The following is a 57,671-nucleotide window of genomic DNA, read 5'->3' as shown; positions in this document are numbered from 1 at the left end:
GATCGTCGGCGACCATGCCGAACTGCAGCTGGACAACGGCGCGGCGAAGATCGACAACGCCGAGTACGTCATGCACCAGGCGCAGATCCGCGGCAGCGCGCTATACGCCAAGCGCCAGGAAGACGCGATCATCCAGCTCAAGGACGGTACCTACACCCGCTGCGAACCGGGCAGCAACGCCTGGGTCGTCAAGGGCAACAACATCAAGCTGAACCCGGCCACCGGTTTCGGCACTGCGACCAACGCGACCCTGCGGGTGAAGGACATTCCGGTCTTCTACACCCCGTACATCTATTTCCCCATCGACAACCGTCGTCAGTCCGGCTTCCTGGCGCCTTCCTTCGCCAGCTCGACCGACACCGGTTTCACCCTGACCACGCCGTACTACTTCAACCTGGCGCCCAACTACGACGCCACTTTGTACCCGCACTACATGGTCAAGCGCGGCCTGCTGATGGAAGGCGAGTTCCGCTACCTGACCCACAGCAGCGAAGGCCAGGTCAACGCCGCTTACCTGAACGATAAGAACGACGACCGCAAGGACTTCCCGCAGTATACCGACACCCGTTGGCTGTACGGCTGGAAGAACGTCAGCGGCCTGGATTCGCGCCTGATGGCGCAGGTCGACTACACCCGCATCAGCGACCCCTACTACTTCCAGGATCTGGATACCTCGCTGGGTATCGGTTCGCCGACCTACGTCAACCAGCAGGGCATCCTGACCTACCGCGGCGACAGCTACACCGCCAAACTGAACGCGCAGTCCTACCAGTTGGCGACCGTGACCGACGTCACCCCGTACGATCGCCTGCCGCAGCTCACCCTGGACGGCCGACTGCCGTTCAACCCGGGTGGCCTGAACTTCACCTACAGCACCGAGGCCGTACGCTTCGATCGTGACCTGGATGAAGGCTATTACCGGATTGATGTCGACAACCCGACGCTATACCCGCGACCGGACACCAACATCCTGGGCCTGGCACGGGCTACCGGCGATCGTTTCCACGCTGAACCGGGCGTCAGCCTGCCGATGAACCGCAGCTGGGGCTTCATGACCCCGACGGTCAAGGCGCTGTACACCAAGTACGACCTGGACCTGGACGGGAAAGGCAAAGCCACGCTGCCGTCGTACATCGATTACGACAGCAGTCCGGACCGTTCCCTGGGCCTGGCCAAGCTGGACAGCGGCCTGTACTTCGACCGCGACACGACCTTCGCCGGCACCAAGTTCCGCCAGACCCTGGAACCGCGGGCGATGTACCTGTACGTCCCGTACAAGAACCAGGACAACCTGCCGACCTTCGATACCGGCGAGTTCACCTTCAGCTACGACTCGCTGTGGCGTGAGAACCGCTTCACCGGCCGCGACCGCATCGGCGACGCCAACCAGCTGTCCCTCGGCCTGGGTTCGCGCTTCATCGAAGACAACGGCTTCGAGCGCGCCTACATCGCCGCCGGCCAGATCTACTACTTCAGCGACCGCCGCGTACAGCTGCCAGGCCTGACCGAAGACGACCTGGCCGCCAGCGGTGCGAAGAACCCGGACGCCGATACCTGGCGCTCGCCCTACGCGCTCACCGGCATCTATCGCTTCAACCATGACTGGTTCGCCAGCTCGGACTTCAACTGGAACCCGAACACGCACCACACCGACAACGGCAACCTGATGTTCCACTATCAGCCCGAAGCCGATCCTCGCAAGGTGCTGAACGCCGGCTACCGCTACCGTGCGGACAGCAAGCGCTTCAACCCGAACACCGGTCAGTTCGAGTACGGCAGCGACGAGTACAAGATCGAACAGCATGATCTCTCGTTCATCTGGCCGGTCCTGCCGCAGTGGGCCGCCATCGGCCGCTGGCAGTTCGACTACAACCAGAGCCGCACACTGGAAGCCTTCGGCGGCTTCGAGTACGACAGCTGCTGCTGGAAGCTGCGCCTGATCAATCGCTACTGGGTCGACTATGACGACGAGGAATTCGTGACCTCCACGTCCAAGGCCGACCGCGGTGTATTCCTTCAAATCATCTTGAAAGGCCTTGGCGGCGTGGTTGGCAACCAGGTGGAAGGCTTCCTCGACCAAGGTATCCAGGGTTATCGTCAACGTGAAGACAATGCTATGTAAGGCCCTGCGCCCGCTGATGCTGGGCGCGCTGTTGGCAAGTTCCGTCGTGCACGCCGAAGTAGTCCCGCTGGACCGTGTGGTCGCCATCGTCGACAACGACGTGGTGATGCAGAGCCAGCTGGACCAGCGCCTGCGCGAAGTCCGTGCAACCATCCAGAAACGCGGCGCGCCGCTGCCGCCCGAGCACGTGCTGACCCAGCAGGTGCTCGAGCGTCTGATCATCGAAAACATCCAGCTGCAGATCGGTGACCGCTCCGGTGTGCGCATTACCGATGAAGAACTGAACCAGGCGATGGGCACCATTGCCCAGCGCAACAACATGAGCCTGGACCAGTTCCGTGCCGCCCTCGCCCACGACGGCCTGTCCTACGACGAGGCCCGCGAGCAGGTGCGTCGCGAGATGATCATCAGCCGTGTGCGCCAGCGCCGTGTGGCCGAGCGCATCCAGGTCAGCGAGCAGGAAGTACAGAACTTCCTGGCCTCCGACCTGGGCAAGATCCAGCTCTCGGAAGAATACCGCCTGGCCAATATCCTGATCCCGGTACCCGACAGCGCTTCGCCGGAAACCGTGCAGGCTGCAGCTCGCCAGGCCCAGGAGATGTACCAGCAGCTCAAGCAGGGCGCGGACTTCGGCCAACTGGCGGTCTCCCGCTCGGCCGGCGACAACGCCCTGGAAGGCGGCGAGATCGGTTGGCGCAAGGCCGCCCAGCTGCCCTCGCCGTTCGACAGCATGGTTGGCACCTTGGCCGTGGGCGACGTGACCGAGCCGGTCCGCACCCCGGGCGGTTTCATCATCATCAAGCTGGAAGAGAAGCGCGGTGGCAGCAAGATGCTGCGTGACGAAGTCCACGTCCGCCATATCCTGCTCAAGCCCAGCGAGATTCGCAGCGAAGAAGAAACCCAGCGTCTGGCCGAGAAGCTCTACGAGCGCATCCAGGCCGGCGAGAGCTTCAGCGACCTGGCGAAGAAATTCTCCGAAGACCCGGGCTCCAAGCTCAACGGCGGCGACCTCAACTGGGTCGACCCGGAATCCCTGGTACCGGAATTCCGCGACGTGATGAACAATGCGCCGCAAGGCCAGGTCACCAAGCCGTTCCGCTCGCCGTTCGGCTGGCACGTGCTGGAAGTCCTCGGCCGCCGCGCTACCGACAGCAGCGACAAGTTCCGCGAGCAACAAGCCGCCCAGACCCTGCGCGCACGCAAGTACGACGAGGAACTGCAGGCCTGGCTGCGCCAGATCCGCGACGAAGCCTACGTCGAGATCAAGCAGTAAGCAGCGCGTCGCTACGAAGAAACCCGGCCATGGCCGGGTTTCTTTTTGCCTGCAGGAAGCTTCGTCGTAGAGTAGGAACATCCGCGGTAAATCCTGATTCGAGAGTCATCCATGAGCACTTCCCACCTTTTCGCCCTCACTCCCGGCGAGCCCGCCGGCATCGGTCCCGACCTCTGCCTGCTGCTGGCCCGCGAAACTCAACCGCATCCGCTGGTTGCCGTCGCCAGTCGTGAACTGCTGGCAGAGCGTGCCGCGCTGCTGGGACTGAACATCGACCTGCAGGAAGTCGGCCCCGGCAACTGGCCCGATGTCGCTGCTCCGGCCGGCAGCCTTTATGTCTGGGACACCCCGCTGGCAGCGCCGGTCGAACCGGGCATGCTGAACCAGGCCAACGCCGCCTATGTGCTGGAAACCCTCACCCGCGCCGGCCAGGGCTGCCTGGACGGGCATTTCGCCGGGATGATCACCGCCCCCGTGCACAAGGGCGTCATCAACGAAGCCGGCATCGCCTTCTCCGGCCATACCGAGTTCCTCGCCGATCTCACCCACACCGCCCAGGTAGTGATGATGCTCGCCACCCGCGGCCTGCGCGTTGCCCTGGTGACCACCCACCTGCCGCTGCGGCAGATCGCCGATGCCATCACCCCGGATCGCCTGGAGCGCGTCACCCGCATCCTGTACGCCGACCTGCGCGACAAGTTCGGCCTGGCCAACCCGCGCATCCTGGTCTGCGGCCTGAACCCCCACGCAGGCGAAGGCGGCCACCTCGGCTGCGAAGAGATCGACGTAATCGAGCCAACGCTGGAGCGCCTGCGCACCGAGGGCATGCAGCTGATCGGCCCGCTGCCGGCCGACACCCTGTTCACCCCCAAGCACCTCGAGCACTGCGACGCCGTGCTGGCGATGTACCACGACCAGGGCCTGCCGGTGCTCAAGTACAAGGGGTTCGGCGCGGCAGTGAACGTCACGCTGGGCCTGCCCATCATCCGCACCTCAGTGGACCACGGCACCGCGCTGGACCTTGCCGGCACCGGTCGGATCGACAGCGGCAGCCTGCAGGTTGCCCTGGAAACCGCCTACCAGATGGCCGAAGCCGGCGCCGCGAAAGGCTGATCACCAGCATTCCGTTCGGCCAGCGTTTCGTGCTGGCCGTCGCGGACTGGTAAACTGATGGTTTTTCCGCCTCCAGCTGGCCGCCTCAGGCGTCCGGCTGCTCTCCGGAGCCTTCGATGTCCGAACTCTTCCAGCACCGCGCCCGTAAACGCTTTGGGCAGAACTTCCTGCACGACGCCGGGGTGATCCACAAGATCCTCCGCGCCATCGCCGCCAAGGAAGGCCAGCACCTGCTGGAAATCGGCCCAGGCCAGGGCGCCCTGACCGAAGGCCTGGTGGACAGCGGCGCGAAGCTCGATGTGATCGAGCTGGACCTGGACCTGATCCCGCACCTGAAATGGCGCTTCGGTCTGAAGCCCAACTTCAGCCTGCACCAGGGCGATGCGATGAAGTTCGACTTCTCCAGCCTGATCGCCTCCCCCGAGGACAAGTTGCGCGTGGTCGGCAACCTGCCCTACAACATCTCCACCCCATTGATCTTCCATCTCCTGGACCATGCCTCGCTGATCCAGGACATGCACTTCATGCTGCAGAAGGAAGTGGTGGAGCGCCTGGCCGCCGAGCCGGGCAACGGCGACTGGGGCCGCCTGTCGATCATGGTGCAGTACTTCTGCCGGGTGGATTACCTGTTCACCGTCGGCCCCGGCGCGTTCAACCCGCCGCCCAAGGTCGAGTCGGCCATCGTCCGGCTGGTGCCCTACGCTGAACCGCCCCATCCGGCCAAGGATCACCGCGTGCTGGAACGCATCGTCCGCGAAGCCTTCAACCAGCGCCGCAAGACCCTGCGCAACACCCTGCGTACGCTCATGAGCGTCGAGGACATCGAAGCCGCCGGCGTCGACCCGACCCTGCGTCCGGAGCAACTGAGCGTCGCCGACTTCGTCAGCCTGGCTAACCGTTACAGCGAAACCAACCCGGAAGCCGAGCAAGGACCGAGCGCATGAGCGATCCCCGCTACCAGGTCAGCGTCAGCGTCACCACCCGCCACCTGCCCGAGCAATCGCAGCCGGAGCAGCAGCGCTACGTGTTCGCCTATACCGTGACCATCCACAACCACGGCGAGTTGGCCGCCAAGCTGCTGACCCGCCACTGGATCATCACCGACGGCGATGGCCACGTGCAGGAAGTCCGCGGCGCCGGCGTCGTTGGCGAAAAGCCGCTGATCGACCCGGGGGCCAGCCACACCTACACCAGCGGCACCGTGATGGCGACCAAGGTCGGCAGCATGCACGGCAGCTACCAGATGGTCGCCACCGACGGCCACCACTTCGATGCCGAGATCCCGGCGTTCCGCCTCGCCGTCCCCGGGGCGCTGCACTGATGGCCACCTACGCCGTAGGCGACCTGCAAGGCTGCCTGGAGCCGCTCAAGTGCCTGCTGGAGCAGGTGAGGTTCGACCCGGCCCAGGACAAGCTCTGGCTGGTGGGCGACCTGGTCAACCGCGGTCCGGCGTCGCTGGAAACCCTGCGCTTCCTCCATGGCATGCGCGAATCGCTGGTCTGCGTGCTGGGCAACCATGACCTGCACCTGATCGCCGTGGCCTACAACGCCGAGCGCCTGAAGAAGAACGACACCCTGCGCGAGATCGTCGAGGCGCCGGATTGCGCACAACTGATCGAATGGCTGCGGCAGATGCCGTTGGTCCATCACGACGCCGTTCGCGACATCACCCTCGTACACGCCGGCATCCCGCCGCAGTGGGACATCGACAAGGCCCTGCAGCGCGCCGCCGAAGTCGAAGCCGCTCTGCGCGACGACACTCAGTTGCCGATGTTCCTCGATGGCATGTACGGCAACGAGCCGGCCAAGTGGGACAAGAAGCTCAACGGCATAGCGCGACTGCGGGTGATCACCAACTATTTCACGCGCATGCGCTTCTGCACCCCGGACGGCAAGCTCGACCTGAAGTCCAAGGAAGGCCTGGACACCGCGCCGCCCGGCTACGCGCCCTGGTTCAGCTATGCCGAGCGCAAGGCCGCCGGGCGCAAGATCATCTTCGGCCACTGGGCCGCGCTGGAAGGCCAGTGCGACGTCCCCGGCCTGTTTGCCCTGGACACCGGCTGTGTGTGGGGCGGCAGCATGACGCTGATGAACGTCGATACCTTCGAGCGCATCCAGTGCAGCTGCGCCGATAAACCAGAATGATTGCAGCGGGGCCACAGGCCCCGCGCCTTGCGAGGTACTACCCATGAGCGACTTCAAGCGCATCGCCCCCGACCTGGCCCAGCAGCTGCGCGAAAACGGCGCCCAGGTCGTCGACATTCGCGACCCGCAGAGCTATGCGATGGGCCATATCAGCGGTTCGCGGCACATCGACAACTACTCGGTAGCCGACTTCATCCGCGAGGCCGACATGGACGCACCGCTGGTCGTGGTCTGCTATCACGGCAATTCCAGCCAGAGCGCGGCGGCCTATTTCGTCCAGCAGGGCTTCTCCGAGGTCTACAGCCTCGACGGTGGCTTCGAGCTGTGGCGCAGCGTCTATCCCGCGGATACCAGCGCAGGCGGCTCCGACTGAAAGCCCCTACGAAAGAGGCGGATTAGCCCCTTCAAAAAATCTGTAACTTCTCGCGCTTTCGTCCTTTACACATCTAAGAACGAACTATCCTTTCCCTCAGGCCATCCAAAAAAGGGAGAGCCGGCACACCGGCTTCCGGTTAATCGGCAGTGACCATTGGGGCGGATCAGGGCAGTCGCCAGGTTCCGTTGGAGTTCTGGGGGATTCTCGCCGGTACCACTGGCAGCCCGACCGCACCCGCACAGACCGATCCGGCGCCGGCTCCATGCATCGAGCGAGGAGACGTCATGAGCATTTTCAGTCACTTCCAGGAACGCTTCGAAGCGACCCGTCAAGAGGAGTACTCCCTCCAGGAGTACCTGGACATCTGCAAGCAGGACAAGATCGCCTATGCCACCGCCGCCGAGCGGATGCTGATGGCCATCGGCGAGCCTGAACTACTCGACACATCCGTCGATTCCCGCCTGTCGCGAATCTTCTCCAACAAGGTGATCCGCCGTTATCCGGCCTTTGCCGACTTCCATGGCATGGAAGAGTGCATCGACCAGATCGTCTCCTTCTTCCGCCACGCCGCCCAAGGCCTGGAAGAGAAGAAACAGATCCTCTATCTCCTGGGCCCGGTCGGCGGCGGCAAATCCTCCCTCGCCGAAAAGCTCAAGCAACTGATGGAGCACGTGCCCTTCTATGCGATCAAGGGCTCGCCGGTGTTCGAGTCGCCCCTGGGGCTGTTCAATCCCGACGAAGATGGCGCCATCCTCGAGGAAGACTACGGCATCCCGCGTCGCTACCTGCGCTCGGTGATGTCGCCGTGGGCGACCAAGCGCCTCAACGAATTCGGCGGCGACATCAGCCAGTTCCGCGTGGTCAAGCTGCACCCTTCGATCCTCAACCAGATCGCCATCGCCAAGACCGAACCTGGGGATGAGAACAACCAGGACATCTCCGCGCTGGTCGGCAAGGTGGATATCCGCAAGCTGGAAGAATTCCCGCAGAACGACGCCGACGCCTACAGCTACTCGGGCGCGCTGTGCCGGGCCAACCAGGGCCTGATGGAATTCGTCGAGATGTTCAAGGCGCCGATCAAGGTCCTGCACCCCTTGCTCACTGCGACCCAGGAAGGCAACTACAACAGCACCGAAGGCCTCGGTTCCCTGCCCTACAGCGGCATCATCCTCGCCCACTCCAACGAATCGGAGTGGCACAGCTTCCGCAACAACAAGAACAACGAAGCCTTCATCGACCGCATCTACATCGTCAAGGTGCCGTACTGCCTGCGCGTCTCCGACGAGATCAAGATCTACGACAAGCTGCTGATCAACAGCTCCCTGGCGCACGCCCACTGCGCGCCGGACACCCTGAAGATGCTTTCGCAGTTCTCCGTGCTGTCGCGCCTGAAGGAGCCGGAAAACTCCAACATCTACTCGAAGATGCGCGTCTACGACGGCGAGAACCTCAAGGACACCGACCCCAAGGCCAAGTCCATCCAGGAATACCGCGACACGGCGGGCGTCGACGAAGGCATGGCCGGGCTTTCGACCCGTTTCGCCTTCAAGATCCTGTCCAAGGTGTTCAACTTCGACCCGCATGAAGTGGCCGCCAACCCGGTGCACCTGCTCTACGTGCTGGAACAGCAGATCGAGCAGGAGCAGTTCCCGCCGGAAACCCGCGAACGCTACCTGCGCTTCCTCAAGGAATACCTGGCGCCGCGCTACGTCGAGTTCATCGGCAAGGAAATCCAGACCGCGTACCTGGAATCCTACAGCGAGTATGGTCAGAACATCTTCGACCGCTACGTGCTGTACGCCGACTTCTGGATCCAGGACCAGGAATACCGCGACCCGGAAACCGGCGAGATCCTCAACCGCGCCGCCCTCAACGAGGAACTGGAGAAGATCGAGAAGCCGGCCGGCATCAGCAATCCGAAGGACTTCCGCAACGAGATCGTCAACTTCGTCCTGCGCGCCCGCGCCGGCAACAACGGCAAGAACCCCAGCTGGCTGTCGTACGAGAAGCTGCGCGTGGTGATCGAGAAGAAAATGTTCTCCAACACCGAGGACCTGCTGCCGGTCATCAGCTTCAACGCCAAGGCGAGCAAGGAGGATCAGCAGAAGCACAACGACTTCGTCAAACGCATGGTCGAGCGCGGCTACACCGAGAAGCAGGTGCGCCTGCTGTCGGAATGGTATCTGCGGGTTCGCAAGTCGCAGTAGTCTGCCATCGGCGCGGCGGTTTCCGCCGCGCCGGTCGCCGTCGCATTCGGACCTGTCCGGAGCGGCTCTACGCCGCCTCGCAGCAGGCCCTGAGGAGCATTCATGAGCTACGTCATCGACCGGCGTCTGAACGGCAAGAACAAGAGCACGGTGAACCGCCAGCGCTTTTTGCGGCGTTACCGTGAGCACATCAAGAAGGCGGTAGAAGAAGCCGTCAGCCGCCGCTCCATCACCGATATGGAACATGGCGAGCAGATCAGTATTCCCGGCCGCGATATCGACGAACCTGTCCTGCACCACGGGCGCGGCGGCAAGCAGACCGTCGTCCATCCCGGCAACAAGGAATTCACCACCGGTGAGCACATCCCGCGTCCCCAGGGGGGCGGCGGTGGCCGTGGTGCCGGCAAGGCAAGCAACCAGGGCGATGGGATGGACGACTTCGTCTTCCAGATCACCCAGGAGGAATTTCTCGACTTCATGTTCGAGGACCTGGAGCTGCCCAACCTGGTCAAGCGCCACCTCACTGGCAGCGACACCTTCAAGACCGTGCGCGCCGGCATCAGCAACGAGGGCAATCCCTCGCGGATCAACATCGTGCGTACCCTGCGCTCGGCGCACGCCCGGCGTATCGCCCTCTCCGGCTCCACCCGCGGCAAGCTCCGCGCGGCGCTGGCCGAACTGGACCGGCTCAAGCGCGAGGAACCGGACAACCTCGGCGACATCCAGGAACTGGAGCAGAAGATCGCCGGCATGCGCGCACGCATCGACAAGGTGCCGTTCCTGGATACCTTCGACCTCAAGTACAACCTGCTGGTGAAGCAGCCCAACCCGACCTCCAAGGCCGTGATGTTCTGTCTGATGGACGTCTCGGGCTCCATGACCCAGGCCACCAAGGACATTGCCAAGCGTTTCTTTATCCTTCTCTACCTGTTCCTCAAGCGGAACTACGAGAAGATCGAAGTGGTGTTCATCCGCCACCACACCAGCGCCCGCGAAGTAGACGAGGAAGAGTTCTTCTATTCCCGCGAGACTGGCGGCACCATCGTTTCCAGCGCGCTCAGGCTGATGCAGGAAGTGATGGCTGAGCGCTATCCCACCAACGAATGGAACATCTACGCCGCCCAGGCCTCGGACGGCGATAACTGGAACGACGACTCGCCGGTCTGCCGCGACATTCTGATGAAGCAGATCATGCCGTTCGTCCAGTACTACACCTACGTCGAGATCACCCCGCGCGAGCACCAGGCGCTGTGGTTCGAGTACGAGAAGATCCGCGACACCTTCGAAGACAGCTTCGCCCAGCAGCAGATCGTCTCCGCCTCGGACATCTACCCGGTGTTCCGCGAGTTGTTCCAGAGGAGGCTCGTCGCATGAGCAAGCGCCAGCCGATCGCCACCGGCTCGGAGTGGACCTTCGAGCTGATCCAGCAGTACGACCGCGAGATCAGTCGTCTCGCCGAGCGTTATGCGCTGGACACCTACCCCAACCAGATCGAGGTCATCACCGCCGAGCAGATGATGGATGCCTACGCCTCCGTCGGCATGCCCATCGGTTACAACCATTGGTCCTACGGCAAGCACTTCCTCAGCACGGAAAAGAACTACAAGCGCGGTCAGATGGGCCTGGCCTACGAGATCGTGATCAACTCCGACCCGTGCATCGCCTACCTGATGGAGGAAAATACCCAGTGCATGCAGGCGCTGGTGATCGCCCACGCCTGCTACGGGCACAACAGCTTCTTCAAGGGCAACTACCTGTTCCGCACCTGGACCGACGCCACTTCGATCATCGACTACCTGGTGTTCGCCAAGTCCTACATCAACAAGTGCGAGGAGCGTTACGGCATCGACGCCGTGGAAGACCTGCTGGACTCCTGCCACGCCCTGATGAACTACGGCGTAGACCGCTACAAGCGACCCTACCCGATCTCCGCCGAGGAAGAGAAGCAGCGCCAGAAGGAGCGCGAGGAGCAGATCCAGCGCCAGGTCAACGACCTCTGGCGGACCATCCCCAAGGCCACCGGCAAGGACAAGGAACAGGGGCTGGCCCGCTACCCCAGCGAGCCGCAGGAAAACATCCTCTACTTCATCGAGAAGAACGCCCCGCTGCTGGAGCCCTGGCAGCGCGAAATCGTGCGCATCGTGCGCAAGGTGGCGCAGTACTTCTACCCGCAGCGCCAGACCCAGGTGATGAACGAAGGCTGGGCGACCTTCTGGCACTACACCCTGATCAACGACCTCTACGACGAAGGGCTGGTCAGCGACGGCTTCATGATGGAGTTCCTCCAGTACCACACCAGCGTGGTCTACCAGCCGGGCTTCGACAGCCCCTACTACAGCGGCATCAACCCCTACGCGCTGGGCTTCGCCATGTACCGCGACATCCGTCGCATCTGCGAACACCCCACCGAGGAAGACAAGCGCTGGTTCCCGGACATCGCCGGCAGCGACTGGCTGGCCACCATCAAGTTCGCCATGAAGAGCTTCAAGGACGAGAGCTTCGTCCTGCAGTTCCTCTCACCCAAGGTCATCCGCGAGTTCAAGCTGTTCAGCATCCTCGACGACGACCAGAAGGACGACATGCTGGTCGACGCCATCCACGACGACGACGGCTATCGCAAGATCCGCGAAACCCTGGCTGCGCAGTACAACCTCGGCAATCGTGAACCGAACATCCAGATCTGGGATGTCGACCGCCGCGGTGACCGCTCGCTGACCCTGCGCCACCAGCAGCACGACCGCAAACCGCTGGGCGAATCCACCGACGACGTGCTCAAGCACCTGCACCGCCTTTGGGGCTTCGATATCCATCTGGAAACCCTGCAGGGCGAGAACATCGTCAACACCTTCCACATGCCCCCAAAGGGTGAACGCGACAGCGAGGAGGGTTACCCCCGGCTCGACCTGATCATCCCACCCATTTGATCGGTTGACCGGAGCAGCAGGCGTGACAAGCATGGCGGCAACCCCGCTGGAGACCGCCATGCGCCTGTTCGCCATTCTCCTGCTCTGCCTCGCTGTCGCGACCTGCAGCAACCCCGCCCCCCACGCCCAGGTCGCGCATCCCGCCGATGCGCGCCTGGCCGGGCTGCGCGACTTCCAGCTGATGCCACCGGAAAACGCCGTCGACGCCCTGCCCTACCGCAGTCGCTACCCCCTGATCAATGCGCAAGTGCGCCAGGGCCTGATCGAGCGCGGCTACCGCGAGAGCGCGGGCCCGCAGATCCGCGTCTACTACTGGCTGGCGCTGCAGGATGCGCCGCTGGAATTCAAGGTCGATACCCCGCCGCCCAATCCGTTGGGCCCCTATCTCGCCATCCATCGCCTGCGCGACGAGACCGGTACCCTGCGCCTGCGTCTGACCGATGCGCAGGAGCAGACCCTGTGGGAAGGCACCGTCAGAACCGGCCTCAGTCCCGCCCACGCCAGCGCAACACTCCTGCAGGACGCCATCGGCGCCCTCGTTCAACAGATTCCCGCCGCCACGCCCTAGGTGCGCGTCGCCCCCTTTCGCGAGCAAGCTCGCTCCTACAAGAGCCGGGGCGTGCGCAACCTGTCGGAGCGAGCTTGCTGGCGAACCGCCTCAATCCCCAGAAGCCACCGAGCTTGCCCCACCCGCCGCAAACCCCGAAGCTATCCCCCAGAACAGGAGACAGCTTCATGCAGATCTACAAGGTGGGCGGCGCCGTGCGCGATCGCCTGCTCGGCATCCCCTTCAGCGACACCGACTGGGTAGTGGTCGGCGCCAGCGCCGACGAGATGCTCGCCCAGGGCTATCGGCCGGTGGGCGCCGACTTCCCGGTGTTCCTCCACCCGAAAACCGGCGAGGAATATGCCCTCGCCCGCACCGAACGCAAAAGCGGGCGCGGCTACGGTGGCTTCACCTTCTACGCCAGCCCCGACGTCACCCTCGAAGACGACCTGATCCGCCGCGACCTGACCATCAACGCTATGGCCGAGGACAATGACGGCAAGGTCATCGACCCGTACCACGGCCAGGAGGACCTCGAAGCCCGCCTGCTTCGCCACGTTTCCCCGGCCTTCGCCGAAGACCCGCTGCGCGTGCTGCGCGTCGCCCGCTTTGCCGCGCGCTACGCCCCCCTGGGTTTCAGCGTGGCGCCGGAAACCCTGGCACTGATGCGTGAACTGTCGGAATCCGGCGAACTGGAAGCACTGACTGCAGAACGCAGCTGGAAGGAAATCTCCCGTGCCCTGATGGAATCGCGCCCGGACGTGTTCATCCAGGTCCTGCGCGACTGCGGCGCCCTCGCCGTGCTGATGCCGGAAGTGGACGCCCTGTTCGGCGTGCCGCAACCGCCGCAGCACCACCCGGAAGTGGATACCGGCGAACACGTGCTGGCCGTATTGCGCGAGTGCGCCCAATACGACCAGCCGCTGAGTGTGCGCTGGGCCTGCCTGGTCCACGACGTCGGCAAGGGCGAAACCCGCAAGGAAGACTGGCCCAAACACCACGCCCACGAACACCTGGGCCTGCCGTTGATCGACGCGCTCAATGCGCGCTTCAAGGTGCCCCGGGATTGTCAGGAGCTGGCGCGACTGGTCGGCGAGTACCACACCCACTGCCACCGTGCGCTGGAGCTGCGGCCGACCACCGTTCTGGAATTGCTGCAGTCCTTCGATGTGTATCGCCGCCCGCAACGCTTCGAGGAGTTTCTCGCCGCCAGCGAGATGGACGCCCGCGGTCGCCATGGGCTGGAAGATCGCGACTACCCGCAGGCGGAATACTTGCGCGGCGCAGCGCAAGCCGCACGCGCGGTCGCTGTGCAGCCGCTGCTGGAGAAGGGATACAAGGGGGCGGAGCTGGGCGAAGCGCTCAAGCGTGAGCGTCTGAATGCCCTGAAGGCCTACAAGGAAAGTTACACCGCGTGATACCAGGGGGGTGCCTTGTAGGAACGAGTGGGACGGCTAGTTCTTGCTCGCGCCCCCCAGCGCTGGTGCCGCCGGATACATCGCTCGCGAGCAAACGCGTTCCTACAGAAAAGCCATCAGGGCGCCGAGTGCGCCCCGATCAGCGCCGCCGGCGTCAGCTCAGCGCCCCGCCACTGGAAGGGCACCGGCCAGAGCTTTTGGGCGATCTGCGCGTCCGACCAGAGCTCGGCGAACGAACGTTGAGCCCCCGGATGCTTCACCTCGGGAGCCAGCAACGCCAGCGGCCAGAGCACGAAGGCGTTCTTCAGCACTTCTGCGCGCGGCAGCGTCAGGCCATCGAACTCGCCATGCAGGTCGCCGTACAGCAACACGTCGATATCCAGCGGCAGGCCCTTGCGCTCCGGCGCATAGCGGCCGTTGTCCGCCTCGATGTGCTTGAGCCGCAGGCTCAACTCCGCCAGCGGCAGGTCGGTGCGCGCCACGATCACGAAGTTGTAGAAGGGGCCGCTGCGAATACCCACCGGCTCGCTCTCGAACACCGGCGAACAGCGGATATCCTCGAGGAACTCGTCCAACGCCTCCAGCCCCGCGAGCAGGTGTTGCTCCCGGTCGAAGTTGCTGCCCAGCCCGAGGTACACCGTCGTCAGCGGCATCCGCGTTCGATCTCCACACCTACGCCGATGGCGGCCGCAACGGCACCGGGCTTGGTGACCTTCAGGCGCAGCCACTGGATACCGAACTCGGCCATCAGCAACTCGGCGAGGCGTTCGGCGAAGGTCTCCACCAGTTGAAAATGCGCGTCACGGGCGAAGGCCATGACCCGCTCGGAGAGCACGGCGTAGTCCAGGGCCTTGGCGATATCGTCGTCGGCCGCCGCCGGGCGGTTGTCCCAGCCCAGCGTCAGGTCCAGGCGCAGGCACTGCCGGATACCCCGTTCCCAGTCGTAGACGCCGATCACGGTGTCCACTTCCAGCCCCTCGATGAAAACTCTGTCCACTGACTGCATGCTCCAAGGCGACACGACAAGCGGCCGACGCCCCGTTAGAATCGGAAACGACCTCGTCTCCGGTGGAAACCATGTTCTGGTTCTTGGCGATCCTCGCCTACCTGCTCGGATCACTGTCCTTCGCGGTACTCCTCAGTCGCCTGTTCGGCACTGCCGACCCGCGCGCCAGCGGCTCGGGCAATCCCGGCGCCACCAACATGCTGCGCCTGGCCGGCAAGAAGATCGCCATCCTCACCCTGCTCGGCGATCTCGCCAAGGGGCTGCTGCCCGTACTCATCGCCCGCCTGCTCGGCCTGTCCGACATGCAGCAGGCCTGGGTCGGGCTGGCAGCGGTAATCGGCCACCTCTACCCGCTGTACTTCAACTTCCGTGGCGGCAAGGGCGTTGCCACCGCCGCCGGCATGCTGCTGGCGCTTTACCCTCCAGCCGCGCTGCTCGCGGCAGTCGCCTGGCTGGTGACTTTCAAACTGTCGCGCACCAGCTCGCTCGCATCCCTGGTCGCCACGCCGCTGACCCTGCCGCTGCTGGCCTGGCAGGAGCCGTCGGCGCTGCTGCCGATGACCGTGCTCACCGGTCTGATCGTCTGGCGTCACCGCAGCAATCTGCGCGATCTCATCGCCGGACGCGAGCGTCACTTCTAGAGCCGCGAGCTTCCCGACCCGCGTACCACGCTGCAAGCGAAAAAACGGCCCATGCCGCTCAGAGCATGCGCCGCGTCGTTTGCAGCTTCATTATTCAGATCGCTGGCAGCGACTCCATTGGCCAACGCGCATGGACGCCGATCGACGGGCCGTCCTGCTGCCCCGCCACCAAACGCTGGCAGCCAGCATAGGCGATCATCGCGCCGTTATCGGTGCAGAAGCGCGGGCGGGCGTAGAACACCTGGCCCTTCATTTCGCCGAGCATCTTTTCCAGATGCTGACGCAAGGCCTGGTTGGCACTGACGCCACCGGCGATCACCAGGCTCTTGAGGTGAGTCTGCTTGAGCGCGCGCTTGCACTTGATGGTCAGGGTCTCGACCACGGCAGTCTGGAACGCCAGGGCGATATCGCTGCGGGTCTGCTCGCTGTCGTCACCCTCGGCCACGCAGCGCTGCCAGGTGTTCAGCGCGAAAGTCTTGAGGCCGCTGAAGCTGAAATCCAGCCCCGGACGATCGGTCATCGGCCGCGGAAAGACGAAGCGACCCGCGGTGCCGCGCTCAGCCAGGCGAGCGATCTCCGGGCCACCGGGATAGGCCAGACCGAGCAGCTTGGCGGTCTTATCGAAAGCCTCGCCGGCAGCGTCGTCCACCGACTCGCCCAGTACCTGGTAACGACCAATGCCATCCACTCGAACCAGTTGCGTATGGCCGCCGGACACCAGCAAGGCGACGAACGGAAACTTCGGCGGCTGCTCTTCCAGCATGGGAGCCAGCAGATGGCCCTCCATATGGTGCACGCCGACGGCCGGTATGCCCCAGGCGAACGCCATGGCCTGGGCGCAGGATGCGCCGACCAGCAGCGCGCCCACCAGGCCGGGGCCGGCGGTGTAGGCGATGGCGTCGATGTCTTCGGCGGTGCGGCCGGACTCGTCCAGCACCTGGCGAATCAGCGGCAGCATGCGCTTGACGTGATCACGGGAGGCCAGCTCGGGAACCACGCCGCCGTATACGCGGTGCAGATCGATCTGGCTGAACAGCGCGTCGGCCAGCAGGCCTTTTTCACTGTCGTACAGGGCGACGCCGGTCTCGTCGCAGGAGGTTTCCAACCCCAGCACTAGCATGGGCTTGAGCCTTTACTCTGGGCAAAATTGAAGCCGCGCATCATAATCGCCGGCTGGGCTTCGGACCAGTGCTTTTCGATCGGAGGCTTTGCATTCCTCCTTCCGAACGTTTAATATCCGCAACCCTTGAAAACCGCCGACTCCGAACAACCGTCAGGAGCGCGATAAATCCTCCGGTAATCATTGAAGGTACGACCTGGATGCCCGCCGTCAAAGTTAAAGAGAACGAACCCTTCGACGTAGCTCTGCGTCGTTTCAAGCGCTCCTGCGAAAAAGCAGGCGTACTGGCTGAAGTCCGTAGCCGCGAGTTCTACGAAAAGCCGACCGCCGAGCGTAAGCGCAAGGCCGCTGCCGCTGTTAAGCGTCACGCCAAGAAAGTGCAGCGCGAACAGCGCCGCCGCGAGCGCCTGTACTGAGTTACAGCGCTTCGTCGCACGCTTTCCGCATCGCCCGGCCCACTCGCCGGGCGAGTGCCTGAAACAAGGCACCCGACTCCGATTCGCATTCGCGGACTTCGGAGTTTTTGCTTTTCAAGCCCCATGCTTAGTCTCAAGCCCCGCTCGCGGCGTCATCGCCCCGCGCTATGCTTGGGTCCACCCTGCGTCCCGATGAGTCTATGGCCGGCCTGATTCCACAATCCTTCATCGATGACCTGCTCAACCGCACCGATATTCTCGATGTGGTGAGTTCGCGCATCCAGCTGAAGAAGACCGGCAAGAACTACAGCGCCTGCTGCCCGTTCCACAAGGAGAAGACACCCTCCTTCACCGTCAGCCCGGACAAGCAGTTCTACTACTGCTTCGGCTGCGGCGCCGGCGGCAACGCGCTCGGCTTCATCATGGACCACGACCAGCTGGACTTCGTCCAGGCGGTCGAGGACCTGGCCAAGCGCGCCGGGATGGACATCCCCCGCGAGGAAGGTCGGCGCGGCAACAAGCCCCGCCAACCGGTCGACTCGCCGCTGTACCCGCTGCTGGCCGGCGCCGCCGAGTTCTACCGCCAGGCACTCAAGAGCCACCCGGCCCGCAAGGCCGCCGTGGAATACCTCAAGGGCCGCGGCCTGACCGGCGAAATCGCCCGCGACTTCGGCCTGGGCTTCGCCCCGCCGGGCTGGGACAACCTGCTGAAGAACCTGGGCGGCGACAACCTGCAGCTCAAGGCCATGCTCGACGCCGGCCTGCTGGTGGAAAACCCCGACAGCGGCAAGCGCTACGACCGCTTCCGCGACCGGGTGATCTTCCCCATCCGCGACAGCCGCGGCCGGGTGATCGCCTTCGGCGGCCGCGTATTGGGCGACGACAAGCCGAAATACCTGAACTCGCCGGAAACCCCGGTCTTCCATAAAGGACAGGAGCTCTACGGCCTGTTCGAGGCGCGGAAGAACAACCGGGATCTCGACGAGATCATGGTGGTCGAAGGCTACATGGACGTCATCGCACTGGCGCAGCAGGGCATCCGCAACGCGGTCGCCACCCTGGGCACGGCCACCAGCGAAGAACACATCAAGCGGCTGTTCCGCATCGTGCCGAACATCCTCTTCTGCTTCGACGGCGACCAGGCCGGCCGTAATGCCGCCTGGCGCGCACTGGAGTCGGCGCTGAGCAACCTGCAGGATGGGCGCAAGGTGCGCTTTCTGTTCCTGCCCGAAGGTGAAGACCCGGACAGCCTGGTGCGCGCCGAAGGCCCGGATGCCTTCCGCGCCCGCCTCGCCCACCAGGCCCAGCCGCTGGCGGACTACTTCTTCCAGCAACTGACCGAGGAAGCCGACCCCAGCACGCTGGAAGGCAAGGCGCACCTGGCGACCCTGGCCGGACCGCTGTTGGAGAAGATCCCCGGCAACACGCTGCGCTTGCTGATGCGCCAGCGCCTGGGCGAGATCACCGGCCTGTCCGCCGAAGCGCTCAGCCAGATCAGCGCGCCGCGCCCGGGCCTCACCGGCCAGGCAAAACCGAATCCCCCCCCTGCAACAGCGCAGGCACCTGGCTCGGAGCAACACGCCCACGAGTACGCCGACTACGACATGGGCCAGTTCGCCGGCCACGGCGACGGTCATTACCAGGACGCTTCGAGTTACTTCGAAGCGCCGATGGAATTTTCCCCCGGCAACGGCGGAGCCAAGGCCAAGAAGCCCTGGAAGGGCGATCGCAAATGGGATGGCAAAGGCCGGAAAGGCGACTTCACGCCACGCCAGCCGCGCACCGAGATCAGCGTCGAATCGCCGACCCTGACCGCGCTGCGCACCCTGCTGCACCATCCCCAACTGGCGCAGAGCGTCGAGGATGCGAGCCACTTCTCCAACGAGGGACAGACCTATTCGCAACTGCTCGCCGCACTGGTCGAAGCGTTGCAGAAGAATCCGAAACAGAGCTCGATGCACCTCATCGCGCGCTGGCACGGAACGCCCCAAGGGCGCCTGCTACAGGTGCTGGCGGGGAAAGAATGGCTGATCGACGACGGCAATCTTGAAAAGCAGTTCGTCGACACCATTACTACACTTGCACACAACCAGCTGCTCAGCAGCCGTGAAGCCCGCTTGCACAGCGTGCTGCGAAAGAACCCCAGTGAACTGACCGACGAAGAGAAAGCGTTACTGCGGGAGCACTACAGCACCCCCTCTTCAACAGGCAGCCAGAGCTGAACTGGCGCCTGAAGCCTCGAATCTGGTATAATCCTCGGCTTATTTCAGCCCGCCAAGACCTTCAGTGGATAGGGTGTTATGTCCGGAAAAGCGCAACAGCAATCTCGTCTCAAAGAGTTGATCACCCGTGGTCGTGAGCAGGGTTACCTGACTTACGCGGAGGTCAACGACCACCTGCCGGAGGATATCTCTGATCCGGAACAGGTAGAAGACATCATCCGCATGATCAACGACATGGGGATCAACGTATTCGAGACAGCCCCGGATGCGGATGCCCTGTTGCTGGCGGAAACCGATACCGATGAAGCTGCCGCCGAAGAAGCTGCTGCCGCCCTTGCCGCGGTAGAGAGCGACGTTGGCCGCACGACCGACCCGGTGCGCATGTACATGCGTGAAATGGGTACCGTGGAACTGCTGACCCGCGAAGGCGAGATCGAAATCGCCAAACGCATCGAGGAAGGCATCCGCGAGGTCATGAGCGCCATCGCCCAGTTCCCGGGCGCGGTGGACGGCATTCTCGAAGAGTACAACCGCATCGTTGCCGAAGGCGGCCGCCTGTCGGACGTTCTCAGCGGCTACATCGACCCGGATGACGGCACCCTGCCGGCCGAGGAAGTCGAGCCGGTCGGCCTGAAGGACGACGCCGAAGCCAAGGATAAGGACAAGGACGAAGAGGACGAAGAGTCCGACGGCGACAGCGAGGAAGAAGAAGGCGATGGCGGTCCGGATCCGGAAGAAGCCGCTCGTCGTTTCGGCGCCGTTTCCGAGCAACTGGAAAAGGCCAAGAAGGCCCTGAAGAAGCACGGTCGTGGCAGCAAGCAGGCCACCGAAGAACTGGTCGCCCTGGCCGAGCTGTTCATGCCGATCAAGCTGGTGCCCAAGCAGTTCGACGTGCTGGTCGCCAAGGTCCGCGATGCGCTGGACAGCGTGCGCCGCCAGGAACGCGCCATCATGCAGCTGTGCGTGCGTGATGCCCGTATGCCGCGTGCCGACTTCCTGCGCCAGTTCCCCGGCCACGAAACCGACACCGCCTGGGTCGACTCCATACTCAAGGGCAAGCCCAAGTACGCCGAGGCCATCGAGCGTCTGCGTGACGACATCCTGCGCAACCAGCAGAAGCTGGTCGACCTGGAAACCAGCTCGCAGCTGACCGTTGCCGAGATCAAGGACGTCAACCGCTCCATGTCCATCGGCGAGGCGAAAGCCCGTCGTGCGAAGAAGGAGATGGTCGAGGCGAACCTGCGTCTGGTGATCTCCATCGCCAAGAAGTACACCAACCGCGGCCTGCAGTTCCTCGACCTGATCCAGGAAGGCAACATCGGCCTGATGAAGGCGGTGGACAAGTTCGAATACCGTCGCGGCTACAAGTTCTCGACCTATGCCACCTGGTGGATCCGCCAGGCGATCACCCGCTCGATCGCCGACCAGGCCCGCACCATCCGTATTCCGGTGCACATGATCGAGACGATCAACAAGCTCAACCGTATTTCCCGCCAGATGCTGCAGGAGATGGGTCGCGAACCGACCCCGGAAGAGCTGGGCGAACGCATGGACATGCCGGAAGACAAGATCCGCAAGGTCCTGAAGATCGCCAAGGAACCGATCTCCATGGAAACGCCGATCGGTGACGACGAAGATTCGCACCTGGGCGACTTCATCGAGGACTCCACCATGCAGTCGCCGATCGAAGTGGCGACCAGCGAGAGCCTCAAGGAAGCCACCCGCGAAGTCCTCGCCGGCCTCACCGCTCGCGAAGCCAAGGTCCTGCGCATGCGCTTCGGCATCGACATGAATACCGACCACACCCTCGAGGAAGTCGGCAAGCAGTTCGATGTGACCCGTGAGCGTATCCGCCAGATCGAAGCCAAGGCGTTGCGCAAGCTGCGCCACCCGTCGCGAAGCGAGCATCTGCGCTCCTTCCTCGACGAGTGATGAACAAACCCCCGGCCGAAAACCGGGGGTTTTTCTTTGGGTCTTCCACTGGGCAAAGTGCCACGTCTACACTTCGGCGTAGTCCCCCCTGGAATGAGGCCCTTCATGCCGCGTCTGCAGGCAGTTCTACTGTGGTGCCTCGCATTCTGGGCGGGACAGGCATTCGCCCTGAGCCTCACGCCCGACGAACAGCAATGGCTGCAGGCACACCCCACCCTACGCCTGGGTGTGGACGCCTCCTGGCCCCCCTTCGAGTTCCGTGACAGCGACGGCGTCTACCAGGGCCTGGCTGCCAGCTACGTCAAAGTCATCAGCGACAAGCTCAAGGTCGAGCTACAACCGGTCGAACCGGCAAGCTGGAGCGAAGTCCTGCAACAGGCGCGGGACAGCCATCTCGACCTGCTCCCCGGCATCATGGCCACGCCGGAACGCCTCGAGTACCTGACCTTCACCCGCCCCTACCTCGACTTCCCGATCATCATCCTGGCCCGCAAGAACGGCCCCGCGCCAGCCAGCGTGAAGGAGCTCTACGGCCTCAAGGTCGGCGTGGTCGCCCACTACGCTCCGCATGAACTGCTGGTCGCCAGGCACCCCGACCTCAACCTGCAACCGCTGCCCAGTGTCGCCGCTGGACTGCAGGCGCTGGCGGTCGGCCAGGTGGACGCGTTCGTCGGCGACCTCGCCTCCAGTGTCTGGAACCTTCGCCAGCTCAAGCTCGAGGGCCTGCAGATCAGCGGCGAGACCCCCTACCGTTACCAACTGGCCATGGGCGTGCCGAAGGACCAGGCGATTTTCGCCGGCATTCTCGACAAGGTGCTGGCGGACCTGACCGTGGAGCAGATCGACGCACTGCAGGCCCCCTGGGTCGGCGGCCTGGTGGACCACCGCAGCGTGTGGCCCGATGTATTCCGCGTGGTCGTGCCCATCGCGTTCCTGACCACCCTCACCCTGCTGGTCCTGTTCACCATGAACCGGCGCCTGCGCGGCGAGATGCAGCGCCGGGAGAAACTCGAGCAGGCCCTGCGCGACAGCGAACAGCACTACCGCGGCCTGGTGGAAAGCCTCACCGCCATCGCCTGGGAAATGCGCCTGGCGGAGAACCGCTTCACCTACGTCTCGCCCCACGCCCAGCGGCTGCTCGGTTACCCGCTGACCGACTGGCTGGAACCCGGCTTCTGGCAGCGCACCCTGCATCCGGAAGACGCCGAGCACGCGATCCACTTCTGCATGAGCGAGAGCCATGCCGGGCGCAATCACAGCTTCGATTACCGCATGCTCGCCGCCGATGGGCGAATCGTCTGGATCCGCGACATCGTCACGCTGATCCAGCATGGCGACGACCTGATCCTGCGCGGGCTGATGATCGACATCACCGAAGCCAAGCACACCGAACAGGCCCTGCGTCTGTCCGAGCAGAAGTTCGCCTCGGTCTTCCATCACTGCCCCGACATCATCGTCCTCGCCCGCCGAATAGACGGCGTATTGCTGGCGGTGAACAGCACCTTCGAACAACAGATCGGCATCCCCGCCAGCGAAGCCCTGGGCAAGACCTCGACCGACCTGGGAATCTGGGGCGCGCCCGGCATGGGCCCGGCCATGCTGCAGCGCCTGCAGGGCGAACCGCTGAACAACGTCGAGATCCCGCTCAATCGCCGCGACGGCAGCCACTTCACCGCCCTGCTGTCAGCGCAGCACATCATCCTCGACGACACGCCGGCGCTGGTCGTCGTGGTGCGCAACATCTCCCAGGTCAAGGAAACCCAGGAACAACTGCGCGTCTCCGAGGAGAAATTCGCCAAAGCCTTCCACGCCTCGCCCGACGGCATGCTCATCTCGCGTATCAGCGACGGCCGGCTGGTGGAAGTGAACCAGGGCTTTACCCGCATCACCGGCTACAGCCGCGAGGAAGCCGCCGAGCGCTCCACCCTCGATCTGCGCCTGTGGGCCAACCCGGCCGACCGCAGCAAACTGCTGGGCATCCTCGACAGCGCCGCCAGCGCCCCGGACTTCACCGCGCAAATTCGCACTCGCGACGGCAGCCTGCGCCTGTGCGAACTGTCCGCCCACCGCATCACCATCGGCAGCGACGACTGCATGCTGACCATCGCGCGCGACATTACCGAGCGCCAGCAGATGCAGGAAAAGCTGCAGCTGGCCGCCACGGTGTTCGAAAGCACCGCCGAAGGCGTGATGATCACCGACGCGCGCCAGCAGATAGTCGCCGTCAACCGCGCCTTCACCGAGATCACCGGCTACAGCGAACAGGAAGCCCTCGGCAACTCACCGCGCCTGCTCGCTTCCGGCCAGCACGACAGCAGCTTCTACGTCGCCCTCTGGCACCAGCTCAACGCCGAGGGCCACTGGCAGGGCGAAATCTGGAACCGCCGGAAGAACCAGGAGCTCTACCCGGAGTGGCTTACGGTCAGCGCCGTGCGCAATGCCGACGGCGAGTTGTCGCACTATGTCGGCGTGTTCGCCGACATCTCCACCCTCAAGTACGCCCAGGCACGGCTGGACTACCAGGCCCACCACGATCCACTCACCGGCCTGCCCAACCGCCTGCTGTTCGAAAGCCGCCTGAACGCCTCTCTCAAGGAGGCCCAGGAAGACGATCATCAGGGCGCCGTGCTGTTTCTCGACCTCGACCGTTTCAAGCACATCAACGACAGCCTCGGCCACCCGGTCGGCGACCTGCTGCTCAAGTCCATTGCCACCCGCCTGCGCGAGCAGCTGCGCGACGTCGACACGGTAGCGCGCCAGGGCGGCGATGAATTCATCATCCTGCTGCCCGGCCTGCACCACGCACTGGACGCCGAACACGTCGCCAACAAGCTGCTGCTCTGCTTCGAAATGCCGTTCATCGCCGGCGAACAGGAGTTCTTCGTCAGCGCCAGCATCGGCATCTGCCTCTACCCCAGCGATGGCTCGGATGTCGCCACCCTGGTGAAGAATGCCGACGCCGCCATGTACCGGGCCAAGGCCCAGGGCCGCAACCGCGTAGAGTTCTACACCCGCGAACTGACCTTCCAGGCCACCGAGCGCATGGCCTTGGAACATGAATTGCGCCGCGCGCTGGAAAGCGACCAGCTGCAGCTTTACTACCAGCCCAAGCTTTCCCTCAGCACCGGCCAGTTGGTCGGTGCCGAAGCCCTGATCCGCTGGAAGCATCCTCAATTCGGCACCATTTCGCCCGATCGCTTCATCCCCCTGGCTGAGGAAAATGGCCTGATCCTGCCATTGGGTGACTGGGTCCTGCGCCAAGCCTGTCGGCAGATGAGCCGCTGGCAGGACAGCCATGCCGCGTTCGGCCCGCTCTCGGTCAACCTCGCTGGCGCCCAACTGCGCCAGACCAACCTGGTCGAACGCATCCGTGAACTACTGGCGCACTACAACCTGCAGCCCTCGCGCCTGCAGTTGGAGATCACCGAAAGCTTCCTCATGCACCAGACCGAGGAAGCCCTGTCGATCCTGCACAGCCTCAAGCACCTGGGCGTACAACTGGCCATCGACGACTTCGGCACCGGCTACTCCTCCCTCAGCTACCTGAAGCAACTGCCGCTGGATACGCTGAAGATCGACCAGTCCTTCGTCCACGGCCTGCCGGACGACCCCCACGACGCGGCTATCGCCCGGGCCATCATCGCCCTGGGCCGCAGCATGAACCTCACCGTGATCGCCGAAGGCGTGGAGCACGAAGCCCAGGAACGCTTCCTCGAAGCCGAAGGTTGCGACCAGATCCAGGGCTACGCCCTGAGCGCCCCGTTGCCGGCCGACGCCTTTGCCAACCGCTTCCTGGTTCCGCTGCATCCGATTGGCGCGACGCATAACACGCCGGTATAATCCGCCCGCCTTCTGGGGGCCTATAGCTCAGTTGGTTAGAGCAGAGGACTCATAATCCTTTGGTCCACGGTTCAAGTCCGTGTGGGCCCACCACCCTTTCAGCAAAAGCCGCGCAGATGCGCGGCTTTTTCATTTCTCCGGCGGATAGCGCAGCGTCTCGAAAAAGCTTTCGGCGTTCTGCTCGTAATATCGCGCGATCGAATTGATTACCCCGAGGGAAGCTTCTTCGTTGTATTCGGCAGACCGCCCTGAGGGGATCCAATGCCCCTCACCGCCAATGAATGAGGAAAGCAAGCCTATACGCTGATCAGGACAATTTCCGCGCAGGCGCCCTACACAACGCTCGATGAGATCTGATGGAAGCATATCGACATAGACCTCACGAAACTCATCGACAAGCCCTGTCTCCGCATCCAGCAAAGTGGTCATTGCCATTTTTCTCCATGCAGACTCAGGACTTCTATCGGACACAATCAGGTGAGCTACACCAACCAGCGGGAACCCCAAAGCCAGCAGGGCCGACGCCTGCGAGAAACCGAAGGAGTTCGGCGAGCGATGCTGGCGTGCATATGATGCCCTGACTGCCTTCGACTCGATGGCCAAAGCTCTGGATGCAACAAGTTCATCCTTCTCGAACGGAATGACCAACAAATCGATATCGCCGGGAAAAGTCTGACCTGGGCAAATAGCGTCGATCGGGACAAGTCCTCTGATCATCACTCCGCTATCTCTTGGCATGCTATTGAAGTAACGAGAGTCCAGTTGCTGGTAACCCATGCCGAAGAGCCGCCGCTCCAGGACCAACCGAATCCCCAGATAACGCTCATCTGCTTTTCTGATCATCCATTCGGGCAACAGCACCCGCTCTCCTTCCAGCACTCTGCGCGGGCGCCTTTCTATTGGAAATCGACAATCAATCGACACTGTTCTTCTCCCAGGCACGAGCCACCATTCAGCCACCAACGTCTGACAACCCTCTCCACTCCAAGCTGTTAGCATAGGTCCGACCTTTGATCGCGCTGCCCGCGCGGCTCAACTGCAAGGAAGGAACCATGGCTGAAAGCTGCAACTTCGCTTTCCTCAAGGAACACGACCCGGTTTTCCTGCAACTCGCGACGACTGCCGAACAGGTCTTCGCCAGCGATCCGAATACGACGCTGATCAAGCTGCGCCAGCTGGGCGAGGCGCTGGCGCAGGACCTGGCCGGGCGCGCCGGCATCGAGTTTGACGAGAGAACGAACCAGGCCGATCTGCTCTTCAAGCTGAGTCGCGAGATCCAGCTTGATCGCAGCATCGTCAGTCTGTTCCATACCCTGCGCATCGAAGGCAACAAGGCGACTCACCAATTCCGCACCCAGCACCGTGAAGCGCTGGACGGCCTGAAAGTCGCACGCGGACTGTGCGTCTGGTATCACCAGGCGTTCGGCAAGAACGGCAGTGCCTTCACGCCCGGCGCCTTCACCAAGCCAAGCGACCCAAGCGAGCCGTTACGCGAGTTGCAGCAGGAGATCGATCAGCTCAGGAGCCAGTTGCACGCCTCCAGCGAGAAGCTGGAAAGCAACCAGCAACTGACCGAACTGCTCCAGCGCGAATCCACGGAGTACGCGGTACTCGCCGAGCAGATGGACGCCGAGTCACGCCTCTATCAGAAACAGGCCGCCGCACACGAGACGGCGCTGGAACAACTGCGCGCCGAGCATGAGCGCAGCATCAAGGCACTGCAGCAGGAGCTTGCCGCCAAGCCGCAATCCAGCCAGCAGGTGCAGCTCAAGACCCAGCAGGCCGCAAGCCCCTTCGACCTGGATGAAGACCTCACCCGGATCATCATCGACCAGCAATTGATCGACGCCGGATGGGAAGCGGATTCCCTGGACCTCACCTACGCCAAGGGCATCCGCCCGGAGAAGGGCCGCAACCTGGCAATTGCCGAATGGCCTACCAGCAGCACGCTGGCCCGAGCGGACTACGTACTGTTCGCGGGTCTGGTGCCCATCGCCATCGTCGAAGCCAAACGCAAGCGCATCAATGTCGCCGACCGGGTCACCCAGGCAGAACGTTACGCCGAGGCCTTCCCGCTGCAGTCCGAGCACCAACCCGCCTGGCTGCTGGCGGGAAGCAGCCAGCCCTGGGGCAATGGCAAGGGCGGCCTTTATCGCATTCCATTCGCTTTTTCCTGCAATGGTCGTCCCTACATCAAGCAATTGGCCGAGCAATCGGGCACCTGGTTCCGCGATCTGCGCAGCCCCGCCAACCTGCGCCGCCCGCTTCAGGACTTCTATACCCCGGATGGCCTGCTGAACCTGCTCAAGCTCAGCCGCGAAGAAGCGGAGGCCAAACTGAAGCAGGAGGGTTTTGCCTACCTGAAGCTGCGTGATTATCAGGAAAAGGCCATCCGCGCGGTCGAACTGGCCATCGCCAACAACCAGCGCGAATGCCTGCTCGCCATGGCGACCGGTACCGGCAAGACGCGCACCATCATCGGCCTGCTCTACCGCTTCCTGAAGGCCGAGCGCTTCAAGCGCATCCTCTTCCTGGTCGACCGCAGCGCCCTCGGGGACCAGGCAGTGGAAGCCTTCCACGACATGCCGCTGGAACAGAACCAGACGCTGGCGCAGATCTACGACATCAAGGAACTCGGCGATATGGCCGCCGAAGCCGCTAACCTCAAGCAGGTGTCGCCGGGCCGCTTCGAGGTGATCGTGCTGGATGTGCTGCACCGCCTCGGTTACGGCGCCAGCCGCACTGATCTGCAGCGGGTTGGCGGTTCCGGCGATGGCGGCATCGACGGGGTGATCTCGCTGGACAAGCTGGGGCTGGAGAAGGTCTACGTGCAGGCCAAGCGCTGGCAAGGCACGGTGGGACGGCCCGAGTTGCAGGCCTTCTACGGTGCGCTGGCCGGGCAGAAAGCCAAGCGCGGCGTGTTCATCACCACCTCCAGCTACACCCAGCAGGCCATCGATTTCGCCCGCTCGGTGGAGGGCATCGTGCTGGTGGATGGCCTGCGCCTGGTGCACCTGATGATGGACCACGAAGTCGGCGTGTCGTCCCAGACCGTGCGTATCCCCAAGTTGGACACGGACTACTTCGACGAAGAGGCCAGCTAAGCCGAGCTATCGCATTTCGGGAGTCGACATTCGCCGCAACGGCGAAGGGAGCAGGTGAAAGGCCACCTGAGGAGCCTGATGGACTGGCAGGCAAGCTCTCGGTGCGCAGGAGCGATGCGCGCGGATTAGGGAAGATCAGGTACGGCCGTTACGTTGACTTCCTCGAATGCCCTCTTCCTAACCCTCTCCCTGAAGGGAGAGGGAACTGTCTCGATGGGGCTGAAAGCTTTGCGCAATCCTGTTCGTACAGCGGAAAACCATCGCGGACGGCATCAGTTCCTACGCTCCATGGCAAAAAAACGACGGTTTCCTGGCCCCGCAATGCGAGCCACTTCACACCTGCCGTCGACCATCTGACGCAGGCGCTGCGCCAACATGACAGGCGTCAATATCAGATAGCCATTAGCCATTAAATTGGCATCTCCCTGATATGAGCGAATCCGTCATGACTCTCCACCGGTATCCGGTCCAGTTGCTGGTCACTTCCCAGGATCCGGCGTTGGCGCGCCAGGTTCGTGCGCTGCTGGCGGCCTACGAGCTGCCCTGCGCGGTGATGGAAGGACCACGCAATTGCGAGCAGGCGCCGCTGTGCCGATGGTTCAAGGACGCGCCCTTGAGCGATTCGGCGCGGATGCTCGCGCTGCTGGCCGACGCCATCGGTGTGTTGGAGCGAACCCGCCATGCCTTCCGCTCCCGCGAACTGGGCGAGTTGCGCCAGCGCCTGAGTGGCGCACTGCAGGAGTTGTCGGGGCCGCGCCCGCTGGTGTAAAAGACTTCCACCCCGCGTTCCGCGTTGCGGAAGCTGGCTTTGCCGGGCAGGACTTGTGGGCCTGCAAGACAAAGCGCCGAGTTGGTCGCCGTCGATTTCGACGTGGCGACGAGCCGGCGCTTTTTTCATGCCCGACAAAAACAGCAGACCCGCAAGGAGCCAAACATGGGCCTGGGACCGAAGCTCGATAGCGTGCTCGAGCGCATCGGCCTGTCGACGATGGAAGTCGATCAGCGCCTGAGTTACCTGGAGTGGCGCGAGGAGGATGGCCGCCATCTGCATGGCCGCGCCGCCGAACTGGAGGGCTGCCACCAGCGCTTCATCGAACAACTCTACGATCACCTGCGCCATTATCCGCCCCTGGGCGCGATTCTCTCCGAGCCGGCAACGCTGGCTCGCCTGAAATGCAGCCAGTTCGAATACTACCGCCAGTTGTGGGACGCCCCGCAGGACGCCGACTACGTGCGCGACCGCCTGCGTATCGGGCTCGTGCACCAGCAGGTCGGCGTCGAGCTGAAGTGGTACCTGGGCGCCTATCGCCTGTACCTGGACCAGATGCTCGCCGACCTGATGGGCGACGCCCCGGAAGCCCAGACCTACGCCAGCCTGCTCAAGCGGGTGTTCTTCGACATGTCGCTGGCCATCGATACCTACGGCGCCGCCCAGCGCCAGGCGCTGGAGGACAGCGAGGCGCGCTTCGCCCGCGCCCTGCGCGGCGCCAACGACGGCATCTGGGACTGGGACCTGGGCAACGACCGCCTCTACGTCTCCGAGCGCTGGGCGCGCATGCTCGGCCTGACCCGCGACAACCTCGGCGAAGGCAGCACCAGCTGGTTCGCCCGCGTGCATCCGGACGACCTGCCCGGCCTGCGCAAGGCCATCGATGCGCACCTGCGCGGCAGCAGCGCGCTGCTCAGCCACGAGTACCGCATCCGCCAGCGCGACGGCAACTACCTCTGGGTGCTGGCGCGCGGCGTGGTCACCGATGGGCGCATGGCCGGCTCGCAAACCGACATCAGCCAACACAAGGCCAGCGAACACCAGCTCAGCCACGCGGCGCGGCACGACCCGCTCACCGGCCTGGGCAACCGCCTGCGCCTGGACGAGCTGCTGCAGCAGGCCCTGATGCGCCAGCGCCGCCCCGGCGCGCGCGAGTCCGGCCTGCTGTTCATCGACCTGGACCGCTTCAAGCTGATCAACGACAGCCTCGGCCACGCAGTGGGCGACCGCGTGCTGGTGGAAGTCTCCCAGCGCTTGCTGCGCTGCCTGCGGCCGGGCGATCACCTGGCGCGCTTCGGCGGCGACGAGTTCGTCGTGCTGCTGGACGACCTCGCCAGCCTGGTGGACGCCGAACAGGTCGCACAACGCATGCTCGACTGCCTGCGCCAGCCGCTGCATGTGGACGGCCGCACGCTGGTGGTCAGCGCCAGCATCGGCATCACCGGGCTGATGACCGACGGCCAGGCCATCGACACGCTGCAGGCCGCCGACCTCGCGCTGTACCGCGCCAAGGAAGCCGGCAAGGCGCAGTACGCGCGCTTCAGCCTCGAGCTACAGGCCGAGGCGCAGCGCCGCCTGGACCTGGAAAGCGCGCTGGCGCAGGCGCTGCGGCGCGAGGAGTTCAGCCTGCACTACCAGCCCATCGTCCGCCTGGACAGCGATTCGCCGCACTGGGAGGCGGTGGAGGTGCTGCTGCGCTGGAAGCACGACGGCCAATCCGTCTCGCCGCTGGACTTCATCCCGGCGCTGGAGGAATCCGGCGAGATCGTCCCGGTCGGCGACTGGGTACTGCGTCAGGCCTGCCGGCAGACGGCGCTCTGGCAGAGCCAGGGGTACCGCGACCTCTACTGTTCGGTCAACCTGTCGAGCCGGCAGCTGCAGCAACCGGGCTTCGCCGCGCGGGTACAGCAGATTCTGGCGGAGAGCGGCCTGTCGCCGCGCAGCCTGGTACTGGAGATCACTGAAAGCCTGCTGATGCAGGACGGCGCGGAAACCCTCGCCTGCCTCCGCGAACTGGCCGCCGAGGGTGTGCGCCTGGCGCTGGACGACTTCGGCACCGGCTACTCCTCGCTGGGGTATCTCAAGCGCTACCCGCTGCACATCCTCAAGGTCGACCGCAGCTTCATCACCCGCGTGCCGGACGACCCGGAACTCAGTGCCATCTGCCGCGCCATCATCGGCCTGGGCCACAGCCTGGGCCTGGAAGTGGTGGCCGAGGGCGTCGAACGCCAGGAACACCTCGACTTCCTGCGCGCCGAAGGCTGTCGCCACGCCCAGGGCTTCCTGTTCAGCAAGCCGCTGGCGCCGGAACAACTCTTCCAGACCCGCGTGGAGCACCAGCGATGAAGCAGAACCTGCCGATCACCGGGCGCCAGGTGGATGTGCCGGTCAACGCCAACATTCTCTCCACCACCGACCTCAAGGGCGCGGTCACCCATGTGAACCCGGACTTCATCCAGGTCAGCGGCTTCCAGGCCGAGGAGCTGGTGGGTTTCAACCACAACCGCGTGCGTCACCCGGACATGCCGCCCGCCGCCTTCGCCCACCTCTGGCAGACGCTGCAGGCCGGGCGCAGCTGGATGGGCCTGGTGAAGAATCGCTGCAAGAACGGCGACCACTACTGGGTCAGCGCCTTCGTCACACCGATTCGCCATGGCGGAAAAGTCGTGGAGTACCAGTCGGTGCGCACCCGTCCCGGCGCCGAGCAGGTCGATGCGGCGGAGCGCCTTTACGCGGGGATGCGGGGGGGAGCGAAGCTGGCCCGCCCACGCCTGCCACTGCCGTTGCAACTGCTGATCGGACTGGTGCTGGCGCAGGCCGGCGGTGCCCTGCTGGCGCTGCTGCTGCCCAAGCTGACGGTGCTGGCATTCCTGCTGGCGCTGGGCGCCTCGGGCGCCTGGCTGGTGCTACGCCTGCAACCGCTGGGCGCGCTGCTCGGGCGAGCGCGGAAGATCGCCGACAACCCGCTCAGCCAACAGCTGTATACGGGCCGGAGCGACGAATTCGGCGAGCTGGAGTTCGCCTTCCACATGCTGGAGGCGGAAACCGCCGCGGTGGTCGGGCGCATGGCGGACGCCTCGCATCAGTTGGCCGAGCATTCCGCGGCACTGGCCGACGCCATGGCCGGCGGCAGCGCCGCTTCGCAGCTGCAGCAGCGCGAGACCGAACAGGTGGCCAGCGCCATGCAGCAGCTCGCGCAGAGCGTCCAGGAAGTCGCCCGCCACGCGCAGCACAGCGCGGTGGCGGCGCAGTGCAGCGAGCGCATCACCCAGTCCGGGCATCAGGATGTGCACGCCACGCGCGGGCAACTCGCCGCGCTGGAAGCTGGCGTGCGCGCCGCGAGCGTCGCGGTCGAACAGCAGAAGGAGCACAGCGAGGCTATCTCGCGGATGCTCGAAGTAATCCGCGATGTCGCCGGGCAGACCAACCTGCTGGCGTTGAACGCCGCCATCGAAGCGGCACGCGCCGGGGAAAGCGGGCGTGGTTTCGCGGTGGTCGCCGATGAGGTGCGGGCGCTGGCTTCGCGCACGGAGAATTCCGCGCGCGACATCCAGTCGTTGGTCGGTAATCTCCAGCAGGGCGCCGAGGATTCGGTGCGCGCGCTATGGCATTGCTGCGAGCGGGCGGTCGCCAGCCTGGAGCAGGCCGGGCATGCGGCGGGCACGCTGGAACAGATCAGCGAGCAGGTCTCGGCGATCCAGCGCATGAGCCTGGAAATCGCCGAGGCCATCGAGGAACAGGGCGTCGCCAGCGAAGACGTGCAGCGCAGCCTGCACGCCATTCGCAGCTCAGCCGACAGCAATGCGCAAAAGGTCGGCACCTGCCAGCGCAGCGCCGCGCGCATGGCGGAACTGTCGGCGGAGTTGCGGATGCTGGCGGAGCATTTCTGGGAGGGCAGCCGGGCGGGTTAGCGCTTGGCGATGATGTACACGGCGTGGACGATACCGGGGATGTAGCCGAGCAGCGTCAGCAGGATATTGAGCCAGAACGCACCGCCGAAACCGACCTGGAGGAACACGCCCAGCGGCGGCAGAAGGATGGCGATCAGAATGCGGATGAGGTCCATGCGGTGGCTCCTTGTGAGATTGCCTTGTGCATGGAATTGACCGCAGGAAAGCGAAGCGGGTTCAGAGAATCTTGCTGGCTATGATGCTGACCTGTAGGAGCAACTGTCTTCATCGGTCACTCTGTGCCACGGAATTCCCCTCACCCCTGCCCTCTCCCAGAGGGAGAGGGAGCAGATTGTGCCGGCTGACACCATGGCTTCATCCTGCACCGAACTGTCCCCTCTCCCCCTGGGAGAGGGTTAGGGTGAGGGCCGACCCGAGCGCAGAACTTTCGCGTAGGAGCGGGCCATGCCCGCGATCGCGTCCATGGGGCGCTCCTACAGGGTTCATCCGGGGTTACAGGAACCAGCGGTACTCCCGCGCGCTGACTTCGTTCATGAAGTCCAGGTGGTCGTGGCGCTTGTTCTCGCAGTAGACGAAGACGAACTCGCTGCCCAGGCCATCCTTCACCACCGGATGGTCTTCCATCTCGGCGACGGCGCCGAGCATGTCGCGGGGGAAGTCGATGCCGCTGGAGCGGTCTTCGTTGAGCGGCGGGATGGGTTCCTGGCGGGTTTCCAGGCCGTGCTCCATGCCGGTGAGGATCGCCGCGAGCACCAGGTAAGGGTTGGCGTCGGCGCCGGCCAGACGGTGTTCGATGCGCAGGTTCCTGCCATCGGATTCGGGGATACGGATGCACGCATCGCGGTCCTCGAAGCCCCAACTGGCCTTGCTCGCGGCGTTCACGCGGGAGCCGTAGCGGCGGTAGGCGTTGTGGTTGGCGGCGAAGATCGGCATGCAGTGCGGCAGCAACTCCAGGCAGCCGGCCACGGCGTGGCGCAGGGCCTGCTGGTTGTCGCGGTCGAGCAGGTTGTTGCCGTCGCGGTCGTAGAGACTGACGTGCACATGCATGCCACTGCCCGGCGCATGCAGGTAGGGCTTGCTCATGAAGCTGGCGCGGTGCCCATGCTTGAGCGCCACGCCTCGGGTGGCGCGGGTGAACAGCGCGGCCTGGTCGGCGGCGTGCAGGCCGTCGTCGCAGTGGGCGAAGTTGATCTCGAACTGGCCGGGGCCGATCTCGGCGGTGATCACGTTGGCGTCCACGCCCTGCTCGCGGGAGGCTTCGACGATCTCGTGGAGCACACCGGAGAAGCGCGACAGGCGTTCGATGTGCATGTTCGGCTGGTCGTCCTCGTCGTCGCACAGCGGGTCGCGCGGGTATTGCGGCAGGCCGTTGTCGAGCTTCTTGTCGAACAGGTAGAACTCCAGCTCGAAGGCCACCACCGGGCGGATGCCCTTGGACTCCAGGCGCTGCATGACGCGGGCGAGCACTTCGCGCGGTTCGAATTCGATGGGCGCCTCGGTGCCGTCGGAACTGATCAGCATCTGCCCCAGCGGCTGGTTCTCCCAGCGCACCGGCTTGAGCGAACCGGGGATCAGGCGGCGCGGCGCGTCCGGGTCGCCGTCGTTGAAGCAGTAGTCGCCGATGGGGTGCAGGCCGCCCTGTACGCCGAGCAGCACGCAGTTCTGCGGCAGTTTCAGCGGGCTGCCGGCGGCGACTTTCTCGAGCATGTCCACAGGGTAGCGCTTGCCGTAGAAGTGGCCGGGAATGTCCAGGCAGATCAGGTCGACGTAGCGGATGTCCGGGTATTGCTGGCGGAAGGCGCGGACTTCGCTGAGCAGGTCGGGATGCATCGGGCGGTTCATGATGTTCTCTGGGGCCTTTGTGCGGGGGCGGCCGGATCGTTTTCCCAAGCCAACCCTCGCGGGCTGGCTTGGGAAATCAGGTGAAGATCCACAGCACCCTTGTTGGTTTATCGGTGAGGTTGCCGTAGCGGAACTGGCTGTGCGGCGGCAGCTGGAAACTGTCGTTGGGATAGAGGGTGACGGTGTCGTCCTCGTACCAGATGGTCAGCTCGCCTTCGAGGACGAAGCCGCCCTGCTCCGAGCTGTCGTCCAGGTGGCCTTCGCCGCTGGTGGCGCCGGGGGCGAGGATGCTGTCGAGCATGGAGAAGCCGCCGGACATGTTCGGCGAGGCGAGGATGTCGGTGACGCCGCCGGCGTAGTACAGGGTGCGGCGATCGTTCGGCCGGGTGACCCAGTCGCGCTCGCGGCGGGTGTCGCCGGCGTAGAAGTAGGTAGTCGGCACGCCCAGGGCTTCGCTGATGGCGGTGAGGTCGGCCACGGTGGGTTGCGACAGGCCGCGCTCGACCTGGGACAGGAAACCCACCGAGCGGCCGATCTGTTCGGCCAGCTCACCCAGGGTGAGGTTCTTGTGCTTGCGCAGGTCGCGGATCAGCGTGGCAAGGTGTTCGTTGGTGGCCGTCTGGGTCATGGCAGGTTCCGAATTAGACAAAGTCCCGCAATCGATACCAGGCCTTGCCGACGGCTTCCAGTGGCGCGGCGAAGCGCTGGCCGCCGGGGAACCCGGGATTGCGGATGCGTTGATAGAGGTCAAGCTCGTCACTGCGCCCCTGCATCGCCTCGCTCACCGCATGGGCAGCGGCCAGGCTGGGCAGTACGCCGTGGCCGGAATAGCCCTGCAGCCAGTAGAGATCGCCGCGCCGGCCGATGTCCGGGGTGCGCCGCATGCTGCAGTCGATGTGCCCGCCCCAGGCGTACTCCAGTTCCACGCCCTTGAGCTGCGGGAATACCCGCTCGACATAGGGGCGCGTAGCGGCGCGGATGTCCGAAGGCATGCCGCCCAGGTAGGTGCAGCCGCCGCCGAACAGCAGGCGATGATCGGGGGTCAGGCGGAAGTAGTCGAGGACGAACTGGTTGTCGGTGACGCAGCAGTTCCTCGGCAGCAGTGAACGAGCCAGCTCCTCGCCCAGCGGCGCGGTGGCGACCTGGTAGGTGCCCACCGGCAGGATGCGCTCGGAGACGTCGCGGTCCAGCCCGTCGATATAGGCGTTGCAGGCCAGCACCAGGGAGGCGCAGCGCACGCTGCCATGCTCGGTTGTCACCTCGTAGCCGTTGCCGCTCTCGCGGAAGCTCAGCGCGCGGGTCTGCTCGAAGATGCGGCCGCCAGCGCGCTCGATGGCCCCGGCAAGGCCGTAGGCCAGCTTGAGCGGATTCAGGTGCGCAGAGTTGGGATCGTACAGGCCGGCCTGGTAGCGGTCGCTGGCGATCCACTGCGGCAGGTCTTCACGGGGGATGAATTGCAGGCCTTCGTAGCCCCAGCGACGATTGGCTTCGGCCTGCCAGTCGTAGAGCGAGCCAACGCGGCGTTGCAGCACGGCGGTCCACAGGTGGCCGATGCGGTAATCGCAGTCGAAGCCGTGGCGTTGCGGCAGGTCGCGCAGTTCGTGGGCGGCCCACAACATGCCCTGCCACAGGCGCAGCGCGCCTTCATGGCCGAGGTCGTCCTCGATGGGACCGAGGTCGCTGGACCAGCCCGGCAATGCTTGCCCGCCGTTGCGTCCGGAGGCAGCCCAGGCAATGCGGCTGGCTTCGATCATGCAGACCTGACGGCCGCCTTCCACCAGTTGCAGCGCCGTGTGCAGGCCACTGAACCCGGCACCGATCACCAGGACTTCGCATTCCAGCGGCTCGCGCAGCACATCGCGCGGCTGGATCAGCTCGGGGTTGGTACCGGCGTAGTAGGTGCCGACCGGCTCGGCGGAGCGCAGGAACATCGCGACCTCGTGAAATTGTTCTGTTTATTTTTCATGAAAAATAACAGAACAAATTTCACAAGGCTAGTCCGCCGGTCTTTTCGTCCGGCGGACTCCGCTTCAACTCGTCAGGAAGACAGCACTGCTGCGCTGTCCTGCCCTTCGCGCTTCTGCCGCATGCTGACCATGACCACCAGCGCCACCAGGATACCGGCGAGGATGGCCGAGGAGCCGATGGTGCCGAAGTCCAGCCCACCCTTCTCGTGGGACTTGGTCAGCACGTCGCCCAGGGTCGCGCCGAACGGCCGGGTCAGCACGAAGGCCACCCAGAACAGCAGCACCGAGGAAAGCTTGGTGAAGTAATGCAGCAGCACGACCACGGCGATCAGGCTGCCGATCAGCAGCGCGCCGCCGGCGAAGCCCAGGCCGGAGTCGTCGGCGAGGAAGTCGCCCAGTGCGGTGCCCAGGGTGTTGGAGAAGAGGATGGCGACCCAGTAGAACATCTCGCCCTTGAAGCTGCGGATGTTGTCCACCGACAGCGAGGTACCGCTGAAGCGCCAGGCCGCGAAGATCGCCACCAGGATGCTGACCAGGATCGCCGAGCCGCTGGCGTAGCCCAGGCCCAGGGTGCGGTCCATGAAATCGGACATGGTGGTGCCGGCGGTGCTGGTGGAGAGGATCACCAGCCAGTACAGCCAGGGCACGTAGCGCTTGCTGGCGAGCTGGCCGACCAGGGTGACGAGGAAGACGCTGATGAGGATCAGCGAGCTGATCGCATAGCCGACGTTCAGGGTCATCGACAACAGGTCGCCGGCGGTTTCCCCCAGGGTGGTGGCGCAGATTTTCATCACCCAGAAGGCCAGGGTGATCTGTGGCAGTTTATTCACGACATATCTCCGGAAAATGAGCGGGATCGACGCGCGGGTCGCGTCACGGCACCCCGGAGTTCCTGTGGTCTCCCCCAATGACCCCGGTGCATGGGCGTGGAGACTGAAGTCGGCGCAGTGAAGAAAGGGTCAAGCGGGTATGAAAAATCCATTGGCCTGCTTCCCGACCAGTGATCCGACGGATGACAGATGGCTGTCAGTTGCTATGGTTCCATGAGGGGGCGATACGCCCGAGGAACGCTGAATTGCGCGCGATTGGCCGGCGCATGGGGATATGGATGAATCAGATGATCAAACCGCAACCGTACTGCAAGAACTGCCGGCTGGCGCCGCCCACTCTTAGCGACGAGAAGGTCGAGGAGCTGGAGGCGATCATCAAGCCGGGGCACCTGCTGCATAAGGGCGACTTCGTGTTCCGCCAGGGCGATCCCTTCCACAGCGTGTTCCTGGTGCGTTCCGGTTCGATCAAGACCTTCACCACCAACGAGCAGGGGCTGGAGAAGATCACCGGGTTCTATTTCGCCACCGAGATCTTCGGTTTCTCCGGCATGGGCGAAGGCAGCTATCCGGTGTCGGCGCAGGCACTGGAAAGCACGCTGTGCAGCGAGATTCCGTTCAGCCAGCTGGAGGAGCTGTCGCTGCAGATTCCCGGCCTGTCGCACCAGATCATGCTGATGATGAGCCGCAAGATCCGTGAGGATCAGCAGATGAAGCTGCTGCTCTCGCGGCTGAACTCGGACTCGCGCATCGCTGCTTTCCTGCTGAACATCTCCGCGCATTTCCGCGAGCGTGGTTTCTCTGCCACGCGCTTCCGCCTGAGCATGTCGCGCAACGAGATCGGTGACTACCTGGGGCTGGCGGTGGAAACGGTGTCGCGCAGCTTTACCCGCCTGCAGAAGCACGGGCTGGTACGGGTGGACGGGCGGGAGACGGAGATCGTCGATTTCACCGAGTTGTGCGCGTTGGCCGGGGGGGAGGTCGAGCTTTAAGGTTCCAGCGGACCGCCCGAGCGGCGAGTTTCCCTAAAGCCCCTCCCCCTCGCCTCTCTGCCCATCAAGTCCCGATCACACCCCCATCGTCCTTGGTGATCACCATCGTCGTGGAACGCGGAATGCTCTGGCCGTCGCTGGCCGGGAAGCTGAGGGACGGGTGCTGAATGTTCACCCACATCGTCCTGCCATCAGGGCTCTGGGTAATCCCCGTCAGCTCGCAGCCACGCGGGCCGACCAGGAAGCGGCGCACCTCGCGGCTGTGCGGGTCGGCGCAGAGCAGCTGGTTGCAACCCATGACCTGCATCGGCGCCTCGGCATCGTCGTAGTCGGTCTCGATCCACAGGCGGCCGGTGGTGTCGAAATACAGTCCATCCGGCGAGGAAAAGATATCGCCGTTGATGGTGCCGATCAGGTTCTTCGGCGCAGTGGAGCCCTTGTGCTCGCCAGCGAGCAGGAAGATTTCCCACTCGAAGGTGGTGGCGGTTGGGTCACCGCCGGCTTCGTTCCAGCGCAGGATCTGCCCGTGCAGGTTGTCCTTGCGCGGGTTGGCGGCGTCCACCGCCTGCTTCTTGCCGCGCGCATCGTTGTTGGTGAGGCTGACGTAGACCTCACGGGTGGTCTGCTGCACCGCGACCCACTCGGGACGATCCATCGGCGTGGCGCCCAGCAGGTCGGCGGCGGCACGGGCGTTGACCAGTACCTCGGCCTGGCTGGCGAAACCGTTCTCGGCGGTGAGGCCATTCTGCCCATGCACCAGCGGCAGCCACTGGCCGCTGCCATCGGCGTTGAAGCGCGCGACGTAGAGGGTGCCTTCGTCCAGCAGGTTGACGTTTGCCGCACGGTTGTTCGGCTCATACTGGCCCGCCGGGACGAACTTGTAGATGTACTCGCCCTTGGTGTCGTCGCCGTAGTAGAAGGCCATGCGGTTGTCGGCGCCCAGCGAAAGGGTCGAGCACTCGCGGCAGAAGCGGCCCACGGCGGTGCGCTTCTTCGGCGTCGAGGTCGGGTCGAACGGATCGATCTCCACTACCCAGCCGAAGCGGTTCGGTTCGTTGACATGGCCGCCGTGGGGCTGGTCGGCTTTGGGCGTGGCGTCGAAGCGCTGATCAACCGCCTCCCAGGCGTAGTAGTTGCTGAACTGGCCGTTGGACAGCCCATAGCGCTTGTGCGAGACGCGCTTGGCATAGTCGGCCTTGTCGCGGTTGACGAAGTACTGGTGCCAGTTTTCCTCGCACGCCAGGTAGGTGCCCCACGGCGTGACGCCCATGGAGCAGTTGTTCAGGGTGCCGAGCACCTGTTTCGCCTCCGGATCGCTGGCGGTGCGCAGCAGGTCGTGGCCGGCCAGCGGGCCGGACAGGTCCAGCGGCGAGCTGCCAGTGATGCGGCGGTTGTAGCTGGAGCCTTCGACGCGCTGCCACTGGCCGCTGGCGTCCTTCTTCACCTCGATCACGCTCAGGCCGTGGGCGGCGATTTCCTTGCGCACCTCGCCTTCCGGACGGCCACGGGTGCCATCGGGGCGGTCCTCGAAAGTCTGGCCCTTGGGGTGCAGCGTCGGGTTGATGTACTCGTGGTTGACCACCAGCAGGCCGTGGCTGTCCGGCGCATCGGGGAAGGGGAAGTAGTGCATGCCGTCATGGTTGTCGCCGGCCTGCAGTTCCTGGGCCTTCCAATCCTCGCTGGCGTCGCCTTTCCAGACCGGCGAGCCGCTCACCACGGCGTCGCCCCAGGAGAAGAACGGTCGCGCGCTGTAGCCCTCGGCGACTATCACGCGATCGAACTTCGGGTCCTGCTGCACCGCCACGCCCCTGAAGCCCAGCAGCGTGGTCGGTACCGGCGCATCGGCGGCGAATAGTGAACGGCCGGGGAACAGGCCGCCGCCGAGGAAACCGACGGCGCCCAGCACCAGGCTGTTCTTCAGCAGGCGGCGGCGCGAGGCGTCGATGAGCTCGCTCATCGGCACGTTGCCGGAAGGGTTGATCGCCTGGTCGTCGAAGGCGGCCAGCCGGTCGTGGAAATCCTGGAAATGCTCGCTCATCAGAGGTTCCTTCCGCGCGGCCGTCTTTCTGACGGCTCGGGTTGTCAGTAGAAGCTGTCGGCGGAAGGTTAGGAATGCGGTGTTACGACGACATGACAACGCCGCCGAGCCCTGTGACAGGCTCGGCGGCGGGAATAAAAGCCGCCCCGCAGGACCAAGACGACGTCCGGGGGCGGGCGCGAGGGCATTTGCGAAACAGCGCGGCTCAGGCTTGCAGGCCGCCCTGCTCCGAACATTCGGGGCCCGCCAGGCGGGCCGTCCAGTCTTCCAGCACGCCACTGGTGAGGCGTTGCGCGGCGGTCTTGCGCCAGCGCAGGGATAAAGCATCGCAGGCCATCATCAGGCGCAGGCCGGTACGGTCCAGCGGGTGGCCGAAGTACCAATCCAGCAGGCTCGCTACGCTGAGCTGCGGGTAGTGCCGCTGCACCAGTTCCAGCGGTGCGTCGGGTGCGACCATGCCGGAACGGCGCACCCGGTAGAACCAGCCGCAACGCCCCTGCTCCTGCACTTCCAGCGGCAGACCAGGGAGATTCCAACGCCGCGCAAGGCGGTAGCTGGGCGAGCGCGGCTGGCTCACTTCGATCAGCGCCTCGCCCCAGCGAAACAGGTCGCCAATGCAGACCTCCTGTTCATTGAGCCCGAAGGTCGACAGGTTCTCGCCGAAAGCCGGCTGTCGCCAGCGCGTCTGCGGGTGCTGCTTGCGCCAGTGGCGGTAGTGCTCGGCCGGGTAGTGGTGCAGGGCGCGGTCCAGGCCACCGTCGCGGCGCAGGTCGGCCCGTGCGTCGCCCGGCAGCCCTTCGGCGCCGAGCCAGACTTCCTGATGCGTTTCCAGCTTGTCGATATCGCTGAGTAGACCTCCCCAGCTTTCTTCGACTTTTCCTATGAAAACGCCCTGGATGACGATGCTTTCCACCTTTGTCTACCCATCTGAGACAGCGGACAAGCGCTAGAGTAGTGGCCTGGATGGGTGACACTCCATTTCGATTTTCCAGTTTCGTTGATAAGAAGACCTTATGGATTTCCGCCAGCTCCGCTATTTCGTCGCGCTTTACGAGGAAGGCCATGTCGGGCGCGCCGCCGAACGCCTGGCGATTTCCCAGCCGGCGCTGTCGCAACAGATTCGCCAGCTGGAGCAGAACCTCGACGTGGCGCTGTTCCAGCGCAGCGGCAAGCGCCTGCTGCCGACCGCCGCCGCGCACACGCTGTACAACCACGCTGTGCCGCTGCTCGAAGGCCTGGAGCGGGCCCGCGAGGCTCTGCGCGGCTTCCGCGGGCAGAGCGCACGCAGTTTGGCCATTGGTGTGCTGCAGACGGTCAACGCGAGCCTGGTTCCGCATCTGGTGGAACGCCTGCATGCGGCGCAGCCTCACGTGCAGGTGCGTATCTACGAGCTCTCCGGCGTGGAGATCGAGCGCCGACTGTTGATCGGTCAGCTGGATATCGGCATCGGCTTCCTGCCGCCGCGCCAGCCGGCGCTGCACGGCGTGGAACTGTACCCGGACGAATTGCAGCTGGTAATTCCGGCGGACCACCCGCTGAAGGACTTCAAGAAGGTGTCGCTGGCTCAGGCCGCTGAATTGCCGATGCTGCTGCTCGGCGAAGAATTCCGCGCCCGGCAGATCTGGCAGGAGCAACTGGCGGCCATTGGCCGGCGGCCGCGGGTGCAGGCGGAGCTCAATCATATGGGCGGCATCCTCGACAGCCTGCCGCAGAGCCGCTTCGCCACTGTGCTGCCGGGCCGCGCGCGGCAGATGCATGCGCACAAGGACTTGCTCTGGAAACCCCTGAGCGAACCGCGCATTCCGCTGAGCGTGGGGCTGGTCTATCGCGATGCCCAGCGGCAGCAGCCAACGGTGGAGCTGTTGCGCTCGTTGCTCGACGGCGCGGTCTGATGACAACCGCTTTTCGCAGGATCGAGGGGACACCTGGTTCTTGCTGGCGAACCCGGCCCCGCTAGGGGATTTGTTCGCGGGCAAGCTCGCTCCTACAAGTAACCCCATCGCGGAGCGACGCACTCGCGAAATCGCGAGCAAGAAAAAACCCCGCCTCTTTCGAGGCGGGGTTTTGCAGACCGATATCCTGACGTCCGTGCTAGCCACCGTCCTTGGTGGATTCCCTTGTTTCCGTATTGTCGTTGGCGCTTCCTGCGCAATGTCCTGACTGAGAGAAAGGTTACCGCTGTAGGCCGTTGCCAGAAAGACGCCGATCACCACCGCTGTTTGTAAGCCATGGCTTACAAAGATTCGAAATACCCTTCTTCTCAAAAGAAATATCACAATGAAAAAGCCCCGCCGAGGCGGGGCTTTTTCACACGTGATCGCTTAGAACTGCGCGGCGTCCAGCAGGTACAGCGACTCGCTGCCAGCCTTCACCGAGGCGCTCAGGGAGTGGATGCGCGGCAGCAGGCGGGCGAAGTAGAAGCGCGCTGTGCCGAGCTTGCTGGCATAGAACTCGTCCTGGCCTTCCTTGCCCAGCGCAGCGCGCGCCATCAGCGCCCACATATAGGCGTAGGCGGTGTAGCCGAAGGCGTGCAGGTACTCGACCGAGGCGGCGCCGATCTCGTTCGGATTGCCCTTGGCACGGTCCAGGACCCAGGCGGTCAGCTCGTCGAGGTTCTGCACGGCAGCGTTCAGCGGACCGGTGAACTCAGCCAGCTCAGCGGAAGCCGAGGCTGTGAAGGCACGAATCTCGTCGGTGAACAGCTTGGCGTAGGCGCCGCCGCTGCCGACGATCTTGCGGCCCATCAGGTCCAGCGCCTGGATGCCGTTGGTGCCTTCGTAGATCTGGGTGATGCGGCAATCGCGCACCAACTGTTCCTGGCCCCACTCACGGATGAAGCCGTGGCCGCCGAAGATCTGCTGGCCATGGATGGTGGTTTCCAGACCCATGTCGGTGAGGAAGGCCTTGGCCACCGGAGTCAGCAGTGCGACCAGTTCCTCGGCGCGCTTGCGGGTGGTCGGCTCTTCGCTGTACTTGGCGGTATCCAGCTGCATGGCAACGTAGCTGGAGAAGGCACGGCCGCCCTCGTTCAGCGCTTTCATGGTCAGCAGCATGCGACGCACGTCCGGGTGGACGATGATCGGGTCGGCGGCCTTGTCCTTGGCCACGGGGCCGGTCGGCGCGCGGCTCTGGATACGCTCGCGAGCGTATTCCACGGCGCTCTGGTAGGAGCGCTCGCCAGTGGCCAGGCCCTGGATGCCAACGCCCAGGCGCTCGTAGTTCATCATGGTGAACATGGCGGCCAGGCCCTTGTTCGGGGCATCGACGATCCAGCCGGTGGCGCCGTCGAAGTTCATCACGCAGGTGGCGGAACCCTTGATGCCCATCTTGTGCTCGATGGAGCCACAGGACACGGCGTTGCGCTCGGCCAGGGAGCCGTCGGCGTTGACCATCACCTTCGGCACCAGGAACAGCGAGATGCCCTTGGAACCGGCCGGCGCGTCGGGGAGCTTGGCCAGCACCAGGTGGATGATGTTCTCGGTCAGGTCGTGCTCGCCGCCGGTGATGAAGATCTTGGTGCCGGAAATCTTGAAGCTGCCGTCAGCCTGCGGCTCGGCCTTGGTGCGGATGATGCCCAGGTCGGTGCCGGCGTGCGGCTCGGTCAGGCACATGGAGCCGGCCCAGGTGCCGGCGTACATGTTCGGCAGGTACTTGGCCTTGAGTTCTTCGCTGGCGTGGTTGAGCAGCGACAGGCAGGCGCCGGCGGTCAGCATCGGGTACAGGCCGAAGGACAGGTTGGCCGAGTTGACCATTTCCTCGACCTGGGCGCCGATCACCTTGGGCATGCCCATGCCGCCGAATTCCGGCGCGCCGCCCACGCCCACCCAGCCGCCTTCGGCGTAGGTGCGGTAGGCCTCGGGGAAGCCGGCCGGGGTCTTCACACCCTCGGCGCTCCAGCTGCAGCCTTCTTCGTCGCCGCTGCGGTTCAGCGGGGCGATCACGCCGCCGGTGACTTTACCGGCCTCTTCGAGGATCGCCGAGGCGGTCTCGGCATCGACGGTCTCGGCCAGTACGGGCAGTTCGCCCCAGAGCCTGGCAACCTCGAAGACTTCATTGAGGACGAATTGCATGTCGCGCAGGGGAGCTTTGTAGTCAGCCATGATGGATCCTCGAACGAAAACGACGGCTGATCAGGCAGCCAGCGGTATCAGAATAGGAGGTACACGAAGGTACGCCGCCGGAGTTTACTCCAACAACTTTTCAGACTTTAAGCGTCATGTTGTGACCGCACAACTATAGATTGGTCACAATATGTAGCGAAAAACGAGGAGGCCCGCGCTGGGCGGGCCTCCTCGTCTGGCTCGGGGCTTACAGGGCGAATTGCTCGGCCGACAGGCGCATCAGCACCTCGGAACCCGCCTCCGCTGCCGCCACATGGGACAGCGCGCGAGGCAGCAGGCGGCTGAAGTAGAACTCGGCGGTGGCCAGCTTGGTTTCGTAGAAGGCCTTCTCGCCAGCGCCCTCTTCCAGCTTCTGCTGGGCGACCAGCGCCATGCGCAGCCAGAAGTAGCCAAGGGTGATGTAGCCGGAGTACATCAGGTAATCCACCGAGGCGGCACCGACTTCGTCCGGGTTCTTCATGGCGGCCAGGCCGAGTTTCTGGGTCAGCTCACCCCATTGCTTGTTCAACGCCGCCAACTGGGCGACCTGGGCCTTGAGCTGCGGGTGCTCGGCGTGCTGCTGGCAGAGCTGGTGGACCAGCCTGGTGAAGCCCATCAGCAGCTTGCCCTGGCTACCGAGGACCTTGCGGCCCAGCAGGTCCAGCGCCTGGATGCCGTTGGTGCCCTCGTAGATCGGCGCGATGCGACAATCCCGGACAAGCTGCTCCATGCCCCATTCGCGGATGAAGCCGTGGCCGCCGAACACCTGCATGCCGTGGTTGGTCACTTCCAGGCCGGTCTCGGTCATGAAGGCCTTGCAGATCGGCGTGAGGAAGGCCAGCAGGTTGCCGGCGCGCTCGCGCTCCTCGGCGTCCTGGGAAAGATGCTCGATGTCCAGGAGTTGTGCGGTGAAGTAGGCCAGCGCGCGGTTGCCCTCGTTGAACGCCTTCATGGTCAGCAGCATGCGGCGCACGTCCGGGTGGACGATGATCGGGTCGGCGGGTTTATCCGGCGCCTTCGGGCCGGTCAGCGAACGCATCTGCAGGCGGTCCTGGGCGTAGCGCACGGCGCCCTGGTAGCTGGTCTCGCCGAGGCAGAGGCCCTGCATGCCGGTGCCCAGGCGCGCGTGGTTCATCATGGTGAACATGCAGGCCAGGCCCTTGTTGGCTTCGCCGATCAGGAAGCCCCTGGCACCGTCGAAGTTCATTACGCAGGTGGCGGAGGCCTTGATGCCCATCTTGTGTTCGATGGAGCCGCAGGCCACGGCATTGCGCTCGCCGACGTCGCCGTTCGCATCGAGGTTGAATTTCGGCACGATGAACAGCGAGATGCCCTTGGTGCCGGCCGGCGCGTCGGGCAACTTGGCCAGCACCAGGTGGATGATGTTCTCGGAGAGGTCGTGCTCACCGGCGGAGATGAAGATCTTGGTGCCGGTAATCGCGTAGCTGCCGTCGGCATTGGGCACGGCGCGGGTCTTGATGATGCCCAGGTCGGTGCCGCAGTGCGGCTCGGTCAGGCACATGGTGCCGGTCCAGACCGCGCTGGTCATGCGCGGCAGATAGGTGTTCTTCTGCTCTTCGCTGCCGTGGGCGTGGATGGCGGCCATGGCACCCTTGGTCAGGCCGGGGTACATGCCCCAGGAGCAGTTGGAGGCGCCGATCATCTCGCTGACCAGCAGGCCGAGGGACGGCGGCAGCCCCTGACCGCCATATTCCGGGTCGCTGGAAACGCCGTTCCAGCCGGCCTCGACGTACTGTGCAAAGGCTTCCTTGAAGCCCTTGGGCGTGGTCACCACGCCATTGTCGAAGTGGCAGCCTTCCTCGTCGCCGGAGCGGTTCAGCGGGGCGATGACCTGTTCGCAGAACTTCGCGCCTTCCTCGAGGATGGCGGCGAACATGTCCGGGGTGGCGTCGGTGGCGCCGAGGGCTTCATAGCGACCGGTGAAGTCGAAGACTTCGTCGGTGAGGAAGCGCACGTCGCGCAGGGGGGCCTTGTACTCGGGCATCGCGAATCTCCGTTCGGTTCTGGGCGCCAGCATGGCGCGGAAACCTCGAACCTAACGGGGCGTGACCGCGCGGACAATCACGCTGCACGCGCTGAATGCGTGGTCATAACCCGGCCGGGTCAGGCAGTACGCACCGCTCCGCGACGGGATTGCCCATGCACGGCCACACGGTTGCGCCCGCCGCTCTTGGCCGAGTAAAGCGCCTCGTCGGCACCCTTGATGACCTCCTCCGGGCTGCGCCGCTCGCCATCGCGCTCGGCGACGCCGACGCTGATGGTCACCGAGACGGTTTGCGCTTCCTTGCCCGCACGTCTGTTGCGGCCCTGTCGATCGTCCTTGGGACGGTTGCCGCGGTCGCGCAGGTGCATCGCGTAGCTCTCGATGGCCTGGCGAACGCCGTCGAGGTACGGCAGGCACTGTTCCACCGTCTTGCCGGCGAACACCAGCGTGAATTCCTCGCCGCCATAACGGTACGCCTTGCCGCCGCCGCCCGTGCGACGCAGCTGGCTGGCAACCATGCGCAGCACCTGGTCGCCGACGTCGTGGCCGTGGCTGTCGTTGAATTTCTTGAAGTGGTCGACGTCGATCATCGCCAGCACGTACTGCTGGCCCAGGCGCTGGAAGCGCTCGTTCAGCGCGCGACGGCCAGGCAGGCCGGTGAGCTCGTCGCGGAAGGCCATCTGGTAAGCCTCGTGCGCCACCGCACCGGCGAGGGTGAGCATGACCAGGCTGGTCATCACGGTGAGCGCATGGGGCAGGATGAATACCTTGGGCAGCATCCATAACAGGCCAAGCAAGCCAACCAGTTGCGCCGCGTGCAGCGGCCGCGGCTGGCGCACGTAGGCGGCGACCAGGGCGACGAAGGCCATGAGGAAGCCGAAGTAGGACAACTGCGCCAGGTTCATCCATTGGCCGTGCAAGGCCGGCCAGTAGGTGGCGCTGAGCAGTTCCGCCAGGCCCTGCGGGAAACGCCTGGCCAGGGCCGTCGCGACTCCGGCTACGGCAATCAGCGCGGCGCTGCGGGCCAGAAGGTCCTGCAGCAGGTGCATACGCTCCTGCCAGATGCCGTACATGCCATAGAGCAGCGGCAGCAGCACACAGCACAGGTGGAACACCAGAGCGGCCTCCGGCATCACCACGCGGTGCGCCTGGAAGTAGTCGACCTGGGTATCGAGCAGGAAATACGCGATATAGACCACGGCCAGCATGAACAGCTGGCGCTGGCGGCCATAGACGAGGCACAGGGCGCCGCCCAGCAGCAGCAACAGGGTCGGCAGGACGTTGAACAGGGAAGTGAAGAAGTCGGACAGTTCGGCCAGGGAGCCGGCGGCAATGCCGGCCGGGATCAGCAACAGGGGCGTGAGGAAATGGCTGAGCCGGTAGGGGGCCGTGGGTCGCACAGGGGGTTCCGCAGAGTAGGTGTCGGACTCGGGATCAGTCGGCCGACAAGTGGCGTAATGATGGCATCTTCTGCAGCGCTTTGTGTGCCCGCGGATACGAAAAAGCCCGCCTTGCGGCGGGCTCTTTCCTGTTCAGCAGACGGACGGCGAACCGTCCGCAGGAGGCACTGATCAGTAACCGAGGGCGAAATCTTCCTCGGCCAGGTCCATCAGGTTGTTGGCACCCGACAGCATGGCGCCGACGTGCGCGCGGGTGCGCGGCAGGATGCGCTGGAAGTAGAAGCGCGCGGTCTTCAGCTTGGCCTGGTAGAAGGCCTCTTCGCTGGTACCGGCTGCCAGCTTCTCGGCCGCCAGGCGAGCCATGTCGGCCCAGAAGTAGGCCAGGCACGCGTAGCCGGAGAACATCAGGTAGTCGACCGATGCGGCGCCGACTTCCTCGCGGTCCTTCATGGCGGCCATGCCGACCTTCATGGTCAGGTCGCCCCACTCCTTGTTCAGCGCCGCCAGCGGTGCAACGAACTCTTTGACCGCTTCGTTGGCTTCGTTGGCCTGGCAGAACTTGTGCACGATCTTGGTGAAGCCCTTGAGCGCTTCGCCCTGGGTCATGAGGATCTTGCGGCCCAGCAGGTCCAGCGCCTGAACGCCGGTGGTGCCTTCGTACAGCATGGAGATGCGGCTGTCGCGGACGTTCTGTTCCATGCCGTGCTCGGCGATGAAGCCGTGGCCGCCATAGATCTGCACGCCGTGGTTGGCGGCTTCGAAGCCCACTTCGGTCATGAACGCCTTGGCGATCGGGGTGAGGAAGGCCAGCATCGAGTCAGCGGCTTTCTTCTCTTCTTCGTCCTGGCTGCGCTGGACGATGTCGACCTGCTTGGCGGCGAAGTACAGCATGGCGCGGTTGCCTTCGGCGAATGCCTTGGCGGTCAGCAGCATGCGACGTACGTCCGGGTGCACGATGATCGGGTCAGCGGGCTTCTCCGGGGCTTTCGGGCCAGTCAGCGAACGCATCTGCAGACGTTCACGAGCGTAAGCGATGCCACCCTGGAAACCGATTTCGGCGTGGGCCAGGCCTTGCAGCGCGGTGCCCAGGCGAGCGGTATTCATGAAGGTGAACATGCAGTTCAGGCCCTTGTTCGGCGGGCCGATCAGGAAGCCGGTGGCGGCGTCGAAGTTCATCACGCAGGTGGCGTTGCCGTGGATCCCCATCTTGTGTTCGATCGAGCCACAGGAAACGGCGTTGCGCTCGCCCACGTTACCTTCGGCGTTGGGCAGGAACTTCGGCACGATGAACAGCGAGATGCCCTTGGTGCCCTGCGGGGCGTCGGGCAGGCGGGCCAGTACGATGTGGACGATGTTATCGGCCATGTCGTGTTCGCCGGCGGAGATGAAGATCTTGGTGCCGGTGATCTTATAGGTGCCATCAGCCTGCGGCTCGGCCTTGGTGCGCAGCATGCCCAGGTCGGTGCCGCAATGCGGCTCGGTCAGGCACATGGTGCCGGTCCACTCGCCGGACACCAGCTTGGTCAGGTAGGTTTGCTGCTGCTCGGAGGTACCGTGGGCGTGCAGGGTGTTCATGGCGCCGTGGGACAGGCCCGGGTACATGCCCCAGGACCAGTTGGCCTGGCCGACCATTTCGCTGATCGCAAGGCCAAGGGATTCGGGCAGGCCCTGACCGCCGTGCTCGACGTCATGGGCCAGGCTCGGCCAGCCGCCTTCGACGAACTGCTGGTAGGCCTCTTTGAAACCGGTCGGGGTCTTGACGCCTTCCGGGCTCCATTTGCAGCCTTCCAGGTCGCCAGTGCGGTTCAGCGGAGCGATTACCTGTTCGCAGAACTTCGCACCCTCTTCGAGGATGGCATTCACCATGTCCGGGGTGGCGTCTTCGGCGCCCGGCAGGTTCTGGTAGTGCGCTTCGTAGCCCAGCAGCTCGTCGCGAACGAAACGGATATCACGCAAGGGGGCCTTGTAATCAGGCATAGCGGTAAACCTCTACGAAGGGTTCTGGTTAATGGGCGACCGGTTGCTGCGGTCGCAGTGCGGGAGCATTCCCGGCCGCCCAGTCGGTGCGCGCACGCATCCGGACAGTCAAACAGGCGTTTGAAACATACGTTTACGCCATACCCTTGTCAAGCATGCAAACCGACCATCCGGTCACGCCTGCGGCGCTGTCCGAGCGACGCATTCGCAGCGACGTCCTGAGGATAATTAAAGCCCATGGCAGAGCGGCCGGCGTGTCTCGAGGACAGCCGGCCGCTACAGGGAAATCAGGGAGTGGGAAGAGACGCGATCAGGCGCGGATATCGATCAAGGTGCCGAGCGTTTCGTCGGCTGCCTGAATGACCTTGGCGTTGGCCTTCACTTCGTGCTCGCCGCGGCGCAGGTCCACCAGGCGGTCGTTGAGCACTTCGCTGGGCGCGGTGCCGGCGGTGGCGATGTCGGTGCTGGCGCGGTCGACGCGGCGCTGGCCGTTCTGCACGCCATACAGGCCCGCAGAGAAAGCATTACCGGAAATTTCCATCGTCACGCCTCCACAACAAAAGCAGCAAGTGGCCACTATTCAAGCAGACAGACCGCCCCAGGCCAAGGCTCGGTTACAAATCCAGGATGCCCAGGTCCAGATGCGCAGACACCGCCGCTGGAGTCGCCGAGGCCAGGCGCGGCACGCGCCCGAGGCAGGGCGCGGGCAGTCGCTCGGCGAGGGTGGCAAGGTTTTCTTCCAGACGGGAGGTCTGCGGATCGACGATGTTCGCCACCCAGCCGGCCAGCACCAGGCCATCGCGCTGGATGGCCTCGGCGCTGAGTACCGCATGATTGATGCAACCCAGGCGCACCCCGACCACCAGGATTACCGGCAGCCCGAGGGCGACGGCGAGGTCCGACAGGTTCTCTTCCCCCGCCAACGGCACGCGCCAGCCACCGGCGCCTTCCACCAGGGTGAAGTCGGCGCCCAGTTCCAGCACCGAACGCACCGGGCCCTTGAGCGCTTCGACCGTCAGCTTCACGCCCTGCTCGCGGGCGGCAAGGTGCGGCGCAATGGCCGGCTCGAAGGCGAAGGGATTCACCTGCTCGTAGGCCAGCGGCACGCTGCACTCGCCCAGCAGCGCCAGCGCGTCGGAGTTGCGCAGGCCCTCGGGGCTGCGCTCGCAGCCGGAGGCCACGGGCTTGGCAGCCGCGGTGGACAAGCCCGCCTGCCGCGCCGCATGGAGCAGGCCGGCAGCGATGGTGGTCTTGCCGATCTCGGTGTCGGTGCCGGTGACGAAGTAGGCGTGGGACATGGCTTCCTCTTGGCTCTTTGATGTAGGAGCGAACGTGCTCGCGAACGGGATTCACCGGCAGCACTTGAGCTGGGCGGGTTCGCGAGCAATAACGATGGCGTCCCCCTCGCTCCTACAGGGAAGAAGGTTTGCGCAGGACGGCGTAGACCACCCGATAGGTCGCCGGCAGCCCCTCGGGCTGGCGGAAGCGCTCGTAGGCGGCGATCAGCGCGCGCACCCGCTCGCGCCCGGTGAGGCCGTCGGGCCGACCGGGATTGAGGTTGTGCGCGCCGAGGGCCTTGAGCTCATGGGTCAGGCTGCGCAGATCGGGGAAGTGCAGGACGCGACCCTCGGTACGCAGCTCCAGCAGATCCAGGCCGCTATCGGCGCAAAGCCGTTGGTACTGCTCGAAGGCGCGGAAGCGGTTCACGTGGACGAAACCGTCCACCGCCTCCCAGCTCTGCCGCAACTCGCCCAGGGTGCCGATGCACAGGCTGCTGAAGGCCAGCACGCCACCGGGGCGCAGCACTCGGCGCGCTTCTGCGAGCACGGCCGGAAGATCGGCGCACCACTGCAGGGCCAGGCTGGAGAACAGCAGATCAACCGCGCCGTCGCGCAGCGGCAGGCACTCGGCGTCTCCGCCGACAAAGTAGTGCGCGCCGCCCTGCTCGCGGGCGTGGCGCAGCATGCCCTCGGCGATGTCGACGGACAGCCCCTGCGAATGTGGATAACGCGCCGCCAGGGCGCGGGTGAAATAACCGGTACCGCTCCCCAGGTCGATCCAGCGCTGCGGCACGCCCTCGGCTGGCAAAGACTCCAGCAGACGGTTGCCGACGGCACGCTGCAGTTCGGCTACCGCGTCGTAGGTCGATGCGGCGCGGGAGAAGGAAGCGGCCACCTGGCGTTTGTCGGGCAAGCCGGTACTACTGCAATCAGGCATCGTCGCCCTCGTGGATGAAACGCAGGATGGCGCCGGCCACTTCGTCCGGCTGCTCCAGTGGCAGCCCGTGGCTGGTTCCGGGCAGCAGGTTGACCTCGACATCCGGCAGCCATTCCAGCAAGGCATTCGCGGCGCTCGCCGGGACCAGCGCATCGTTGGCAGCGAACAGGTGCAACTGCGGTCCGGGATAGCGGCCCAATGCGGCGCGGGTATCCAGTTGCCCCAGCAGTTGCAGGCCGGCGGTGAGCCCTTCGACATTCATCTGCGGCAGCGCCACCTGCAGCTGGCGAGCGAGGGTGCGAGCGTCGCGGGCTCCCTGGCTGACCAGCATCGTGAAGCGCTTGCGCACCAGGTGCGGCTCCAGCAGGAAGGCTTCGAAGAAGTCCTCGAACACCTCATTGGCCATCGACTCCGGCCAGTCCTCGCGGCGGCGGAAACAGGGGTTGCTGGCCAGCGTGATCAGGCCGCGGCAGGACTCGCCCCGGCGCGCGGCCAGTTCGGCGCCGAGCATGCCGCCCAGCGACCAGCCGGCGATCCAGGCGTCGTGGGCGACGTTGTCGTCCAGCTCGTCGAGCCACACGTTCGGGTCGGCGTCGTCGGGCAGCGGCTCGATCTGTACGTTCAAATGTGGCGCCTGCTCCAGCAGCGCATCGCGCAACGGTTCCAGCGGTGCGCTGCCCAGGCCCCAGCCCGGCAGCAGGATCAGTTGGTCACGCATCATCGCCCTCCTCGGCATCGATCTCTGCCAGAAGGCTAGACGACACGCGCTGCCAGCTTTCGGCCAGCGCCACCAGCAGGCGGTCGACCTGTGCCTCGGTGTGCGAGGCGGACAGGGTCACGCGCAGGCGCGCGGTGCCGGCGGGTACGGTGGGCGGGCGGATCGCCCCGACCAGAATGCCGCGCTGGCGCAGCTCCGCGGACAACGCCATGGCCTGGGCGCTGCCGCCGATGAGAATCGGCTGGATCGGCGTCGGGCTGTCCATCAGGCGCAGGCCGATGGCCGTGGCGCCGGTGCGGAAACGCGCGATCAGCGCATTCAGGTGATCACGGCGCCAGCTCTCGGCGCGCAGCAGTTCCAGGCTTTTCAGCGTGGCGCAGGCCACGGCGGGCGGCTGGCTGGTGGTGTAGATGTAGGGGCGGGCGAACTGGATCAGCGTCTCGATCAGTTCCTCGCTACCGGCGACGAAGGCGCCGGCGGTGCCGAAGGCCTTGCCGAGGGTACCGACCAGTACAGGCACGTCCTCCATGCTCAAGCCGAAGTGTTCGACGATACCGCCGCCCATTGCGCCCAGCGGGCCGAAGCCGTGGGCGTCGTCGACCATCACCCAGGCATTCTGCTGTCTAGCCGTCGCGCAAAGGCTGGGCAGGTCGGCCAGGTCGCCGTCCATGCTGAACACGCCGTCGGTAACGACCAGCGTGTTGCCTTCGGCCTTCTCCAGGCGCGAGGCGAGGCTGGCGGCATCGTTGTGCAGATAGCGCGAAAAGCGCGCACCGGAAAGCAATCCGGCATCCAGCAGCGAGGCGTGGTTGAGGCGGTCCTCCAGCACGCTGTCGCCCTTGCCGACGAGCGCGGTGACGGTGCCCAGGTTGGCCATGTAGCCGGTAGAAAAGAGCAGCGCGCGCGGGCGACCGGCGAACTCGGCGAGTGCCAGCTCCAGTTCGTGGTGCGGGCCGCAGTGGCCGTTGACCAGGTGCGAGGCGCCACCACCGACGCCCCAGCGTTCGGCGCCGGCGCGCAGCGCGGCAATCACCTCGGGGTGATTGGCCAGCCCCAGGTAATCGTTGGAACAGAAGGCCAGCATCGGCTGGCCGTCAATGACCACCTCCGGGCCCTGCGGCGATTCCAGCAGCGGGCGGCGGCGGTAGAGGTCCTCCGCCTGGCGCTGGGCCAGGCGGGCGGCGAGATCGAAAGGCATACGCAACCCCTTAGCTGCAATTCAGGCTTCCGGCTGAAGGCCGAGCCCGTAGGAGCGAGCTTGCTCGCTCCTACGAAAAGCAGGTCAGGCCGAAGCCGCGTTATAGAACAGCTGGGAGTCGCGTTGTTCCACCAGCGCCTGCTCGATGGCAGCCTGGTGCACCTCGTCGGCGTGCTCCTCGCGCTCCTCGGGCTTGATGCCCAGTCGCGCGAACAGCTGCATGTCCTTCTCGGCCTGCGGGTTGGTGGTGGTCAGCAACTTCTCGCCGTAGAAGATCGAGTTGGCGCCGGCCATGAACGCCAGGGCCTGCATCTGCTCGTTCATCTGCTCGCGGCCGGCGGACAGGCGCACGTGGGATTTCGGCATCATGATCCGGGCGACTGCCAGGGTGCGGATGAAGTCGAACGGATCGACGTCCTTCTCCTCGGCCAGCGGGGTGCCCTTGACCTTCACCAGCATGTTGATCGGCACCGATTCCGGGTGCTCGGGCAGGTTGGCCAGCTGGATCAGCAGGCCGGCGCGGTCGTCCACCGACTCGCCCATGCCGAGGATGCCGCCGGAGCAGATCTTCATCCCCGCCTCACGTACGTACGCCAGGGTTTGCAGGCGCTCGCTGTAGGTGCGGGTAGTGATGATGTTGCCGTAGAACTCCGGCGAGGTATCGAGGTTGTGGTTGTAGTAGTCCAGGCCCGCTTCGGCCAGGGACTGGGTCTGTTCCTGGGTCAGCTTGCCCAGGGTCATGCAGGTTTCCAGGCCGAGCTTTTTCACGCCCTTCACCATTTCCAGCACGTAGGGCATGTCCTTGGCGGACGGGTGCTTCCAGGCGGCGCCCATGCAGAAGCGGGTCGAGCCGATGGCCTTGGCCTCGGCAGCGGCCTGCAGCACCTTCTGCACTTCCATCAGCTTTTCCTTGTCCAGGCCGGTGTTGTAGTGGCCGGACTGCGGGCAATACTTGCAGTCCTCCGGGCAGGCACCGGTCTTGATCGACAGCAGCGTGGAAACTTGCACGCGATTCGGATCGAAATGCGCGCGGTGCATGGTCTGTGCCTGGAACAGCAGGTCGTTGAACGGCTGTTCGAACAGGGCGCGGACTTCGGCAAGGGTCCAGTCGTGGCGGGTTACTTGGGCTGCGGTGGCACTCATCGGCAAAGTCCTTCGACGCTTGGGGGCGCGCCTCTTGTCTAAGGTGCCCCGGCGGCGCACCACCGGGGAAATCAGGCTCAAGGCATCATATGTGGAGCTGTGACGCTGTCAACCACTCTCACGACACAGGTCGACAAGTGATCACTTATTGATCACAAGCAAACAGCCGGTGGCTGCTGTTTCTGAACCGATCCGGCCATTTGCCGCTCCAACCAGACAGCACACTCAGGAGTCATTACCCAGATGGGAACAGAAGGATTCTTCGACGGCCTTGGCCAGATGGCCGGCAAGGCCATCCGCTTCATCGTCGATCTGCTGTCGGGCGTACTCGGCGGCCTCTGGCGCGCCATGGACGACTTCTTCCACGGCCTGGCACGCGCTGTGGGAATCGACGTCTCGATCTTCAGCTTCGTCCTGCTCTTTATCGGCCTGCTGCTGCTCTACAGTGGCATCCGCGCCTTCCTGCGGCGCTCGATCTTCGGCGGGCTGATCTGGACGGTGCTGGGCCTGGTGGTCCTGAGCTGGCTGATCCACTGACGGCGCCGCCCTGCGGAGGGCGGAATGCGATTGCTTCACTGGCGCCCCGTCTGGTGGCGCCCACGCGTGCAATGCCTGCTTTGCGCTGGAACGGCGGAACAGGCGGTGCTGCCGCTGTGCGCCGGTTGTGACGACGACCTGCCCTGGCTCGCCGGCCACTGCGTGATCTGCGCGCTGCCCCTGCCGACCCTCGATCTCGCCTGCGGCCAATGCCTGCGTCGAGCACCCGCTTTCCAGAAAGTGGAAACGCCGTTGCGCTACGGCTTCCCCGTCGATGCGCTGATTACCCGCTTCAAGCACCAGGCCAACGCCCCGCTGGGTCGACTGCTCGGCCAGCTACTGGCGCGCCATCTGCTGCACGTCTTCGACGAGGGTCTGGCGCGACCGGAGCGGCTGATCCCCGTTCCCCTCTCCCGTCGGCGTGAGCGCCAGCGCGGCTTCAACCAGGCCGCCCTGCTGGCCGACTGGATCGCCGGGCCGCTCGGTGTGCCGGTAGATAACCGCCTGGTGCTGCGCGCGCAGGACACCCCGGCACAGCAAGGCCTCGATGCCGCCACCCGCAAGCGCAACCTGCGCAATGCCTTCGTCCTGGCCGACGGAGCCATGGTCGATGGCCTGCACCTGGCGCTGGTGGATGACGTGCTCACCACCGGCGCCACCGCCGAACGCATCGCCCGCCTGCTGCGTCGCGCGGGAGCCAGGCGGGTGGATGTCTACTGCCTGGCGCGCACGCCGGCCCCGGAATAGACGACCGTTCAGCCACATTCCTGGCAGCTGCCCCTTGCGTTTTGCCCGCCAGCAACGGAGCCTCCCCGCATACCAATAAGTACCCGCGGAACCATGACCACCCTCAGCCTGTTGACCCAACACGTTACCCGTCGCCCGCAGCGCATCGCCCTGCTGGCGCAGATCGCCCAGCTCGGTTCGATCACCCACGCCGCCAAGGCCGCCGGGATGAGCTACAAGACCGCCTGGGACGCCATCGACGAACTGAACAACCTCTCCGACCGCCCGCTGGTGGAACGCAGCGTCGGCGGCAAGGGCGGCGGCGGTGCACGCCTGACGGTCGAAGGCGAGCGCCTGCTGGCGCTCTACCAGCGCCTGGAAGCGCTGCGCGAACACATCGTCGAGCACGTCGAACACCAGGCCGACCTGGAACTGATCGGCCGCCTGATGATGCGCACCAGCGCGCGCAACCAGTTGCACGGGCACGTTTGCGCGGTGGAGGCGTCCGGGCTGAATGACCTGATCAGCATCGAGCTGCCCGGCGGCTCGCGCATTCAGGCGCGGGTCACCCGCGAAAGCACCGAGAAGCTGGAACTGGCCGACGGCATTCCGGTGGTCGCCCTGATGAAGGCCGGCTGGCTCTATGTCGACCTCCCGCACATCCCTTGCCCGGAAGGGCTGAACGCCCTGGCAGGGCACATCGACGACATCCGCGAAGCCGACGACGGGCCCAGCGAAGTGCGCATCCAGTTGCCCAGCGGGCAGATGCTCTGCGCCCTGACCGACCCGGAGCGCATCGAGATCCTCGGCCTGAAAGCCGGCTCGCCGGTGCGCGCACAGTTCTCCCCGGCCCAGGTGATCCTCGGCACACCGCTGTAGCCTCCCAGGCACATGAGAT

The 57,671-nt window shown here is 64.8% G+C and carries 47 protein-coding genes and 1 tRNA gene (1 of these 48 running past the window's edge); 27 read left to right on the top strand and 21 right to left on the bottom strand.

Translation table 11 applies throughout. The annotated features are described in order from the left end of the window. The 12 genes from LDJ84_RS02870 to LDJ84_RS02815 form a co-directional block, all read left to right on the top strand. On the top strand, positions 1–2,122 hold the 3' portion of the coding sequence (locus tag LDJ84_RS02870) for an LPS-assembly protein LptD (RefSeq protein WP_226045880.1). 647 nt of this gene lie to the left of the window's left edge; 2,122 of the gene's 2,769 nt are visible here — the last part of the coding sequence; the start codon falls outside the window, past its left edge; its stop codon occupies positions 2,120–2,122. Next, positions 2,103–3,395 carry a peptidylprolyl isomerase gene (locus LDJ84_RS02865; protein WP_089285796.1) on the top strand — a complete coding sequence of 431 codons (1,293 nt, stop codon included), beginning with the start codon at positions 2,103–2,105 and terminating at the stop codon, positions 3,393–3,395. The genes LDJ84_RS02870 and LDJ84_RS02865 overlap by 20 nt, the downstream gene beginning before the upstream one ends. A 111-nt stretch (positions 3,396–3,506) precedes the next feature. Then, positions 3,507–4,508, top strand: coding sequence for a 4-hydroxythreonine-4-phosphate dehydrogenase PdxA (gene pdxA, locus LDJ84_RS02860; protein ID WP_226045879.1), 1,002 nt, complete (start codon positions 3,507–3,509; stop codon positions 4,506–4,508). 116 nt (positions 4,509–4,624) lie between these two features. Beyond that, positions 4,625–5,452 carry a 16S rRNA (adenine(1518)-N(6)/adenine(1519)-N(6))-dimethyltransferase RsmA gene (gene rsmA, locus LDJ84_RS02855; protein ID WP_037012842.1) on the top strand — a complete coding sequence of 276 codons (828 nt, stop codon included), beginning with the start codon at positions 4,625–4,627 and terminating at the stop codon, positions 5,450–5,452. Continuing rightward, positions 5,449–5,829, top strand: coding sequence for a Co2+/Mg2+ efflux protein ApaG (apaG, locus tag LDJ84_RS02850; RefSeq protein WP_024763605.1), 381 nt, complete (start codon positions 5,449–5,451; stop codon positions 5,827–5,829). Before rsmA ends, apaG begins: the two co-directional genes overlap by 4 nt. After that, positions 5,829–6,653 (top strand): symmetrical bis(5'-nucleosyl)-tetraphosphatase, encoded by an 825-nt coding sequence (locus LDJ84_RS02845; protein WP_024763606.1) that lies wholly within the window; start codon positions 5,829–5,831, stop codon positions 6,651–6,653. The genes apaG and LDJ84_RS02845 overlap by 1 nt, the downstream gene beginning before the upstream one ends. A gap of 43 nt (positions 6,654–6,696) precedes the next feature. After that, positions 6,697–7,026 carry a thiosulfate sulfurtransferase GlpE gene (gene glpE / locus LDJ84_RS02840; protein ID WP_024763607.1) on the top strand — a complete coding sequence of 110 codons (330 nt, stop codon included), beginning with the start codon at positions 6,697–6,699 and terminating at the stop codon, positions 7,024–7,026. Positions 7,027–7,313: 287 nt separating this feature from the next. Then, a complete protein-coding gene (locus tag LDJ84_RS02835; RefSeq protein WP_038803509.1) occupies positions 7,314–9,236 on the top strand; it encodes a PrkA family serine protein kinase in 1,923 nt (640 codons plus the stop codon). Positions 9,237–9,338: 102 nt separating this feature from the next. Continuing rightward, entirely contained in the window at positions 9,339–10,610 is a 1,272-nt protein-coding gene (locus LDJ84_RS02830; RefSeq protein ID WP_226045878.1) for a YeaH/YhbH family protein, read from the top strand. Beyond that, positions 10,607–12,160, top strand: coding sequence for a SpoVR family protein (locus tag LDJ84_RS02825; RefSeq protein WP_024763609.1), 1,554 nt, complete (start codon positions 10,607–10,609; stop codon positions 12,158–12,160). The genes LDJ84_RS02830 and LDJ84_RS02825 overlap by 4 nt, the downstream gene beginning before the upstream one ends. Before the next feature lie 58 nt (positions 12,161–12,218). Then, the gene (locus LDJ84_RS02820; RefSeq protein ID WP_226046548.1) at positions 12,219–12,728 is read left to right on the top strand and encodes a hypothetical protein; all 510 of its coding nucleotides are present in this window, start codon (positions 12,219–12,221) and stop codon (positions 12,726–12,728) included. 167 nt (positions 12,729–12,895) lie between these two features. Further along, positions 12,896–14,125, top strand: coding sequence for a multifunctional CCA addition/repair protein (locus LDJ84_RS02815; RefSeq protein WP_084359390.1), 1,230 nt, complete (start codon positions 12,896–12,898; stop codon positions 14,123–14,125). Between the two features lie 116 nt (positions 14,126–14,241). Here LDJ84_RS02815 and folK read toward each other — a convergent pair whose 3' ends face one another. Together folK and folB are read right to left on the bottom strand one after the other, a co-directional pair. After that, entirely contained in the window at positions 14,242–14,778 is a 537-nt protein-coding gene (gene folK, locus LDJ84_RS02810; protein WP_065085699.1) for a 2-amino-4-hydroxy-6-hydroxymethyldihydropteridine diphosphokinase, read from the bottom strand. Next, positions 14,769–15,122, bottom strand: coding sequence for a dihydroneopterin aldolase (folB, locus tag LDJ84_RS02805; protein WP_015475255.1), 354 nt, complete (start codon positions 15,120–15,122; stop codon positions 14,769–14,771). Before folB ends, folK begins: the two co-directional genes overlap by 10 nt. A gap of 80 nt (positions 15,123–15,202) precedes the next feature. Between folB and plsY the strand changes: the two genes are divergently transcribed. Then, the gene (plsY, locus tag LDJ84_RS02800) at positions 15,203–15,772 is read left to right on the top strand and encodes a glycerol-3-phosphate 1-O-acyltransferase PlsY (protein ID WP_024763613.1); all 570 of its coding nucleotides are present in this window, start codon (positions 15,203–15,205) and stop codon (positions 15,770–15,772) included. A gap of 94 nt (positions 15,773–15,866) precedes the next feature. Here plsY and tsaD read toward each other — a convergent pair whose 3' ends face one another. Then, a complete protein-coding gene (gene tsaD, locus LDJ84_RS02795) occupies positions 15,867–16,892 on the bottom strand; it encodes a tRNA (adenosine(37)-N6)-threonylcarbamoyltransferase complex transferase subunit TsaD (RefSeq protein WP_024763614.1) in 1,026 nt (341 codons plus the stop codon). Positions 16,893–17,092: 200 nt separating this feature from the next. Here tsaD and rpsU point away from each other — a divergent pair, with 200 nt between their 5' ends. The 5 genes from rpsU to LDJ84_RS02770 all read left to right on the top strand — a co-directional run bounded on the left by rpsU (position 17,093) and on the right by LDJ84_RS02770 (position 25,395). Next, complete coding sequence (rpsU, locus tag LDJ84_RS02790; RefSeq protein ID WP_003085057.1) at positions 17,093–17,308, top strand: 30S ribosomal protein S21; 216 nt, start codon at positions 17,093–17,095, stop codon at positions 17,306–17,308. Positions 17,309–17,508: 200 nt separating this feature from the next. Beyond that, complete coding sequence (dnaG, locus tag LDJ84_RS02785) at positions 17,509–19,530, top strand: DNA primase (RefSeq protein ID WP_024763615.1); 2,022 nt, start codon at positions 17,509–17,511, stop codon at positions 19,528–19,530. Between the two features lie 78 nt (positions 19,531–19,608). Further along, on the top strand, positions 19,609–21,462 hold the full coding sequence (gene rpoD, locus LDJ84_RS02780) for an RNA polymerase sigma factor RpoD (RefSeq protein WP_024763616.1): 1,854 nt from the start codon (positions 19,609–19,611) through the stop codon (positions 21,460–21,462). Positions 21,463–21,567: 105 nt separating this feature from the next. Next, the gene (locus LDJ84_RS02775; RefSeq protein WP_226045877.1) at positions 21,568–25,302 is read left to right on the top strand and encodes a bifunctional diguanylate cyclase/phosphodiesterase; all 3,735 of its coding nucleotides are present in this window, start codon (positions 21,568–21,570) and stop codon (positions 25,300–25,302) included. A gap of 16 nt (positions 25,303–25,318) precedes the next feature. Next, positions 25,319–25,395: transfer RNA gene (locus LDJ84_RS02770), tRNA-Ile, on the top strand. A gap of 36 nt (positions 25,396–25,431) precedes the next feature. Here LDJ84_RS02770 and LDJ84_RS02765 read toward each other — a convergent pair. Next, positions 25,432–26,163, bottom strand: coding sequence for a hypothetical protein (locus LDJ84_RS02765; protein ID WP_065085697.1), 732 nt, complete (start codon positions 26,161–26,163; stop codon positions 25,432–25,434). A gap of 191 nt (positions 26,164–26,354) precedes the next feature. On the opposite strand from LDJ84_RS02765, the gene LDJ84_RS30765 reads away from it, so the two are divergent. The 4 genes from LDJ84_RS30765 (at position 26,355) to LDJ84_RS02740 (ending at position 33,086) form a co-directional block, all read left to right on the top strand. Then, entirely contained in the window at positions 26,355–28,406 is a 2,052-nt protein-coding gene (locus LDJ84_RS30765; protein ID WP_413247443.1) for a restriction endonuclease, read from the top strand. A gap of 445 nt (positions 28,407–28,851) precedes the next feature. Then, positions 28,852–29,175, top strand: coding sequence for a hypothetical protein (locus tag LDJ84_RS02750; protein ID WP_024763617.1), 324 nt, complete (start codon positions 28,852–28,854; stop codon positions 29,173–29,175). 165 nt (positions 29,176–29,340) lie between these two features. Further along, positions 29,341–31,521, top strand: a complete 2,181-nt coding sequence (locus LDJ84_RS02745) for a putative bifunctional diguanylate cyclase/phosphodiesterase (RefSeq protein ID WP_226045876.1) — start codon at positions 29,341–29,343, stop codon at positions 31,519–31,521. Continuing rightward, positions 31,518–33,086, top strand: coding sequence for a PAS domain-containing methyl-accepting chemotaxis protein (locus tag LDJ84_RS02740; protein WP_226045875.1), 1,569 nt, complete (start codon positions 31,518–31,520; stop codon positions 33,084–33,086). Before LDJ84_RS02745 ends, LDJ84_RS02740 begins: the two co-directional genes overlap by 4 nt. On the opposite strand, the gene LDJ84_RS02735 is transcribed toward LDJ84_RS02740, so the two are convergent. From LDJ84_RS02735 to LDJ84_RS02715, 5 genes are all read right to left on the bottom strand, one after another. Continuing rightward, positions 33,083–33,241 (bottom strand): YqaE/Pmp3 family membrane protein, encoded by a 159-nt coding sequence (locus tag LDJ84_RS02735; protein ID WP_003084988.1) that lies wholly within the window; start codon positions 33,239–33,241, stop codon positions 33,083–33,085. The genes LDJ84_RS02740 and LDJ84_RS02735 overlap by 4 nt on opposite strands. Positions 33,242–33,578: 337 nt before the next feature. Then, positions 33,579–34,928, bottom strand: coding sequence for a glutamine synthetase family protein (locus LDJ84_RS02730; RefSeq protein ID WP_024763619.1), 1,350 nt, complete (start codon positions 34,926–34,928; stop codon positions 33,579–33,581). A gap of 76 nt (positions 34,929–35,004) precedes the next feature. Continuing rightward, positions 35,005–35,556: a helix-turn-helix domain-containing protein gene (locus LDJ84_RS02725; RefSeq protein WP_037010973.1), complete on the bottom strand. Its 552-nt coding sequence runs from the start codon at positions 35,554–35,556 to the stop codon at positions 35,005–35,007. Between the two features lie 13 nt (positions 35,557–35,569). Continuing rightward, entirely contained in the window at positions 35,570–36,859 is a 1,290-nt protein-coding gene (locus tag LDJ84_RS02720; RefSeq protein WP_065085691.1) for an NAD(P)/FAD-dependent oxidoreductase, read from the bottom strand. A gap of 107 nt (positions 36,860–36,966) precedes the next feature. Further along, on the bottom strand, positions 36,967–37,725 hold the full coding sequence (locus LDJ84_RS02715; protein WP_024763621.1) for a membrane protein: 759 nt from the start codon (positions 37,723–37,725) through the stop codon (positions 36,967–36,969). A gap of 287 nt (positions 37,726–38,012) precedes the next feature. Here LDJ84_RS02715 and fnr point away from each other — a divergent pair, with 287 nt between their 5' ends. Then, entirely contained in the window at positions 38,013–38,714 is a 702-nt protein-coding gene (gene fnr / locus LDJ84_RS02710; protein WP_413247442.1) for a fumarate/nitrate reduction transcriptional regulator Fnr, read from the top strand. Positions 38,715–38,778: 64 nt separating this feature from the next. On the opposite strand, the gene LDJ84_RS02705 is transcribed toward fnr, so the two are convergent. Then, positions 38,779–40,752: a PhoX family protein gene (locus LDJ84_RS02705; RefSeq protein WP_226045874.1), complete on the bottom strand. Its 1,974-nt coding sequence runs from the start codon at positions 40,750–40,752 to the stop codon at positions 38,779–38,781. A gap of 205 nt (positions 40,753–40,957) precedes the next feature. After that, positions 40,958–41,665: an MOSC domain-containing protein gene (locus tag LDJ84_RS02700; RefSeq protein WP_024763623.1), complete on the bottom strand. Its 708-nt coding sequence runs from the start codon at positions 41,663–41,665 to the stop codon at positions 40,958–40,960. Positions 41,666–41,765: 100 nt separating this feature from the next. Between LDJ84_RS02700 and LDJ84_RS02695 the strand changes: the two genes are divergently transcribed. Then, entirely contained in the window at positions 41,766–42,644 is an 879-nt protein-coding gene (locus tag LDJ84_RS02695; protein WP_024763624.1) for a LysR family transcriptional regulator, read from the top strand. A gap of 429 nt (positions 42,645–43,073) precedes the next feature. Here the strand turns inward: LDJ84_RS02695 and LDJ84_RS02690 are convergent, their stop codons facing one another. The 10 genes from LDJ84_RS02690 to bioB form a co-directional block, all read right to left on the bottom strand. Continuing rightward, a complete protein-coding gene (locus LDJ84_RS02690) occupies positions 43,074–44,852 on the bottom strand; it encodes an acyl-CoA dehydrogenase C-terminal domain-containing protein (protein WP_226045873.1) in 1,779 nt (592 codons plus the stop codon). 208 nt (positions 44,853–45,060) lie between these two features. Further along, a complete protein-coding gene (locus LDJ84_RS02685; protein WP_084359378.1) occupies positions 45,061–46,857 on the bottom strand; it encodes an acyl-CoA dehydrogenase C-terminal domain-containing protein in 1,797 nt (598 codons plus the stop codon). A 119-nt stretch (positions 46,858–46,976) separates the two neighbouring features. Beyond that, positions 46,977–48,257 (bottom strand): sensor domain-containing diguanylate cyclase, encoded by a 1,281-nt coding sequence (locus LDJ84_RS02680; protein WP_226045872.1) that lies wholly within the window; start codon positions 48,255–48,257, stop codon positions 46,977–46,979. 171 nt (positions 48,258–48,428) lie between these two features. After that, positions 48,429–50,234 (bottom strand): phenylacyl-CoA dehydrogenase, encoded by a 1,806-nt coding sequence (locus tag LDJ84_RS02675; protein WP_065085689.1) that lies wholly within the window; start codon positions 50,232–50,234, stop codon positions 48,429–48,431. 310 nt (positions 50,235–50,544) lie between these two features. After that, positions 50,545–50,775 carry a hypothetical protein gene (locus tag LDJ84_RS02670; RefSeq protein WP_037015742.1) on the bottom strand — a complete coding sequence of 77 codons (231 nt, stop codon included), beginning with the start codon at positions 50,773–50,775 and terminating at the stop codon, positions 50,545–50,547. A 73-nt stretch (positions 50,776–50,848) separates the two neighbouring features. Continuing rightward, entirely contained in the window at positions 50,849–51,532 is a 684-nt protein-coding gene (bioD, locus tag LDJ84_RS02665) for a dethiobiotin synthase (protein WP_226045871.1), read from the bottom strand. Positions 51,533–51,644: 112 nt separating this feature from the next. Further along, positions 51,645–52,451 carry a malonyl-ACP O-methyltransferase BioC gene (gene bioC, locus LDJ84_RS02660; protein WP_226045870.1) on the bottom strand — a complete coding sequence of 269 codons (807 nt, stop codon included), beginning with the start codon at positions 52,449–52,451 and terminating at the stop codon, positions 51,645–51,647. Then, positions 52,444–53,169 (bottom strand): alpha/beta fold hydrolase, encoded by a 726-nt coding sequence (locus LDJ84_RS02655; protein ID WP_065085686.1) that lies wholly within the window; start codon positions 53,167–53,169, stop codon positions 52,444–52,446. The genes bioC and LDJ84_RS02655 overlap by 8 nt, the downstream gene beginning before the upstream one ends. Next, a complete protein-coding gene (bioF, locus tag LDJ84_RS02650) occupies positions 53,162–54,367 on the bottom strand; it encodes an 8-amino-7-oxononanoate synthase (RefSeq protein WP_226045869.1) in 1,206 nt (401 codons plus the stop codon). The genes LDJ84_RS02655 and bioF overlap by 8 nt, the downstream gene beginning before the upstream one ends. A gap of 84 nt (positions 54,368–54,451) precedes the next feature. Further along, the gene (gene bioB / locus LDJ84_RS02645; RefSeq protein WP_054907998.1) at positions 54,452–55,510 is read right to left on the bottom strand and encodes a biotin synthase BioB; all 1,059 of its coding nucleotides are present in this window, start codon (positions 55,508–55,510) and stop codon (positions 54,452–54,454) included. 243 nt (positions 55,511–55,753) lie between these two features. Here bioB and LDJ84_RS02640 point away from each other — a divergent pair, with 243 nt between their 5' ends. From LDJ84_RS02640 to LDJ84_RS02630, 3 genes are all read left to right on the top strand, one after another. Then, a complete protein-coding gene (locus tag LDJ84_RS02640; RefSeq protein WP_024763634.1) occupies positions 55,754–56,047 on the top strand; it encodes a hypothetical protein in 294 nt (97 codons plus the stop codon). Positions 56,048–56,071: 24 nt separating this feature from the next. Further along, positions 56,072–56,794, top strand: coding sequence for a ComF family protein (locus tag LDJ84_RS02635; protein ID WP_226045868.1), 723 nt, complete (start codon positions 56,072–56,074; stop codon positions 56,792–56,794). Positions 56,795–56,887: 93 nt separating this feature from the next. After that, a complete protein-coding gene (locus tag LDJ84_RS02630; protein ID WP_226045867.1) occupies positions 56,888–57,652 on the top strand; it encodes a TOBE domain-containing protein in 765 nt (254 codons plus the stop codon). Positions 57,653–57,671 lie beyond the last annotated feature (19 nt).

The sequence above is a fragment of the Pseudomonas sp. HS-18 genome, from assembly GCF_020401845.1.
Classification (GTDB): domain Bacteria; phylum Pseudomonadota; class Gammaproteobacteria; order Pseudomonadales; family Pseudomonadaceae; genus Pseudomonas; species Pseudomonas nitroreducens.
This window is presented reverse-complemented; position numbering and strand designations above follow the sequence as displayed.

Coding starts and splice junctions, on each gene's coding strand:
- glpE (WP_024763607.1), top strand. CDS start 6,697: ATGAGCGACTTCAAGCGCATCGCCCCCGACCTGGCCCAGCAGCTGCGC.
- fnr (WP_413247442.1), top strand. CDS start 38,013: ATGATCAAACCGCAACCGTACTGCAAGAACTGCCGGCTGGCGCCGCCC.
- rsmA (WP_037012842.1), top strand. CDS start 4,625: ATGTCCGAACTCTTCCAGCACCGCGCCCGTAAACGCTTTGGGCAGAAC.
- LDJ84_RS02820 (WP_226046548.1), top strand. CDS start 12,219: ATGCGCCTGTTCGCCATTCTCCTGCTCTGCCTCGCTGTCGCGACCTGC.
- apaG (WP_024763605.1), top strand. CDS start 5,449: ATGAGCGATCCCCGCTACCAGGTCAGCGTCAGCGTCACCACCCGCCAC.
- LDJ84_RS02825 (WP_024763609.1), top strand. CDS start 10,607: ATGAGCAAGCGCCAGCCGATCGCCACCGGCTCGGAGTGGACCTTCGAG.
- LDJ84_RS02750 (WP_024763617.1), top strand. CDS start 28,852: ATGACTCTCCACCGGTATCCGGTCCAGTTGCTGGTCACTTCCCAGGAT.
- LDJ84_RS02630 (WP_226045867.1), top strand. CDS start 56,888: ATGACCACCCTCAGCCTGTTGACCCAACACGTTACCCGTCGCCCGCAG.
- LDJ84_RS02695 (WP_024763624.1), top strand. CDS start 41,766: ATGGATTTCCGCCAGCTCCGCTATTTCGTCGCGCTTTACGAGGAAGGC.
- LDJ84_RS02735 (WP_003084988.1), bottom strand. CDS start 33,241: ATGGACCTCATCCGCATTCTGATCGCCATCCTTCTGCCGCCGCTGGGC.
- dnaG (WP_024763615.1), top strand. CDS start 17,509: ATGGCCGGCCTGATTCCACAATCCTTCATCGATGACCTGCTCAACCGC.
- tsaD (WP_024763614.1), bottom strand. CDS start 16,892: ATGCTAGTGCTGGGGTTGGAAACCTCCTGCGACGAGACCGGCGTCGCC.
- rpoD (WP_024763616.1), top strand. CDS start 19,609: ATGTCCGGAAAAGCGCAACAGCAATCTCGTCTCAAAGAGTTGATCACC.
- bioB (WP_054907998.1), bottom strand. CDS start 55,510: ATGAGTGCCACCGCAGCCCAAGTAACCCGCCACGACTGGACCCTTGCC.
- pdxA (WP_226045879.1), top strand. CDS start 3,507: ATGAGCACTTCCCACCTTTTCGCCCTCACTCCCGGCGAGCCCGCCGGC.
- LDJ84_RS02690 (WP_226045873.1), bottom strand. CDS start 44,852: ATGGCTGACTACAAAGCTCCCCTGCGCGACATGCAATTCGTCCTCAAT.
- LDJ84_RS30765 (WP_413247443.1), top strand. CDS start 26,355: ATGGCTGAAAGCTGCAACTTCGCTTTCCTCAAGGAACACGACCCGGTT.
- LDJ84_RS02675 (WP_065085689.1), bottom strand. CDS start 50,234: ATGCCTGATTACAAGGCCCCCTTGCGTGATATCCGTTTCGTTCGCGAC.
- bioD (WP_226045871.1), bottom strand. CDS start 51,532: ATGTCCCACGCCTACTTCGTCACCGGCACCGACACCGAGATCGGCAAG.
- plsY (WP_024763613.1), top strand. CDS start 15,203: ATGTTCTGGTTCTTGGCGATCCTCGCCTACCTGCTCGGATCACTGTCC.
- LDJ84_RS02845 (WP_024763606.1), top strand. CDS start 5,829: ATGGCCACCTACGCCGTAGGCGACCTGCAAGGCTGCCTGGAGCCGCTC.
- folK (WP_065085699.1), bottom strand. CDS start 14,778: ATGCCGCTGACGACGGTGTACCTCGGGCTGGGCAGCAACTTCGACCGG.
- LDJ84_RS02730 (WP_024763619.1), bottom strand. CDS start 34,928: ATGAACCGCCCGATGCATCCCGACCTGCTCAGCGAAGTCCGCGCCTTC.
- LDJ84_RS02635 (WP_226045868.1), top strand. CDS start 56,072: ATGCGATTGCTTCACTGGCGCCCCGTCTGGTGGCGCCCACGCGTGCAA.
- LDJ84_RS02640 (WP_024763634.1), top strand. CDS start 55,754: ATGGGAACAGAAGGATTCTTCGACGGCCTTGGCCAGATGGCCGGCAAG.
- LDJ84_RS02830 (WP_226045878.1), top strand. CDS start 9,339: ATGAGCTACGTCATCGACCGGCGTCTGAACGGCAAGAACAAGAGCACG.
- rpsU (WP_003085057.1), top strand. CDS start 17,093: ATGCCCGCCGTCAAAGTTAAAGAGAACGAACCCTTCGACGTAGCTCTG.
- LDJ84_RS02685 (WP_084359378.1), bottom strand. CDS start 46,857: ATGCCCGAGTACAAGGCCCCCCTGCGCGACGTGCGCTTCCTCACCGAC.
- bioF (WP_226045869.1), bottom strand. CDS start 54,367: ATGCCTTTCGATCTCGCCGCCCGCCTGGCCCAGCGCCAGGCGGAGGAC.
- LDJ84_RS02670 (WP_037015742.1), bottom strand. CDS start 50,775: ATGGAAATTTCCGGTAATGCTTTCTCTGCGGGCCTGTATGGCGTGCAG.
- LDJ84_RS02720 (WP_065085691.1), bottom strand. CDS start 36,859: ATGTTCCTGCGCTCCGCCGAGCCGGTCGGCACCTACTACGCCGGTACC.
- LDJ84_RS02655 (WP_065085686.1), bottom strand. CDS start 53,169: ATGCGTGACCAACTGATCCTGCTGCCGGGCTGGGGCCTGGGCAGCGCA.
- LDJ84_RS02725 (WP_037010973.1), bottom strand. CDS start 35,556: ATGACCCAGACGGCCACCAACGAACACCTTGCCACGCTGATCCGCGAC.
- LDJ84_RS02835 (WP_038803509.1), top strand. CDS start 7,314: ATGAGCATTTTCAGTCACTTCCAGGAACGCTTCGAAGCGACCCGTCAA.
- LDJ84_RS02775 (WP_226045877.1), top strand. CDS start 21,568: ATGCCGCGTCTGCAGGCAGTTCTACTGTGGTGCCTCGCATTCTGGGCG.
- LDJ84_RS02745 (WP_226045876.1), top strand. CDS start 29,341: ATGGGCCTGGGACCGAAGCTCGATAGCGTGCTCGAGCGCATCGGCCTG.
- LDJ84_RS02705 (WP_226045874.1), bottom strand. CDS start 40,752: ATGAGCGAGCATTTCCAGGATTTCCACGACCGGCTGGCCGCCTTCGAC.
- bioC (WP_226045870.1), bottom strand. CDS start 52,451: ATGCCTGATTGCAGTAGTACCGGCTTGCCCGACAAACGCCAGGTGGCC.
- LDJ84_RS02740 (WP_226045875.1), top strand. CDS start 31,518: ATGAAGCAGAACCTGCCGATCACCGGGCGCCAGGTGGATGTGCCGGTC.
- LDJ84_RS02815 (WP_084359390.1), top strand. CDS start 12,896: ATGCAGATCTACAAGGTGGGCGGCGCCGTGCGCGATCGCCTGCTCGGC.